The 57,120-nt window shown below is 65.8% G+C and carries 51 protein-coding genes and 4 pseudogenes (2 of these 55 running past the window's edge); 17 read left to right on the forward strand and 38 right to left on the reverse strand.

The genetic code is table 11. From position 1 onward, the window contains the following. Both CA951_RS31830 and CA951_RS31835 read right to left on the reverse strand, forming a co-directional pair. Positions 1-354 carry the beginning of an MFS transporter gene (locus CA951_RS31830; protein WP_087560658.1) on the reverse strand. Its footprint begins 1,008 nt before the window's first position, so only the first 354 of its 1,362 coding nucleotides appear in the window; it begins with the start codon at positions 352-354; its stop codon lies beyond the left edge, outside the window. A gap of 82 nt (positions 355-436) precedes the next feature. Further along, positions 437-1,855, reverse strand: a complete 1,419-nt coding sequence (locus CA951_RS31835; protein ID WP_087560659.1) for a PLP-dependent cysteine synthase family protein — start codon at positions 1,853-1,855, stop codon at positions 437-439. 181 nt (positions 1,856-2,036) lie between these two features. Here CA951_RS31835 and CA951_RS31840 point away from each other — a divergent pair, with 181 nt between their 5' ends. After that, the gene (locus CA951_RS31840; RefSeq protein ID WP_087560660.1) at positions 2,037-2,312 is read left to right on the forward strand and encodes a WhiB family transcriptional regulator; all 276 of its coding nucleotides are present in this window, start codon (positions 2,037-2,039) and stop codon (positions 2,310-2,312) included. 214 nt (positions 2,313-2,526) lie between these two features. On the opposite strand, the gene CA951_RS31845 is transcribed toward CA951_RS31840, so the two are convergent. From CA951_RS31845 to CA951_RS31910, 14 genes are all read right to left on the reverse strand, one after another. After that, positions 2,527-3,567, reverse strand: a complete 1,041-nt coding sequence (locus CA951_RS31845; protein WP_179220386.1) for an aldo/keto reductase — start codon at positions 3,565-3,567, stop codon at positions 2,527-2,529. Continuing rightward, positions 3,567-4,619 (reverse strand): aldo/keto reductase, encoded by a 1,053-nt coding sequence (locus tag CA951_RS31850; RefSeq protein ID WP_218780543.1) that lies wholly within the window; start codon positions 4,617-4,619, stop codon positions 3,567-3,569. Before CA951_RS31850 ends, CA951_RS31845 begins: the two co-directional genes overlap by 1 nt. Positions 4,620-4,647: 28 nt before the next feature. Then, on the reverse strand, positions 4,648-5,982 hold the full coding sequence (locus CA951_RS31855) for an NtaA/DmoA family FMN-dependent monooxygenase (RefSeq protein ID WP_087560661.1): 1,335 nt from the start codon (positions 5,980-5,982) through the stop codon (positions 4,648-4,650). Continuing rightward, positions 5,982-7,328 (reverse strand): LLM class flavin-dependent oxidoreductase, encoded by a 1,347-nt coding sequence (locus CA951_RS31860; protein ID WP_087560662.1) that lies wholly within the window; start codon positions 7,326-7,328, stop codon positions 5,982-5,984. The genes CA951_RS31855 and CA951_RS31860 overlap by 1 nt, the downstream gene beginning before the upstream one ends. Beyond that, a complete protein-coding gene (locus tag CA951_RS31865) occupies positions 7,325-8,515 on the reverse strand; it encodes an acyl-CoA dehydrogenase family protein (RefSeq protein ID WP_087560663.1) in 1,191 nt (396 codons plus the stop codon). Before CA951_RS31865 ends, CA951_RS31860 begins: the two co-directional genes overlap by 4 nt. Then, a complete protein-coding gene (locus CA951_RS31870; RefSeq protein WP_179220389.1) occupies positions 8,512-9,855 on the reverse strand; it encodes an NtaA/DmoA family FMN-dependent monooxygenase in 1,344 nt (447 codons plus the stop codon). The genes CA951_RS31865 and CA951_RS31870 overlap by 4 nt, the downstream gene beginning before the upstream one ends. 104 nt (positions 9,856-9,959) lie before the next feature. Continuing rightward, on the reverse strand, positions 9,960-10,865 hold the full coding sequence (locus CA951_RS31875; protein WP_087560664.1) for a LysR family transcriptional regulator: 906 nt from the start codon (positions 10,863-10,865) through the stop codon (positions 9,960-9,962). 112 nt (positions 10,866-10,977) lie between these two features. Next, positions 10,978-12,345, reverse strand: coding sequence for an ABC transporter ATP-binding protein (locus CA951_RS31880; protein ID WP_256974180.1), 1,368 nt, complete (start codon positions 12,343-12,345; stop codon positions 10,978-10,980). Positions 12,346-12,355: 10 nt separating this feature from the next. Further along, on the reverse strand, positions 12,356-13,591 hold the full coding sequence (locus CA951_RS31885; protein WP_087560665.1) for an acyl-CoA dehydrogenase family protein: 1,236 nt from the start codon (positions 13,589-13,591) through the stop codon (positions 12,356-12,358). A gap of 179 nt (positions 13,592-13,770) precedes the next feature. Beyond that, positions 13,771-14,175 carry a rhodanese-like domain-containing protein gene (locus tag CA951_RS31890; protein ID WP_087560666.1) on the reverse strand — a complete coding sequence of 135 codons (405 nt, stop codon included), beginning with the start codon at positions 14,173-14,175 and terminating at the stop codon, positions 13,771-13,773. Positions 14,176-14,206: 31 nt separating this feature from the next. Continuing rightward, a complete protein-coding gene (locus CA951_RS31895; protein WP_087560667.1) occupies positions 14,207-15,883 on the reverse strand; it encodes an ABC transporter ATP-binding protein in 1,677 nt (558 codons plus the stop codon). After that, positions 15,880-16,752 carry an ABC transporter permease gene (locus tag CA951_RS31900; protein ID WP_087560668.1) on the reverse strand — a complete coding sequence of 291 codons (873 nt, stop codon included), beginning with the start codon at positions 16,750-16,752 and terminating at the stop codon, positions 15,880-15,882. Before CA951_RS31900 ends, CA951_RS31895 begins: the two co-directional genes overlap by 4 nt. 12 nt (positions 16,753-16,764) lie before the next feature. Next, a complete protein-coding gene (locus CA951_RS31905; RefSeq protein ID WP_087560669.1) occupies positions 16,765-17,727 on the reverse strand; it encodes an ABC transporter permease in 963 nt (320 codons plus the stop codon). Between the two features lie 3 nt (positions 17,728-17,730). Next, positions 17,731-19,386: an ABC transporter substrate-binding protein gene (locus CA951_RS31910; protein ID WP_256974171.1), complete on the reverse strand. Its 1,656-nt coding sequence runs from the start codon at positions 19,384-19,386 to the stop codon at positions 17,731-17,733. Positions 19,387-19,780: 394 nt separating this feature from the next. On the opposite strand from CA951_RS31910, the gene CA951_RS31915 reads away from it, so the two are divergent. Then, positions 19,781-20,158, forward strand: coding sequence for an ANTAR domain-containing protein (locus CA951_RS31915; protein WP_087560670.1), 378 nt, complete (start codon positions 19,781-19,783; stop codon positions 20,156-20,158). 175 nt (positions 20,159-20,333) lie between these two features. Continuing rightward, the gene (locus CA951_RS31920) at positions 20,334-20,738 is read left to right on the forward strand and encodes a cupredoxin domain-containing protein (RefSeq protein ID WP_087560671.1); all 405 of its coding nucleotides are present in this window, start codon (positions 20,334-20,336) and stop codon (positions 20,736-20,738) included. A 95-nt stretch (positions 20,739-20,833) separates the two neighbouring features. On the opposite strand, the gene CA951_RS31925 is transcribed toward CA951_RS31920, so the two are convergent. The 4 genes from CA951_RS31925 to CA951_RS31940 all read right to left on the reverse strand — a co-directional run bounded on the left by CA951_RS31925 (position 20,834) and on the right by CA951_RS31940 (position 26,253). Beyond that, positions 20,834-21,292 carry a ubiquinol-cytochrome c reductase iron-sulfur subunit gene (locus tag CA951_RS31925; protein ID WP_087560672.1) on the reverse strand — a complete coding sequence of 153 codons (459 nt, stop codon included), beginning with the start codon at positions 21,290-21,292 and terminating at the stop codon, positions 20,834-20,836. Between the two features lie 158 nt (positions 21,293-21,450). Then, on the reverse strand, positions 21,451-24,426 hold the full coding sequence (locus tag CA951_RS31930) for a UPF0182 family protein (RefSeq protein WP_087560720.1): 2,976 nt from the start codon (positions 24,424-24,426) through the stop codon (positions 21,451-21,453). 259 nt (positions 24,427-24,685) lie between these two features. Continuing rightward, the gene (locus CA951_RS31935; protein WP_087560673.1) at positions 24,686-25,876 is read right to left on the reverse strand and encodes a PIN domain-containing protein; all 1,191 of its coding nucleotides are present in this window, start codon (positions 25,874-25,876) and stop codon (positions 24,686-24,688) included. A gap of 14 nt (positions 25,877-25,890) precedes the next feature. After that, positions 25,891-26,253: a helix-turn-helix domain-containing protein gene (locus tag CA951_RS31940; protein ID WP_256974172.1), complete on the reverse strand. Its 363-nt coding sequence runs from the start codon at positions 26,251-26,253 to the stop codon at positions 25,891-25,893. Between the two features lie 461 nt (positions 26,254-26,714). Between CA951_RS31940 and CA951_RS31945 the strand changes: the two genes are divergently transcribed. Both CA951_RS31945 and CA951_RS31950 read left to right on the forward strand, forming a co-directional pair. Then, a complete protein-coding gene (locus CA951_RS31945; protein WP_179220387.1) occupies positions 26,715-27,212 on the forward strand; it encodes an SDR family oxidoreductase in 498 nt (165 codons plus the stop codon). Positions 27,213-27,286: 74 nt separating this feature from the next. After that, positions 27,287-27,922, forward strand: a complete 636-nt coding sequence (locus CA951_RS31950; RefSeq protein ID WP_087560676.1) for a VOC family protein — start codon at positions 27,287-27,289, stop codon at positions 27,920-27,922. 29 nt (positions 27,923-27,951) lie between these two features. Here CA951_RS31950 and CA951_RS44595 read toward each other — a convergent pair. Both CA951_RS44595 and CA951_RS31960 read right to left on the reverse strand, forming a co-directional pair. Beyond that, positions 27,952-28,235, reverse strand: a pseudogene (locus CA951_RS44595) (carboxymuconolactone decarboxylase family protein); the annotation flags it as partial. Between the two features lie 156 nt (positions 28,236-28,391). Continuing rightward, positions 28,392-29,615, reverse strand: a complete 1,224-nt coding sequence (locus CA951_RS31960; protein ID WP_087560677.1) for an MmgE/PrpD family protein — start codon at positions 29,613-29,615, stop codon at positions 28,392-28,394. 261 nt (positions 29,616-29,876) lie between these two features. On the opposite strand from CA951_RS31960, the gene CA951_RS31965 reads away from it, so the two are divergent. Then, the gene (locus CA951_RS31965) at positions 29,877-31,367 is read left to right on the forward strand and encodes an MFS transporter (RefSeq protein ID WP_256974173.1); all 1,491 of its coding nucleotides are present in this window, start codon (positions 29,877-29,879) and stop codon (positions 31,365-31,367) included. A gap of 79 nt (positions 31,368-31,446) precedes the next feature. On the opposite strand, the gene CA951_RS31970 is transcribed toward CA951_RS31965, so the two are convergent. Beyond that, positions 31,447-32,184 carry a GntR family transcriptional regulator gene (locus CA951_RS31970; protein WP_087560678.1) on the reverse strand — a complete coding sequence of 246 codons (738 nt, stop codon included), beginning with the start codon at positions 32,182-32,184 and terminating at the stop codon, positions 31,447-31,449. 249 nt (positions 32,185-32,433) lie between these two features. Here CA951_RS31970 and CA951_RS31975 point away from each other — a divergent pair, with 249 nt between their 5' ends. The 6 genes from CA951_RS31975 (at position 32,434) to CA951_RS32000 (ending at position 38,594) form a co-directional block, all read left to right on the forward strand. Continuing rightward, positions 32,434-33,624 carry an acyl-CoA dehydrogenase family protein gene (locus tag CA951_RS31975; protein WP_087560679.1) on the forward strand — a complete coding sequence of 397 codons (1,191 nt, stop codon included), beginning with the start codon at positions 32,434-32,436 and terminating at the stop codon, positions 33,622-33,624. Next, the gene (locus CA951_RS31980) at positions 33,621-34,832 is read left to right on the forward strand and encodes a CaiB/BaiF CoA-transferase family protein (protein WP_087560680.1); all 1,212 of its coding nucleotides are present in this window, start codon (positions 33,621-33,623) and stop codon (positions 34,830-34,832) included. The genes CA951_RS31975 and CA951_RS31980 overlap by 4 nt, the downstream gene beginning before the upstream one ends. A 9-nt stretch (positions 34,833-34,841) precedes the next feature. Then, positions 34,842-35,819 (forward strand): CoA ester lyase, encoded by a 978-nt coding sequence (locus CA951_RS31985; protein WP_087560681.1) that lies wholly within the window; start codon positions 34,842-34,844, stop codon positions 35,817-35,819. 4 nt (positions 35,820-35,823) lie between these two features. Next, complete coding sequence (locus CA951_RS31990) at positions 35,824-36,354, forward strand: MaoC family dehydratase (protein WP_218780544.1); 531 nt, start codon at positions 35,824-35,826, stop codon at positions 36,352-36,354. A 322-nt stretch (positions 36,355-36,676) separates the two neighbouring features. After that, entirely contained in the window at positions 36,677-38,113 is a 1,437-nt protein-coding gene (locus CA951_RS31995; protein ID WP_087560683.1) for an aldehyde dehydrogenase family protein, read from the forward strand. A gap of 121 nt (positions 38,114-38,234) precedes the next feature. After that, entirely contained in the window at positions 38,235-38,594 is a 360-nt protein-coding gene (locus CA951_RS32000; protein ID WP_087560684.1) for a GNAT family N-acetyltransferase, read from the forward strand. A 61-nt stretch (positions 38,595-38,655) separates the two neighbouring features. Here the strand turns inward: CA951_RS32000 and CA951_RS32005 are convergent, their stop codons facing one another. From CA951_RS32005 to CA951_RS32025, 5 genes are all read right to left on the reverse strand, one after another. Then, the gene (locus CA951_RS32005) at positions 38,656-39,447 is read right to left on the reverse strand and encodes an IclR family transcriptional regulator (RefSeq protein ID WP_225928060.1); all 792 of its coding nucleotides are present in this window, start codon (positions 39,445-39,447) and stop codon (positions 38,656-38,658) included. Positions 39,448-39,514: 67 nt separating this feature from the next. Continuing rightward, the gene (locus CA951_RS32010) at positions 39,515-39,961 is read right to left on the reverse strand and encodes a PaaI family thioesterase (protein WP_087560685.1); all 447 of its coding nucleotides are present in this window, start codon (positions 39,959-39,961) and stop codon (positions 39,515-39,517) included. A gap of 153 nt (positions 39,962-40,114) precedes the next feature. Then, a complete protein-coding gene (locus tag CA951_RS32015; protein WP_087560686.1) occupies positions 40,115-40,999 on the reverse strand; it encodes an alpha/beta fold hydrolase in 885 nt (294 codons plus the stop codon). Continuing rightward, positions 40,996-41,403: a hypothetical protein gene (locus CA951_RS32020; RefSeq protein WP_087560687.1), complete on the reverse strand. Its 408-nt coding sequence runs from the start codon at positions 41,401-41,403 to the stop codon at positions 40,996-40,998. Before CA951_RS32020 ends, CA951_RS32015 begins: the two co-directional genes overlap by 4 nt. A 393-nt stretch (positions 41,404-41,796) precedes the next feature. Further along, a complete protein-coding gene (locus tag CA951_RS32025; RefSeq protein WP_087560688.1) occupies positions 41,797-42,171 on the reverse strand; it encodes a helix-turn-helix transcriptional regulator in 375 nt (124 codons plus the stop codon). Positions 42,172-42,273: 102 nt separating this feature from the next. On the opposite strand from CA951_RS32025, the gene CA951_RS32030 reads away from it, so the two are divergent. Beyond that, the gene (locus tag CA951_RS32030) at positions 42,274-43,623 is read left to right on the forward strand and encodes an MFS transporter (RefSeq protein ID WP_087560689.1); all 1,350 of its coding nucleotides are present in this window, start codon (positions 42,274-42,276) and stop codon (positions 43,621-43,623) included. Between the two features lie 45 nt (positions 43,624-43,668). Continuing rightward, positions 43,669-44,682: an alcohol dehydrogenase catalytic domain-containing protein gene (locus tag CA951_RS32035; RefSeq protein ID WP_087560723.1), complete on the forward strand. Its 1,014-nt coding sequence runs from the start codon at positions 43,669-43,671 to the stop codon at positions 44,680-44,682. Positions 44,683-44,707: 25 nt separating this feature from the next. Here CA951_RS32035 and CA951_RS32040 read toward each other — a convergent pair whose 3' ends face one another. The 4 genes and pseudogenes from CA951_RS32040 to CA951_RS32055 all read right to left on the reverse strand — a co-directional run bounded on the left by CA951_RS32040 (position 44,708) and on the right by CA951_RS32055 (position 47,254). Further along, complete coding sequence (locus CA951_RS32040; protein WP_087560690.1) at positions 44,708-45,139, reverse strand: DUF5313 family protein; 432 nt, start codon at positions 45,137-45,139, stop codon at positions 44,708-44,710. 50 nt (positions 45,140-45,189) lie between these two features. Beyond that, entirely contained in the window at positions 45,190-45,666 is a 477-nt protein-coding gene (locus CA951_RS32045) for a MarR family winged helix-turn-helix transcriptional regulator (RefSeq protein WP_087560691.1), read from the reverse strand. Positions 45,667-45,729: 63 nt separating this feature from the next. Next, a pseudogene (gene hemQ, locus CA951_RS32050) lies at positions 45,730-46,376 on the reverse strand (hydrogen peroxide-dependent heme synthase). 51 nt (positions 46,377-46,427) lie between these two features. Further along, a pseudogene (locus CA951_RS32055) lies at positions 46,428-47,254 on the reverse strand (sulfurtransferase). Positions 47,255-47,358: 104 nt separating this feature from the next. Between CA951_RS32055 and CA951_RS32060 the strand changes: the two are divergent. Together CA951_RS32060 and CA951_RS32065 are read left to right on the forward strand one after the other, a co-directional pair. Further along, entirely contained in the window at positions 47,359-49,041 is a 1,683-nt protein-coding gene (locus CA951_RS32060) for a nitrite/sulfite reductase (protein ID WP_087560692.1), read from the forward strand. After that, a complete protein-coding gene (locus tag CA951_RS32065) occupies positions 49,038-50,141 on the forward strand; it encodes an aminotransferase class I/II-fold pyridoxal phosphate-dependent enzyme (protein WP_087560693.1) in 1,104 nt (367 codons plus the stop codon). Before CA951_RS32060 ends, CA951_RS32065 begins: the two co-directional genes overlap by 4 nt. An 8-nt stretch (positions 50,142-50,149) precedes the next feature. On the opposite strand, the gene CA951_RS32070 is transcribed toward CA951_RS32065, so the two are convergent. The 4 genes and pseudogenes from CA951_RS32070 to CA951_RS44600 form a co-directional block, all read right to left on the reverse strand. After that, positions 50,150-50,770 carry a hypothetical protein gene (locus CA951_RS32070; RefSeq protein WP_087560694.1) on the reverse strand — a complete coding sequence of 207 codons (621 nt, stop codon included), beginning with the start codon at positions 50,768-50,770 and terminating at the stop codon, positions 50,150-50,152. Positions 50,771-50,891: 121 nt separating this feature from the next. After that, positions 50,892-51,152: a hypothetical protein gene (locus CA951_RS32075; protein ID WP_143543135.1), complete on the reverse strand. Its 261-nt coding sequence runs from the start codon at positions 51,150-51,152 to the stop codon at positions 50,892-50,894. Beyond that, positions 51,149-51,478, reverse strand: a complete 330-nt coding sequence (locus CA951_RS32080; protein ID WP_087560696.1) for an ANTAR domain-containing protein — start codon at positions 51,476-51,478, stop codon at positions 51,149-51,151. The genes CA951_RS32075 and CA951_RS32080 overlap by 4 nt, the downstream gene beginning before the upstream one ends. Before the next feature lie 407 nt (positions 51,479-51,885). Then, positions 51,886-52,093 (reverse strand): annotated as a pseudogene (locus CA951_RS44600) (class I SAM-dependent methyltransferase); the annotation flags it as partial. A gap of 717 nt (positions 52,094-52,810) precedes the next feature. Between CA951_RS44600 and gvpJ the strand changes: the two are divergent. Next, positions 52,811-53,173: a gas vesicle protein GvpJ gene (gene gvpJ, locus CA951_RS32090; protein WP_087560697.1), complete on the forward strand. Its 363-nt coding sequence runs from the start codon at positions 52,811-52,813 to the stop codon at positions 53,171-53,173. 376 nt (positions 53,174-53,549) lie between these two features. Here the strand turns inward: gvpJ and uvrA are convergent, their stop codons facing one another. Together uvrA and CA951_RS32100 are read right to left on the reverse strand one after the other, a co-directional pair. Continuing rightward, positions 53,550-56,093 carry an excinuclease ABC subunit UvrA gene (gene uvrA, locus CA951_RS32095; protein WP_087560698.1) on the reverse strand — a complete coding sequence of 848 codons (2,544 nt, stop codon included), beginning with the start codon at positions 56,091-56,093 and terminating at the stop codon, positions 53,550-53,552. Positions 56,094-56,181: 88 nt separating this feature from the next. Continuing rightward, positions 56,182-57,120, reverse strand: the 3' portion of a protein-coding gene (locus CA951_RS32100; RefSeq protein WP_087560699.1) for an FAD-binding oxidoreductase. 228 nt of this gene lie beyond the right edge of the window; only the last 939 of its 1,167 coding nucleotides appear in the window; its start codon lies off the right edge, out of view; it ends in the stop codon at positions 56,182-56,184.

The following is a 57,120-nucleotide window of genomic DNA, read 5'->3' on the forward strand; positions in this document are numbered from 1 at the left end:
TCCGGAGTAGCGGTCGGAGATGATGCCGAGGACCTGGGAGCTGACGACTCCTGCCCCCACACCCTGGCCGAGACGGGCGGCGACGACGGCCCACGGCTCCGCGGCGAGGGCGCCGACCAGGCCCATGACGGCGAACAGGCTCAACCCCACGAGGAACAGCCGTCTCCGGCCGATCAGATCGCCCATCCGCCCCGCCGGGACCAGCGCGAGACCGAAGGTCAGCGAGTAACTCGCCAGAATCCACTGCACGTCCGCCGTCCCCGCGTCGAGGGACGACCGAATGGCCGGCAATCCGATGCCCAGCACGGCGGAGTCGAGGAGTGTGGTGAAACCGGCGGCGGCGCAGACGAGCACCTCCCGACGTCCGGCCGTGTCGCGGGGCGCCGGTCCGGCATCGGTGCGTTCCGGTGCTGTGTCGAGGTCGGTCAGGATCGGCCTAACGATTCTCGACCGCGGCGGTGCGGATGTGGTCGGCGTCTGCGAGCGCGACCACCCGCCCGGCCTCGGCCACGACCACCGGCCCCCGGTGTCCGCCGATTCGCCGCACTGCCGCCGGCAACTCCTCGGTGACTCCGACGACGGGCAGCGGCTGAGCGACGTGCGCGCCGACCGGGTCGTCGTCCGGAGCGTCGGACAGAGCCGCGGGATCGACGGACCCCAAGATCTCCGCGACGACGACCGGACCGGTGCCCGGGCGCGCCAGCACGACGGGTAGCGCCGGGGTGTCCGCGAGCACGGCACGGGCCTCGGCCACGGTCGCGGTGGACGGCACCGTCCGGGGTGCGATTCCCCAGCCGCCCAGTGCGTCACCCACGACGGGTGCGGTCACTGCGTGGTAGAGCGGGAAGCCCAGCCGTCCGAGCCACTCGTTGTCGAAGTACTTCGACAGGTAGGCCCGGCCCGAGTCCGGGACGATCACGAGCACGACGTCGTCCGGACCGAGAGTCCGCGCGACCCGCAGGGCTGCGGCGACCGCGGTGCCTGCGGAGCCCCCGACGAGGAGTCCTTCCTCCCGGGCGAGGCGGTGCAGCACCGTGAGGGCCTCGACGTCCGTGATCCGCTCGAGTCGGTCGACGACGTCGGGGTGATAAGAGTCCGGCCACTCGTCTGTCTCGGTCTGCGGGTGCAGGAAATGGCCTACGGATTCGATGTACCAGGCCCGTCCGTCTCCCCCGCCGTACACGGAGGTTTCGGGATCCGCGCCGACTATCTGCACGGCCCCACCGGAGACCTCGGTCAGGAACTCCCCTGTCCCGGTAATAGTCCCACCGGTTCCGACTCCGGCCACGAAATGGGTGACCCGGCCCTGGGTCTGACGCCAGATCTCCGGTCCGGTCGTGGTGCGGTGCGCGCCCGGATTGGCCGGGTTGTCGTACTGACCGGCGAGCCAGCCGCCGGGAATCTCCGCCGCGAGCCGAGTGGCGACGTTGCGGACGAATTCAGGATGATGACTGGGCCGTCCGCCGGGCGTCACATGCACCTGCGCCCCGTGCGCCCGCAGCAACGCGATCTTCTCAGTGCTGGTCTTGTCGGGCACGACGACGACCGAACGGTATCCCCGGGCGGCGGCGACCAATGTCAGCCCGACCCCGGTATTGCCCGACGTGCCTTCCACGACGGTGCCCCCGGGTAGGAGCTCTCCCGATTCCTCCGCCGCGCGAATCATGGCCAGGGCGGCACGATCCTTTACGCTCCCGCCGGGATTGAGGAACTCGAGCTTGGCATACACCGTCGCGGAGATGCCGTCGGTCACCCGGTTCAACCGGACGAGGGGCGTGTTGCCGATGGCTTCGGTGATCGAGTCGTAGACGCCGAGGCTCGCAGCATCGACTGTGTGGGGATCGAGGATGGTCATGCGTCTACCTTTCGAGGGCGCACCGAGGTCACTCGATCAGCATGGCAAGGACAGTCGCCGAACAACAGGATTCGAGTCACGCCGATCGGATCTTCGCATCCTCGAGATTCGAATTCTTTTCCGGCGACGGATGATCGGCTGTACTACGGGACGACCCGAGACCGAAGGGGGAGTCGAAAAGATGTCGACACCGGTGACAACACTGCAGCGCCATGACACGGAACTGTGGCAGTGGCGACTGTCTGCGCGTTGCCATGAAGAGGACGCGGAGATCTTCTTCCCGGCGGACGCCGAACGCAGGAACGCGCGCTTCCAGCGGGAAGATCTCGCCAAGGAGTTCTGCCGCGGATGCGCGGTGATGGAGGAATGTCTCGCGTATGCGCTCGACACCGGCCAACAGCACGGAGTCTGGGGAGCGACGACGCCGGGTGAACGGCTCGCACGACTGGGCCGCTGAGCTCCGAGAGCGTGAAAGCCGAGTTATATTCGCAAAGAATTGATTTGGTGCGCCGCTCCCGGAAAGCAAGTACGTTCAGTGTGCCGCGGTCTTGGGAGAGGCTGCGGTGACATGCGGTGTTCGAGAAGAGGGGTAAGAACACCGGACGTGGTGGATGACCCCGTCAACGACGTCTCCTCTAGACGCGTTGACGGGGCCTCCCTCGGCCCTCCTGTTACGCGGCGGGGCTCCGTCGCAGCTCCGGCCGGGCCAGCGCCCCTGGAATCTTTCCGGTGTCGCGTTCGGTGAACACCGTTCCCGGCGGGACGATCTCGTCGATCCTGTTTAACACTTCACCGGACAACGGCACATCGACCGCCTCCAGATAGGTGTCGAGGTGCTCGATGATGCGTGGTCCGACGATCGCGGACGTGACATCGGGGTGGGACAGCACGAACGCCAGCGACAATTGAATCAGGCTGATACCCAACTCGTCCGCCAGCACGGCAAGTGCGTCCGCGGCCGCGAGCTTGCGGGCGTTGGCGGGTGCGTCGATGTCGAAGCGGCCCTTGATCAGTTCGGCGCGGTACGACTCCGGCTGCGGGGCACCGATTCGGTACTTCCCGCTGAGCCAGCCCGCGGCGAGTGGACCGTAGGTGATCACGCCGAGCCCGTACTTGCGGGCGATCGGCAGCGTTTCCCGTTCGATGCCGCGGATCAGCAGCGAGTACGGAACCTGCTCGCTCGACGAGCGCTGCAGGTTCCGAAAGTCGGCCACCCACTGGGTCTCGACGAGTTCCGCCGGCGAGAACACGGACGTTCCGTAGTACCGAATCTTTCCGGCACGGACCAGATCGTCGAGTGCACCGACAGTTTCGCCGATCTCGGTGTGCGACTCGGGACGGTGCACCTGGTACAGGTCCAGGTAGTCTGTGCCGAGGCGCCGAAGACTGCCCTCCACGGCCTCGGTGATCCACCGACGCGAATTGCCGCGATGCTGGGGATTGTCGTCGACGGCATTGTGAAATTTGCTTGCCAGGAACACGTCGTCGCGGCGGCCCGTCAACGCCTTCCCGACGATCTCCTCGGATTCACCGCGGGAATAGGTGTCTGCCGTGTCGACGACGTTGATGCCCGCGTCCAGCGCCCGGCGGATCACCCGGATGCCGTCCTCGTGGGTGGTCTTACCGCGGGCCCCGAAGTTCATCGTGCCCAGCGTCAACGGGCTGACCTTCACACCGGTGCGTCCGAAGACGCGGAAGTCCTGCAGTGCCATCAGTGTTCGTCCTTTGCTGTGGTGGTAGCGCGTCGGCGAGTTGTCGCGTCGGTCAGTGACGGCGGAAGGTAACCCTCGTCCGCCGGGCTGATCGTGACTCCGGGAGCGACGATCTCGTCGATACGGTCCAGGATGTCGCTGCCCAGTCTGACGTCGACGGCGCCGAGCTGACTCTCGAGGTGCTCGAGGGTCCGCGGCCCGATGATGACGGAACTGACGGCGGGATGCTGGAGGACGAAGGCCAGGGAGAGGTGGATCAGCGACAGGCCCGCGTCGTCGGCCAGCTTCTGCAGTTCCTCGGCGGCGGCCCGCTTGCGCTGGTTGGCGACCAACTCCGGGTCGTGGCGGTGCGGCTGACGGGTCAACCGGCTCGACTCCGCGGCTTCCGTCTCGCCCGCGCGGTACCGGCCGGACAGCCAGCCACCGGCGAGCGGGCTCCAGGTGAGGACACCCAGCCCGTACTTCTCGGCGATCGGCAGCGTGGCACGTTCGGCTGCCCGCGCGAGGATGGAGTACGGCGGCTGCTCGGTGACCGGACGCTGCAGGTGACGCCTGTCGGCGGCCCACTGGGCTTCCACCAGTTGGTGCGGCTCGAACGTGGTGGTGCCGAAGTAGCGGATTTTGCCCTGCCGCACAAGGTCGTTCAATGCACCGAGGGTCTCGTCGAAGTCGGTGTCGGGGTCGGGGCGGTGGATCTGGTAGAGGTCCAGGTGATCGGTCCGCAACCGACGGAGGCTGCCCTCGATCGCCTGGAAGATCCAGCGCCGCGAGTTGCCCCGGTGAGTGGGGTCGGATCCGATCTGGCCGTGGAACTTGCTGGCGAGGATCACGTCGTCGCGGCGGCCTTGCAGCGCCTTCCCCACGATCTCCTCGTTCTCGCCCTGCGAGTACACGTCGGCGGTGTCGACGACGTTGATTCCGGCGTCCAGCGCGCGGTGGATGATCCGGGCGGCGTCCTCGTGGTCGGTGTTCGCCCAGGACCCGAAGTTCATCGCGCCGAGTGTGAGGGGGCTGACCTGCACACCGGTCCGTCCGAGGTGGCGGTACGTCATGATCGGTTTCTGCTTTCTGTCGTGGCAATCATCTGCGGGCAAACGTGTTGATCGGTTCGCGGAGACCGAGGTGGCTCCGGAGTGTGTGGCCGGCGTAATCGGTGCGGAAGAGTCCGCGGGCCTGGAGGATCGGGACGACGTGGTCGACGAAATCTTCCAGATACGAGGGCAGGACAGCCGGGATGACGGTGAACCCGTCGACGGCGCCCGACCGCCACCACGTCTCGACATGATCGGCCACCTGCTCCGGCGCACCGACCACCACGCGGTGCCCGCCGAGGAACTCGGACAGGAGTTGCCGGACGGTGTGCCCGCTGTCGGCGGCGTACCGGGTCAGCGACGCGAAGAAGCCCTGTGGTCCGATCCTGTTCTCCGGCAACGTCAGCAGCCGCTCGGGGATCGGTGCGTCCAGGTCGAGGTCCTCGTCCGGGTAGCCCAGCCACCGTGCGAGTGCCCGCACCGGGGCGCTGTCCGGGTGCAAGCGGGACTGCAAGGTGTCGAATTTGGCGGACGCCTCCGCGGTGGTGCCGGCGACGACGGGGACGAGTCCGGGCAGGATTCGGATCTGGGTGGGGTCGCGACCGTCCGCCGCCGCGGCGGCCCGGATCGCCCGGGTGAACTGCTGTGCCGGCTCCAGCCCGAACTGGGTGGCATAGATCGCCTCCGCGTGGGCCGCCGCGAAGGCTATGCCCTGGGCGGACGATCCCGCCTGCACCAGGACGGGTCGGCCCTGCGGGGAACGGGTGACGTTGAGGGGCCCGGCCACGGTGAAGAACTCACCGCGATGATCCACCGCGTGAACCTTGTCGGGGTCGGCGAATCGCGCCGACGCCTGGTCGCCGATCAGTGCGTCGTCTTCCCAGCTGTCCCAGAGCTTCTTGGTCAGGTCGACGTACTCGCCGGCACGCCGGTAGCGTTCGTCGCGCTCGGGTAGGTGGTCGATGCCGAAATTGCGGGCGGCGTTCGGCTCGAACGTGGTGACCACGTTCCACCCGGCCCGGCCGCCGCTGACATGGTCGAGCGAGAGGATTCTGCGCGCCAGGTTGTACGGCAGATTCAGTGTCGACGTGGCGGTCGGGATCAGCCCGACACGTTCGGTCGACACGGCCAGAGCGCTCGTGAGCAGGATCGGGTCCAGTGTCGCCGCGGGACCGCGGGCGATACCCGGCTGCTGAACCGGGATGTCCGGGAACAGCAATCCGTCGAGGAGTCCGCGCTCCGCCACGGCAGCCACCCGGCGGTAGTGGTCGAGACTGATGAACGACTCCGGCGCCAGCGCGGGATCCAGCCAGGCGGCCGGGTGGTATCCGGCACTTCCGACGTTGACGAGGAAGTGCAGCGAGCGACCGTCGGCTCCGCCCATCACGCCACCACCCGGTCCGTCGAGGTCGGGACGGTGTGAGCCGGGATCTTCAGGCCCAGATGCCCGCGCAGGGTTGTCGTCTCGTACTCGGTGCGGAACCGGCCGCGGCGCTGCAGGATCGGGACGACGTGGTCGACGAAATCGTCGAATCCGCTGGGCAGCACGTCGGGCATCAGGTTGAACCCGTCGGCGACGCCCTTGTCCACCCAGTCCAGGATCGCGTCGGCGATCTGCTCCGGGGTGCCGGTGACGATGCGGTGCCCGGCGCCGCCGCCGAGTCGGCGCAGCAACTGGCGCACTGTCAGATTCTCGCGCTGCGCCAATCCGACGGCGATCTTGTAGAACGTCTGCGAGCCGCCGGCCTCGTCCGCATCCGTCAGCAGGTGCCAGGGCAGGGGCCCGTCGAGTACCAGCGCGTCCTCGGGAACCCCGAGCTGACCGGCCAGGCGGGTGAGCGCGTACTCGGGCGGCACGAGTTCGGCGAGCAGGTCACGGCGTCGCTGTGCCTCCGCCTCGGTGCTGCCGATCACGATCGACAGGCCCGGCAGCACCACGACGTCCTCGGCGCTGCGCCCGTATCCGACCGCGCGGGCCTTGACGTCTCGGTAGTACTCGGCTGCTTCCTGCTCCGTCTGCGCGGCCGTGAAGATGACCTCCCCGACCTGTGCGGCAAGCGCCCGCCCGTCCGTCGACGCGCCGGCCTGCACCACCACCGGTTCGCCTTGCGGAGAGCGCGGCACATTCAGTGGCCCGGCGACGTCGAAGTGAGGTCCGTGGTGGTCGGTGCGGTGAATCTTGTCGGGATCGGCGAATCGCCGTGCGGATTTGTCGCCCACCAGGGCGTCGGGCTCCCAGCTGTTCCACAGTTTGCGCACCACCTCGACGAACTCGGCCGCTCTGGCATAGCGTCCGGCGTGGTCGGGTTCGTCGTCGAAACCGAAGTTGCGCGCCGATTCCTTCCCCGCCGTGGTCACCACGTTCCAGCCGGACCGGCCGCCGCTGAGCTGGTCGAGCGTGGCGAAACGCCGGGCGACGTCGTACGGGTCGTTGTAGGTGGAGGACAGGGTGCCGATAAGTCCGATCGCGCTCGTCGCCGCCGCGGCGACCGCAGCCAGCACGACGGACGGTTCCAGGCTGTTGAACGGCCGGTAGCGCAAATCTTCCCGGATCGCCGGGCCGTCGGCGAGGAAGATCGCGTCGAGCCTGGCCGCCTCCGCTTTCCGGGCGATGTCGATGTAGTGGTCGAGCCCGAACGCGGCGAGAGGATCGGTTCCGGGAAACCTCCAGGACCCACCGAAGACGCCGGCGTTGAGAATGTTGACGTTGAGGTGGACCTGCCTGCTCACTGCTCCTCCTCGCCGGGCGCGCCTGCCGCAATGGCCGACTTTCCGAGGTTGGCGACGACGAAGTCGCTCTGCGGGAAATGAATCCGGCCGACCATTGCGTTGCGGTGGTGACGCTCGAGTGGGTTGCTGCGGGAGAGTCCTGGGTTTCCGGTGAGGTCGAGAGCGGACTCGGTGATCCGGATCGCCGTCGTCGTCGCCACGTGCTTCGCCAACGCGGGCAGGGCATTGTCAGATTCCACTTCCGCCGCCGCGTGGCGGAGCAGTGCACGGCTGGTCTGCAGTTGCGCTTCGATCTCCCCGACACGGTCGTGGAAGCGCGGAACCGTCGCGAGCGGCGCGCCCAGCGCGGTGGGCACTCGGGTGTGGAGGTATCGGACCAGCCAGTCCCTCGTCGCGATCGACACCCCGTTGTAGTTGGCCGCCAGGAGCAGGGGCAGCGCCTGCCTGCCCGCACTGCGGACCTTGCCGGTTCCGTCGTTCGGGTCGCGCAGATCCACCAGGCGCGAGTGCGGAATCCGCGCATTGTCGAAGATCACGGTCTGTGTGTCCGACGCCCGCAGCCCGAGGTGGTCCCACGTCTGCTGCACCCGCCAACCCGGGGCCTGGCGATCGAACAGGAACGTGGCCACCCGGGGCTCCGGGTCCGTCGTGGTGGCGGTGACGGTGAACCAGTGCAGCCCCGAGATGCCTGTTCCGTAGGCCTTCTCACCGTCGATGCGCCAGCTGCCGTCGGGAAGGCGAGTGGCGGTGGTGGCGGGGACGCCGCCGCGGGACAGACTGCCCAGTTCGCGTTCCACCGCGAGACCGTTGATGAGGGCGCCCTCGGTGACCGCGGTGCGGAACACCGCGGTCTTCAGGTCGTCCGGCCAGAGGTTGTCGGGCCGTTGGAGCGTCAGGTGGTTGGTGTAGTTCCACTGCAGGATCAGTCCCACCGACGGGTCCGCGGCTCCGACGCGTTCGATCACCTCGACGGCCTCGGCGATCCCGGCTCCGCCCCCACCGAACTGCTGGGGTACGGTCAGCGACTGCGCCCCGATCCGCCGCAGCGCGTCGAACGCGTCGAACGGGAACTCGCCGGTGAGGTCGTGGTATTCGGCGCGGGAGGCGATGAACTCGAGGACCTCGCGGAATCGGTTCTCGTCGAGTCCTCGCACGGTGGTGCGGGGTTCGGTCACTCCGACAGTCATGTGAAGCTTTCCTTCCTGGTGCGGTCGGCAGTCTCGGTCACCTCGAGGCCGAGATTGCCTCGCAAAGTGCGGTGGGTGTACTCAGGGCGGAAGAGTCCGCGGCTCACCAGATGCGGGACCACCTGTTCGACGAACGCCTCGAGGCCGGTGCCCACCTCCCCCGGCATGATCGTGAAGCCGTCGGTGGCGCCGCTGCGGAACCACGCTTCGATCCGGTCCGCGATCTGTTCGCCGGTCCCGACCGCCAACTGGTGCCCGGCCCCTCCTGCGAACTTGTGGATCAGCTGCCGCGCGGTGAGCGGTTCGTCGGCGAGCAGTGCACGTGTGCTCGCGAAGAATCCGGCCGAGCGGGGTAGCGAAGACGCGGTGCCCGGAAGATCGTCGGCACTGATCACCGTGTCGAGCCGGAGACGCCCGGGGTCGAGACCGAGTTGTCCCGCGAGCTGCCGCAACGCCGGCTCCAGCGGAATGGTCTCGCGCAGTTCCTCCTCGCGCCGCCGGGCCTCGGATTCGGTACCGCCGACGACGGTGATGAGACCGGTCGAGACCTTGACCCGGTCGGGATCGCGCCCGTTCGCCGCCGCCCTGCCGCGGATGTCGGTCCTGAGGTTCCTCGCGACGTCGACGGTCTGTGCAGCCGAGAACACGAGATCCGCGTACTTACCCGCCAGGGCCAGGCCGCCTTCCGACGCACCTGCCTGCACGATCAGCGGCCTGCCCTGGGGTGAGCGCGGCAGGGGCAACGGACCCGCGACCGACAGGATCGGACCACGATGGTCGGGAGGAGTGATCCGGTCCGGGTCGGCGAACCGCCCGCTCTCGGTGTCCCCGATGATCGCGCCGGGGTCCCACCCGTCCCAGAGCTTGGTCACGACGTCGACGAATTCGTCTGCTCTGCGATATCTTTCGTCCTTGTCCGGGGGCTCCGAGTACCCGAAGTTGGCGGACGCCGCCAGATGCTGGGTGGTGACCACGTTCCAGCCGGCCCGGCCGCCCGTGAGATGGTCGAGCGACAGGTATCGCCTAGCCAGGTTGTAGGGGTCGTTGTAGGTGGACGATCCCGTCGCGATCACCCCGATGTGTTCCGTTCCCGCGGCTGCATCGGCCAGCATGACCACGGGGTCGAGACCGAGACCGGGAGCGTGGTGAATGTCCGAGGACAACGCGGGACTGTCACCGACGAAAACGGCGTCGAGGTGTCCGCGCTCGGCGATCCGGATGAGGCGACGGAAGTGCGCCGGGTCCACGAAGTCGCCGGGGTTGTTGCCCTCCACCCGCCAGGCACCGCGGAAGTGCCCGGGTGTGAGAAGTGAAATATTCAGGTGCAGTTGCGAACTCATGGTCACGTACTTCAGTGTCGAGCGGGACATTGAGGCGAACAAGCCAGTGACGCTACGAGAATCGTTAAGAAATCCTCAAACCGGACCGGCCGATCGCCGACGGTTCACGACGCGAGCTGCAGTGGTCCCGCGACCATCCGCAACGCCCTGATGGCCGCGGCCACTGCCGGGCGCTCGATCGACGCCTGACGGTACGTGACGCCGATCTGCCGCGCACCGTTGGCGACGGGGCACGCGATGAGGTGCCGGTGACTCTCGGACACCGCCATTTCCGGAACCACGGCTACCCCGAACCCGGCCTCGACCATCTCCGCCATTCCCGTGAAGCTGCCGCACCGATGCTCGATCCGGGGCGTGAACCCGGCCTGGCGGCACGCGAACATCACCGACACGATGGAGGGCGCCCCGTCGGAGGCGGCGATCCAATCCACGTCGGCGACCGCGCCGAGCCCGTGCTGCCTGGCGCGCTCCCGCCACGGAGTCGGAGCCAGGAGCACCAACGGGTCGTCGAACAGGAACTCCGAGGCGAGACCGGCGGGAAGGTCGCGGGCACGGAACGAATAGTTGTAGGTGATCGCCAGGTCGACTTCCTGCTGCCGGACGGCAGGCACCGAGTTGACCGGCATCGCGTCGATGAGCCGCACCCGCAGTCCGAGGTGCTCTCGGCCCAGCCGTGCGGCCACCGGCAGCGCGAGCCGGGTCAGGGCGGTCTGGAACGTCGCCAGCGTGAGCACACCGGTGACGGATTCTCCTGTCGCCGCGACCGCACTCTCCGCCTCTTCCAGTGCGGCAAAAACTCTCGATGTGTGATCGACCAGCACCCGGCCCGCGTGGGTGAGACGCAGCACGCGCCCCTCTCTGCGCGTCAGGACCGCGCCGACCTCGTCCTCGAGGATCCTCAGCTGCTGGGACACCGCGGACGTGGTGATCCCATGCAGTTCGGACACAGCCGTCATCGTCGTGTGCTCGGCGAGGTCGCGGAGCAGAATCAACCGTCGAATGTCATACACAGGTGGTCCTCGCGGGTAGATCGGCCGGTCGCGCGGGATCTCCGCTCGACCGTATTCCCATCCTGCCCACCGCCGACCGTTCAGCACAGGTTTGTGATCACGACGATTCTGTTCAGTGCACCTTGTCGCGCGCACTCGGTCTCCGACCGGGGACGGCCGCGAGCAGTTCGGCCGTGTAGTCGGTCACGGGGTCGGTGAAGACCTGTTCGGCGGCCCCGTATTCCACGACCCTTCCGTGGTGCATCACCGCGACATGGTCACTGATCGCGCGCACCACGGCGAGGTCGTGTGAGATGAGGACGTAGCTGAGGTCGAGTTCGCGCTGCAGTCGGTCGAGCAGAACCAGAATCTGGTCCTGCACCGAGACGTCCAGCGCCGAGACCGGTTCGTCGAGTACGACGATCTCCGGCTCCAGCACCAGCGCTCTGGCGATCGCGACGCGCTGACGCTGACCACCGGACAGCTCACTCGGCTTCCGCTCCAGATAGGCGGCGGGCATTGCCACCTCCTCGAGCGCCCGCCGCACGCGTGCCGCCCGGTCCGCGCGGGTGGTGCTACCGTGCGCGCGGAGGGGCTCTTCGATGATCGAGAACAGATCGAACCGCGGGTCGAATGCCGCGTACGGGTTCTGGTACACGATCTGGATGTTTCGGCGGTGCCGCCGGAACTGTCTGCGCGACAACGCGGTCACGTCGGTTCCGAGGATCTCGATCGATCCACTCGTCGGCTCGATGAGCCGGACCAGCATCCGCGCGGTGGTCGACTTGCCCGAACCGGACTCCCCCACGATCGACAGCGTCTGTCCCCGACGAACATCGAACGAGACGTCGTCGACGGCCGTCACCACGCCCCTCGCACCGGGCACGGCGAAGTGTTTGGTCAGGTGTCGTGCCGACAGCACGACCGGGGACTCGGAATCGTCCGTGCTCGCCGACCCGGTCCGGGTCGTCCGGCCCAGGGTGGGAGTGCTGCGCAGCAGGTGCCGCGAATACTCGTGCGCCGGGTCTGCGATCACGGACCGCGTCTCCCCCTGCTCGACGATCTCGCCGGCACGCATGACCGCGATGCGATCGGAGCGATCGGCAGCGACACCCAGATCGTGGGTGATGAGGACCATCGACGTCCCTGTGCGGTCGCGTAATTCGTCGAGGAGGTCGAGGATCCGCTTCTGCACGGTGACATCGAGACCCGACGTCGGTTCGTCCGCCACGATCAGGTCGGGGTCGCCCGCGATGGCAATGGCGATCAGCACACGCTGCCGCATTCCGCCCGACAACTCGTGCGGGTATTGCCGGTAGCGACGCTCCACATCGGTGAATCCCACCTGTTCGAGCAAACGGTGGACGTGCTCGCGGCGCGTCGCCCGGTTCTCGTCGGTGTGCAGTTTCAGGACGTCCTCGATCTGCGGGCCGATCCGCTTGATCAGGTTGAGCGACACGGTGGGGTCCTGCGGGATCAGGCTGATCCGCGAACCGGGGATGGATCGGCGATCAGGAGTTCTCGGGCTCGCCGTACCGGTCGGCGAACGACTTGGGTGTGGTGCCGTTGACCAGGTAGTCGCCGATAACCGTCGGTTTGTAGACCACGGGGTTGTGCGAGGCGAGAGTGCGGGCGTTCCGCCAGTGGCGGTCCAGGTTGCGGGTCTCTCGTACCGCGGAGGAACCGCCCGCGTTGAAGATGAGGTTGGCGGAGTCCAGGACCGCGTCGATCACGGCGATCTGCGCCGCGGACGTGTTCACGAAGACCTCCGCGAACAGATCGCGGGTGGGTCCCTCGGCCGCGAACCGTGCGTTGACGTCTTCGAGTTCCTGCGCGATCCGCTGCAGGATGCTGTCGACGACCAGAACGTTCTTCGCGATCTTCCCGACCACGCCGAGAACCGCGTAGTCCGACGTCGCCGCATCGGACGGCGCATGCAGACTGGTCCGGGTGCGGCTGCGCACAAGTTCCACCGCGTCGTCGCGCAGGTTGCGGTTGATCCCCGCCAGCGTCGCCAGGTGCACGATCTGCACGAACGAGGACTGCTGGTCGAGGAATCCCGGGCGGTGTCCGAATTCGCCGAACTCGGCGACCGGTGCCGCCTCGAACTTCGTGGTTCCACTGGCGGTGAGCCGCTGGCCGATCCCGTCCCAGTCGTCGATGCGGTCGACGCCGGCCGCGGTGGCCGCCACGACCACGAAGCGGCGCCGCGCGTCGCCGTCGGTCACGGCGACCCGGATGTAGTCGGCGTAGAGAGTTCCCGTCGTGTAGTACTTCTCGCCGGATACCACCGCCTCACCGTCCAGGTCGGCGACGGTGGTCGAGATGTCGAACGTGCCCCGGCCGGTGGGCTCCGACTGTGCGTTGCCGAATGCCGCTCCCGCACCGATCTTTTCCAGCCAGTGGGCCCGCACCGGTCCGTCGTCCAGATTGCGGAGGATTTCGACGGTGGTGAAGTGTCCGCGGAGGATCTGCGGGATGTTGGAATCGGCCTGCCCGAGCTCGGCGAGAAGTTCGAAGAGCTCGGGCAGGGTCGCCCCGTGGCCGCCGAATTCGACCGGGACGCGCAGTGCGCCGAACCCCGCGGCGAACAGCTCGGCCACCTCCGTGTACGGCAGCTCCCGGGCGCGTTCTCGCTGCGCCGCGCCGGCGGCGATGCGCGCGAAGATCTCCCGGAACCGGGGGAGCAAACGGTCGACGGCGGTGGAATGGTCGCTGACGCGGCCGGGCAGGGTGACAGCGGACATGAAGGGTCTCCTCGGACGACGTGATCGAGCGCCGTCACCCGGACGGGTGACGGTCGACGGAACGGACTACCCGGCCGGGCCCCGATGGGAGCGACCGGAAGCTCGGGTTCTCCGTCTCATCTCATATCGAGACATGTTGCCGATCAACACAATCGGCCTTTACGCTTCGTGTAGATCCGCTAAATCCGAGTCTCGTCGCCGTGTGCCGATGCAGGCTCGTTCGCGGGCAGGCCTGCGGCTTTCCAGGCGGCGAACCCGCCGTCGACGTGCACCACGTTGCGGAAGCCCCGCTCGAGTAATCCCTCCGCCACCGGGCCGGACCCCGCAATGGATCCGCACACGACGACGATCGGCTGGTCGAGCGAGACGATCTCGGCGTGCTTCGTGGGTGAGTCGAGTCCGAACTGTTCGTCGAGCGCGTCTCGGTCGGCAACGATTGCTCCGGGGACCTCGCCGTTCTCTCCGCGCCCCTTGGCGCTGCGCACGTCCACGAGGACGGCGCCGCCCTTGACGGCCGCGGCCGCGAGCACCGGGGTGACGAGAGCGGGGGTAAGCCTGTCGGCGGTGTCGGTGTTGTCCGTCATGTGATGTCCTTCTCGGTAGGTGGTCGGGATGTCAGATCGCGGCGGCGAGAAGTGGGTTCTCGCCGGGTACGGCGTGCAGCAGGTTGCGGGTGTAGGCCTCGCGCGGCGCACCGAAGATGTCGTCGACGCGCCCCGACTCCACCACCCGCCCGCCACGCATCACGGTGACGTCGTCGGCGATCAACCGCACCACACCCAGGTCGTGGGTGATGAACAGATACGTCAGCCCGAATTCGGCCTGCACGTCGACGAGGAGTTGCAGAATCTGCGATTGAACCGAAACGTCGAGGGCCGAGACCGCCTCGTCGAGAACGACGATGCTCGGGTCGGCGGCGAGTGCCCTCGCGATCGCGACGCGCTGCCGTTGCCCGCCCGACAGTTCGACGGGTTTGCGCCGGAGGAACGTGCTGTCGAGCGCCACCGCGTCGAGCAATTCGACCATCCGGTTGCGGCGTTCGGTTCGATTGTTCCGAATCTTGAACGCTGCCAGCGGTTCCGCGATGATCTGCTCGATGCTGAGTTTGGGGTCGAGTGACGAGTACGGGTTCTGACGCACGAGCTGGATCCTGCGGCGCACCTGGCGCAACCGGCGGTGGGACAGTCCGTCGATCCTCTCGCCGTCGAGCAGAACCTCGCCGGCGTCCGGTCGGCTGAGCCCGACCGCGATTCGCGCGAGTGTGGACTTGCCCGCTCCCGATTCGCCGACCACGGCGTGCGTGGAACCGGTGATCACACCGACGGTCACACCGTCGACGGCGACGAACTCGGACGCCTTCGAGCCCGACCCGACGGTGAACCGCCTGGTCACGTTGCGTAATTCCAGGACGGGGCCCGCGGCCGCGGTGTCGTCCACAGCGCGAGCCGCGAGCGCGAGCGGTGACGGCCCGAGACGGGCGCTGCGGAACGACGGCGCCGCGGCGATCAGCGACCGCGTGTATTCCTGCCGCGGATTCTCGACCAGCTCCCGCGTCTCCCCTTGTTCGACGATCCTCCCCTGCCGCATGACCACCACGCGGTCCGCCCGGTCGAACGCCACCCCGAGGTCGTGGGTGACGAGCAGGACGCCGAGCCCGAGCGTGTCGCGGAGAACCGCGAGATGGTCGAGGATCACCTTCTGGACCGTCACGTCGAGCGCCGACGTGGGCTCGTCCGCCACCAGCAGTGCCGGATCACTCGCGAGGGCGATCGCGATGAGGACACGCTGCTTCATCCCGCCGGAGAGTTCGTGCGGGAACTGCGAGTAGATCCGTTCGACACTGTTCAATCCGGCGAGACGCAGTTTGTCGAGCGCCAACTCCCGCGCGGGACCCGACTCGATCTTCCGGTGCAGCCGGATCGCCTCGAGGACCTGCACCCCGACTCTTTTCACCGGGTTGAGCGAGGTGCCGGGATCCTGTGGAACGAACCCGACGAACGGACCACGCAGTTGTGCCAGCTGCCGGTCCTTCCACCGGGTCACGTCCCGGCCGCCCAGGTGGATCGTGCCGGAGTCGATCGATGCAGACGACGGCAGGAGCCGCAACGCGGCGTGGACGGTGGTGCTCTTGCCCGAGCCCGATTCACCGACGACGGCCACGAACTCACCCGGGTGAACGCTCAGTCCTACACCCTCGACGGCGGTCTTCCCCGCCCCTCGGGCGGAACGGTAGCTGACCCGCAGATCGTCGATCCGCAGCAGTGGACCGTCACCCTGTTCGACGTTGCTCATCTCTGATCTCCTAGCGATTTGCTGATGCGATTGGTGGCGAGCACGACCACGGCGATCAGGACGCCGGGCAGGATTGAGATCCAGGGGTAGGTGGCGAGGTAGTCGCGCCCCTCCGCCACGGCGAGGCCCCACTCGGGCTCCGGCGGCGGAGCACCGTAACCGAGGAAACCCAGTGCCGCCACGGCCAGGATGGCCGAACCGCATTCGAGCGCAGCCAACGACAGCACGGCGGTGACGGAATTCGGCAGCACGTGCCGGACCACGACCCGGCCGAAGCCGGCCCCCGATCCGTAGGCCGCCTCCACGTAGTCGCTCTGGGCAACCTTGAGCACCTCGGAACGCATCACGCGGGCGAATGCCGCAACTGCGGATATTCCCACGGCCAATGCGACATTGAAGGTTCCGTACCCGAGTGCCGTCACGACCGTCATCGCGAGTAGGAGCGCCGGAATCGCCAGCAGCACATCGACGAAGCGCATGACGACCGCATCGGTACGACCGCCGACGAATCCACTGAGCAGGCCGACGATCGAACCGACGACGAATCCCACCAGCACTGCGAGCAACGTCGCACTGAGCGTCGTGGACGCCCCGAAGATCACGCGGGCGAGCAGATCCCGGCCGAGGCGGTCGGTGCCGAACAGGTGGTCGGGACCGGGTGGGCTGAAGCTGGCGTCGACGTCGCCGTCGTACGGACTGAACGACGTGAACCAACTGGGAACCACCGCCCAGAGAACGACTGTGACGATCACCAGCCAGGACAGGATCAGGCCTGGTGCGGTCGATGCAAACCGCACGAACCGCAGGAACCGGTCGGCCGCGGTGTCGGCGGTGGATGCGGCCGATGAGCGGAAATCGAATGTGGTCACTGTGATGCCTCCTTAACCGGCCACCGGGGCGGCGCCGGCCAGGACCCGCGTGCGCAGCCGCGGGTCGAGCAGCGGATAGACGATGTCGACCACGAAGTTGACGACCACGAAGACGATGGCCGCGAACACCACCACCGCCTGCACGAGCATCACGTCCTGCGTGCGGACCGCCGTTTCGGTCAGCCGGCCGAGACCGGACCGCGAGTAGATGGTCTCGACGATCACGGCGCCGGCCAGCAGGTTGCCGAGGGTGAGTCCGGCAATTGTCAGTGCGGGCAGGCACGCGTTCTTGAGAACGTCGCGCACCAGAACCCACAGCCGGCTGGCGCCCTTCGCCACGGACACCGTGACGTAGGGCGCGGTCAACCCGAGTTCGATGTTCTTCAGCAGCAGTTGCGCGATGGGCGCCGACACCGGTATCGCCAGCGTGACGGCGGGCAGCACGAGCGAGGCGAAGCCGTCGTTTCCGATGGGGGGAAACCATCGCAGCTGGAACGAGAAGACCTGCAGGATCGCGAGCCCCACCAGGAACACCGGCACCGACACACCGGCCGCGGGAAGGGATGCGATGGTCTGCGACAGCCAGGAACTGCGGGTGTACGCCGCCGACAGTGCAATGACGAACGCCACGATCACGGCGAGCAGCAGCGCGGCACCGGCGAGGATCGCCGTCTGCGGCAACACCGCGAAGATCATCGACCACACGTTCTCCCCGGTGCGCACCGAATGCCCGAAGTCCCCGTGCAGCGCGCCGAACAGTCGCGTGGCGTACTGCACGACCACCGGCTGGTCGAGCCCGTAGTGTGCGCGGGCCGCGTCCTTGTCGGCGTCACTGACCAGTTCCGCCTCGCTCGGGTCGAACATGAGGTCGACGGTGTCGTACGGAAGGACGTAGAGCAGGACGAAGGTGAGCGAGTACGCCGCCCACACGACGAACAGGGACTGGCCCAGTTTGGCGAGGATGTACCGTCCCATTGTTCAGCCCTGCTCTATCCATGTGTCGTAGAACACGTTTCGTGACTGTGCCTCGTAGCCCACGTTGTGGACCTTCGGGTTGGCCGCGGTCACCTGAGCCGGGTTGTACACCGGCACGCTGAGGATCTCCTCGTTGAGAACGAAGTCCTGCGCCGCGGCGGCCGCGGCGGCACGCTTGGCCGGATCGAGTGTCTCGTTGACGGCGCGGAACGTGTCGATCGCCTTCTGCCGAACGGGGTTGTCCGACGTGATGGCGGCGCCGTTCGTGAACAACGGCGAATAGGTCTGCTCGAGCACCGCCACATCCGATCGGCTGGTGTTGAACACCTGGACGTTCCACTTCCCCTGAAGCTTGCTCGCCGCCTGGTAATCGGGAATGGGAAGCACCTGCAACTGCAGGTCCACACCGATGTCACGTAGATCCTGTTGGATGAGTTCGAACGCGGGCTTGTTGATCACCAGGTTGTTGATGGCGAGCAGGCTCAGCGTGAGCGGCTTGCCGTCGGCGTTGACGCGAATACCGTCCGGGCCGTCCTTCCAGCCGGCCTGATCCAGGATCCGCCTCGCCTCGTCCTGGTTCTCGACCAGTTGATCGCTGAAATCCGCGTACCCCGGCACGCGCTCCGAGACCACCGAGGACGACGGCCGGTAGCTGTCGGTCAGTACCGTCTTCGCCAGCGCGTCCCGGCTCCAGCCGAGTTTGACGGCCTCGCGCACGGCACGCTCGTTGGTCGGGAAGAGATCGGTCTTGAAATCGAATGCGATATCGCGGCCCGGGATCAGCTGGGGAACGATCTCGTAGCCCTCGGCACGCAGCGGCGCCTCATCCGTCGTGTTGACGTCCAGGATCGCGTCCACCTCGCCGGAGCGCAACGCCCCCGTCCGAACCCCGGCCTCGGGGATGACGAGCACTTCCACCGTGTCGAGGTACGCGTCACCGTTGTGCCCCCGGCTCTCCGGCGCCCAGTTGTATCCCTCCCGCTTCCGCAGGACGGTCTTCTCCTGGTACACGTGCTCGGTCACGACGAACGGTCCGGTGGCCACGATGTTCTGCGGGAGCGCGCGGTCCTCCTTCCGCAACTGCAGGGTCGAGTGCCCGAGAATCCCGGCAAAGTACATCGAAAGACCCTGGAGGAAACCGGCGCTCGGTTTGTCGAGGGTGACCTTCACGATGCTCGGGTCGATCACCTCGGTGCCGAGGTACCCGCCCCAGTACGCGGATACGGGGACGACACCGAGTTCCTTGTTGCCGAAACCGAGGAGGTCGAAGTTCTCCTTCACCGAGTCCGCTGTCAACGGCGTGCCGTCGCTGAACGTGACGTCGTTCCGCAGGTGGAACGTGAATTCCGTCAGGTTCTCGTTGACATCCCACGACGTCGCCAGCCAGGGTTCGAGGGCACCCGATTCGGGATTCTGGAAGACGAGCTTGTCGCTGATGTTGCTCGTGATCAGCGACTCCGGGTACGAGCTGCCGGAATGCGGATCGAGGTTCGCGGGCGCGTCCAGGACGGCGAACCGGAGGGTCCCGCCGGGAACGGGATCCCCACCGGCGTTCGAGGAGGCCACCGACTGGGATGCGGCGCACCCGGTGAGCACCAGTGCTGCGGCGGCCGTGGCCGCAATCAGAGCTGTTGCTCTGCCGACGAATCTTCGGGTCATCTGACGGAACTCCTCAATACATGGACTAACGGAGGGAAGACGAGACACGCGTGGCGCCGAATCCGCGCCGACGACGGTCGGGCGACGGGACGATCAGGGGATCGGAGGGACGAACTCCGAATCGGGTGCCCGCAGGCGCCCGGTCACGAGATCAGCGACAACAGTGGAACGCAGCGGAGGAGAACAGGGGGCCATGGGCGCTCATCACGTTCTTCCTTCCGCGTCTCGACACTCGTCACAACTGTGACCAGCTGAGTGTGCACAGTGCAGGAATCGCGAACAACCAACCTGAACTACGAGGTTCTTTAAGATTGGCTCAAGTCAGCGATCGGCACGGCCGTATCCGTTTACGAGTCCGCGACCCGGGGAATGTCGTAGACGAAGGTGATGCCAGATGTTGAATTCCGAGATCTCGAACCCCGTGCGGTCCGCCCGCAGCTTCCTCGACCGGCGCCGGGGGCCGTCGGACCGTGAGCTCGTGTCCACCGCGAAGGCAGTCCTGATCACCAGGCGTGGCTACAGCGATGCCCAGGCCTTCGACGAACTACTCGACGTGGCCCGTCGGCACCACCTCTCCGTGCAGGGCGCTGCCCGGTGCCTGATCGATCTCACCAGCAACACCGGTCACCTCACGAGTCGCAGGCCGGTCGCATTCCCCGAGTGGGAAGGACTCCGCGGACCGTCGTCCGCGCACCACCGTCGTCCGTCACAGCGCATGGACAGTTTGCAGGGACGCCACCACCCCCACCTCGCGACACAGATTCGACCGTGACGGGCCGGATTGGACAGCGACAAACGTCACGGGGCACAGATCCATGGCAATTCAGCCCCGGCTGAGTTGATCCCCGGATCCCGCTGCCGATCCCGCGGTGAACCCGGCCACTGCCGCGAAAATTCTCTCACGCGTTGTAGTGAACGGAATGGGCCGATGAATCGTGGTATCGGATATGAAGCTCTCCACAGTTCTGCTGGGGTCGGCGTTCGTCGCCGCGTGCGCGCTCACCGCCTGCAGCAATGACGGCGGCAGCACCGGCGACTACGCACCCACCCCGGCGATCACCGACACTACGTCGATGCCGTCGTCGGAAGGGGCCGTGGCGGCGGGAACGAACGAGATCGTCATCTCGGGATTCGCCTACACCGCGCCCGCCACGGTGGCACCCGGCACGCAGGTCACCGTTCGCAACAACGACACGGCGGAACATACGGTGACCGCAGACACCGGCGGCGCGTTCGACGTCGAGATCGAAGGCGGCGAGACCGCGACACTGACCGTGCCGTCGACACCCGGGACCTACCCGTTCCATTGCACGTATCATCCGAACATGCACGGCGACTTGACCGTCGGCTGACGAGACCATCGCCGATCCGGGTTCTACGCGGTTGTTCTCGGGCCTCCCCGAGAACAACAAGTGACGGCGGCCGGCCCCCGCAGTGGTCACACACCTCAGTCGACGACGACCGAGTCCCCCTGAACGGAGACGCTCCGTGGGGCGAGCGGAACGGACGCCGGACCGTTGTGCACGGACCCGTCGAGATTGAACTTGCTGCCATGGCACGGGCAATTGATGGTGCCGCCGGAGACGTCGGATACGGTGCACCCCAAGTGCGTGCATGTCGACGAGAACCCGCGGAAGTCACCGCCGCTGGGCTGTGTGACGACAACATCGCCGAGCACCACGCCGCCACCGACGGGAACGTTGCCGGTCGGCACGGTTGCACTCGCGGGCTTCACAGCTGGGCCGGCACTGCCGCCGGACGCAGACGACGCGCGTGTTCTGCTGAACAGCGCGCTACCAGCGGCCAAGGCGGCTGCAACACCCATACCGGCGATAACCGTACGACGCGGAAACGCCATCTGGTTGATCCGCAGGCTCTGCTCCTGGTTGAGTTCGTCGGACTGCATGGCGGTTGCTCCCTGTCTGGGCTGGGGTCACGCGGGATCGCACACTGCGGCTCTCAATAGTTCTAACGCAGGACATCGACGACTGGTTCACACGCACGACGCCGGGCAGGCCGTATCCGACTCGGCGGGCGCCCGCGAAAACCCTCACCGTGCGCGGGTCAGTGCGGGGTTCCGCCCGCGGCCAGGTAGGTGTCGATGGCCTGCTGCAGGCGGTCCAGGGCCGCGCCGTAAGCGGTGAAGTCGCCGGTGCGTTGCGCGTCGCGCAGGTTGGCCAGGGCGTCGTTGAGTTCGAGGACCGCCGCGGTCAGCTGGTCCGATGCCGCCGGCGGCGGGGCGGGTGGGGCGCCCGGTGGAGGCGGCGCCGGCGGTTGCCCATCGGTAGGTGGTGGTGTGGTGGCGTCGCCGCCGGGTGCGGTGGCGACGGCGCCGGTCCCGGTGCCGAAGACCTGGTCGAGGGCCTCGGCGAGGGTGGGGGCGTATCCGATCCGCACCCCGCCGGTGCCGGGTTCACGGTAGCTGACCAGGACCCGGGCCAGCTGCGGGAACGTGGAACCGTTGGGCGTGCTGGTCAAGCGTTCGGTGAACACCGGTTCGACGTAGAGGATGCCACCGTCGGCGATCGGCAGGGTCAGCAGGTTGGCGTAGTAGATCCGGTTGGACCGCTCGAGCAGGGTTCGCTCGGAGGCGACGCGGGTATCGGAGATCATCGAGTTCTGGGTCTGCCGCGGGCCCTGGGTCTGGGTGTCCGTCGGCAACCGCAGAATGTCGATTCTTCCGTAGTTTTCAGGGTCGGAGTGCACCGAGAGGTAGGCGGAGAGGAACTCCCGGTTGAAGCCGACCATGGCGCTGGTGAGCCGGAACGACGGGGCCGCGGTGCCGGCGTCGCCGACCAGGACGTAGTACGGCGGCTGCTCGCCACCGGTGTCGGCGGTCGGATCGCTGGGCACCGACCAGAATGCATTGGTGGTGAAGAACTCCCGCGGATCATCGACGTGATATTTCGCCAGCAGGTCCCGTTGCAGGCGGAACAGATCCTCGGGGTAGCGGAAGTGCGCGCGCAGCTCGGTGGGGATCGCCGTCGGCGGCTGCACGGTGCCGGGGAACACGCTCATCCACGCCCGCAGGACCGGGTCGTTCTCGTCGACCTGATACAGGGTGACGGTGCCGTCGTAGGCGTCGACGGTGGCCTTCACCGAGTTCCGCACATAGGACACCTGCCCGAGGGGCAGGGTGCGGCCGGTGTCGGTGACCACCGGCTCGGCGAGAGAGCCAACCTGTGAGTACGGGTAGTGAGCGGCAGTGGTGTAGCCGTCGACGATCCACACGATCCGGCCCCCGACCACCGCCGGATACGGGTTGGTGTCGGTGGTCAGCCACGGGGCGACGTGCTCGACCCGGGTGGCCGGGTCCCTATTGAAGATGATCTTCGACCCCGGTCCGATGGCGCCGGAGAACAAGATGTTGCGTTCGGCGTACCGGGCGGCGAACGCCAACCGGTTGACCCAGCTTCCCACCGGCACCCCACCGGTGCCGGTGTAGGTGTACTGGGCGGTGTCGGTGTCGTACTCGCGCGGCGGTGCACCATCCGAGCCGCCGACGATGGCGTAGTCCGGGTCCGCCTGCGCGATCACCTCACCGAAATAGATGCGCGGTTGCTCGACCGGGATCACCTGGCCGCCGCCCCCCTGCGAGGCGATGTCGCTCACCGCGTAGATCGGGTACCCGCTGTCGCTGCTCGCGCTCTGCCCGGCGGCGTCGCGGACAGCGGCGTTGACCCGGTTGGCGGGGGCGGCGACGAACCCGTTGCCGTGGGTATAAACGGTGTGCCGGTTGATCCACTGGGTCTGGTTGCCGCTGAGGCTGTTCGGGGAGAGCTCGCGGGCGGCGACGATGTAGTCGGCGAGTCGTCCGTCGATGGTGTAGCGGTCGATGTCGAGGTGCTCGGGGAAGCCGTAGAAGTTCTTCAGCTGCTGCTGCTGGGTGAAAGTGCGCGAGAGCACGGTCGGGTCCAGCAGGCGGGCGTTGGCGATGGTGGTGACGTCGGCGGGAATGTCCCTGGGCGGCCGGGTGCCCACCCCGGGATAGTCGAGGTAGTCGACCCGGTCCGGGCCGATTCCGTAGGCCTGCCGGGTCGCGGCGATGTTGCGTTCGATGTAGGGGCTCTCCCGGTCGGCGGCGTTCGGGCGGACCGAGAACTGCTCGATCAGCGCCGGATAGATACCGCCGACCAGTATCGCCGAGAGCACCAGCAGTGCCGTGGCCATCGCCGGGATCCGCAGGTCCCGCACCGCAATCGCGGCGAAGAACGCCGCCGCGCACAGCACCGCGATCGCGACCATGATCAGCCGGGCCGGCAGCACCGCGTTGATGTCGGTGTATCCGGCCCCGGTGAAAGTGGGCTCCTTCCGGCCGCTCCACAACAAGGAGTACCGGTCGAGCCAGTAGGAGGCCGCCTTCAACGCGATGAACGTGCCCGCGAGCACCGCGAGTTGGATGCGCGCCGGTCGGGACACCTCGATGAGGTGGTCCTTGCTCGGTGCCAGCCGGATGCCGCCGAACAGGTAGTGGGTTCCCAGGCCGATCAGCAACGCCAGGAAAACTGCCATGAACAGCCACGTCAGGATCAGCCGGTAGAACGGCAGGTCGAAGACGTAGAAACCGATGTCGTACCCGAACTCCGCGTCCACGGTGCCGAACCCGCCGCCGTGCAAGAACAGTTGCACCGTCTCCCAACTCGACTGCGCGTGCAACCCGAACGGCAGCGCCAGCAGCAGCGCGATCCCTACCGCGAACGACCGCGGGCGGCGCTGCGCCACCGTCCGGTACCGCTCGAGCGGATCGATCGCCGCGTCCGCGGCAGCGGCCGCGAACAGTGGGCGGGATCGGTACGCCCACACCGTGGCCGCGAGGATCACCGCACCCACCAGCAGCGTCACCGCCGTGAACAGGATCAGCCGGGTGACCAGGACGGTCCCCCACACGCGGCGGTAGCCGACCTCACCGAACCACAGCCAATCGGTATATCCCACGACCAGACGCGGCCCGATCACCAGCACCGCAACGACAACCACCGTCACCATGATCGTGACCCGGGCCCGCCGCGGCAGCGCCCACGTCCGGTCCGACGGTTGCATGGCCACCTCCCACGGGTCGGCTCACGAGCAGCCCCGCCGCCGCGGACCACCCCCGCCCGATGCAGCGAAGGCATCCGTATCACCCCATTCTAGGCGGCGCCGGGCTCGTTCCGGCCGGCGCGCACTCGGCACCGGATTGGGCGCCGATGACACTGCTCTTCCAGGTCATCGCGATGGCCGTGATCGGCGGACCTGCCGAAACGACCGTCAACGACGCCCTGGCACCAGATCGAGAGGGACCCGCCCGTCGAACGAAGCTTCAGGTCGTGGTGCCGGGATCCGACTCCGACCCCAGATTTCGCACCAGCCAGCGCCCGTCGACGAGATGCATGAGAACCGGGCACACATACCGGCGATCGTTGGGCTGCCATAAGCCGCCCTCCAGCATCGAGGTGTCGAGGACGTAGAGCGCCTCCACCCCCGGCGCGACCATCCTGGTGGCTGAACCGATTCCCCACGTCGCCGGATCCGGCAGCATCGTCCGGAACGACCGCACATGCACACGCTCGAAATGCACCCACAGCGGATGATCCGGCACCGGCCCCGCAAGGGCCGCCGCGACCGCCTCACCATCCCAACCGTCAACAGTCATCTGATCGTGGTTGGCCTGCACCCACCGCCATGCGAGTACCGCCCGGAAGTCCGGATCCACATTCGGCCATACCGACAGCAGATCCCCGTCCTCACACACCGTCATCAGGAACGCCCACGCCGCATTCACCAGATCTGTGTGTCCGAGAAACCGCACCAGTTCGGCCGGATCCACCGCACGAAGCTGCCGGTACGTCTGCCGCACCTCGGGCGGCAAGGAGTCGATCTGCTCGTCGGTCAGCGCCGGAAGAGCGGACGCCGCCGGCACCGCACCACCGTCCGAGGCGTCGTCCCGGTCGTCCAGCAATGCCCTTACCGCGTCGACGAACCGTGGGGTCAGCCGGTCGAGTGACTCGAGCAACTCCCCCACCGTGCGCGGCGGAAGCGCATTCCGGGCGATCAGCACGTGTATCCGCTCGAACACCGTTTCCGAGTCCAGATCGAGCTGATCGCAGAGGAATTCGTCGGGGTGGATCGCCTCGACGTCGAACGGGTCGAGGGCCGCAGGCGGGAAGTCCGTCGGATCGGCGGTGACGATCAATGCCGCACCGGACCGTACCGCCGCGGCCAGGACGTGCCGGTCCTTCGGATCGTTGGTCATCGCGGGAATCAACTCGCGGTACCCGCGTGACTCCTCCTCCGCGAACGGGAACGCCCTGCGCAACTGCCGGACCCGCCGCGCCGCCTGCTCCTGCGACTTGCCGAACCTCTCCCCGGCCAGATTGCGCGCCACCTCATCGAGCAGATCCGGCGTCCACACCGGCCGGAACAACTCGGCATCGGCCAGGGTCAGCAGCAGATTGCTCAAAGCCTGGGGTAGCAGGACACGCGCGTCGAGAACCACCCGAAAGGTCGTCATGGGTCGCCCCCGGATCAGCGGGTCGAAGCGAAGCCGTCAGCGGCGTCGCCGGGGTCCGGGGTTTCCTCCTGCGCCATCTCCTCGAACACTTGGCGGCGACGCGCCCGCTCACCCTGCTGGAATTCGAGCACGTCCGCCAACTCCACCCGCCGATGCCGGCCCGGCGAGGTGTACGGAATCTTCCCCGCCTCCAACAACCGCACCAACGTCGGCCGGGTAATGCCCAGCAGTTCCGCGGCCTCCTGCGTCGTCAACACCGTCCGATGCGGCTCCACCGTCACCGCCTGCCCCCGATCCAGAGCCGTGACCGCGTCGACGAGTAACCCCCGGACACTGTCCGGCAACGGCACCGACCCAGCCGAGGTCGAGATCGACACCTCCTCAGAACCAGCGAGAACAGCTTTCAACGCTCCAAGCAGATCCCGATCATCGGTGGTCGGTGGCAACACCGTCTGTTTCATCCCAGGTGCCATACCCCAACGTAAAACGAAAAAAACGAACACGCAATGTTGTTGCGCACCGGGAAGAACTGACGGAAGGTTGCGCGACGATCGGCAGCATGCTCAATCACCAAGGCACACAGCACGATGTCGAATGATTGCAAACCCGAGCACCATCCGCAGCAGCGGCCGCAGAAACCATCGTGGCACCCACCCTTGCCCGGCCACGACGACTGTAGAAACATTTCGGTAGGCGGACACCGACCCGCGACTCGAGGTCGCGCGATGCCGGACTGCGACGTGCCCTCCCGCACCGCGCCGACGTGATCGGTCGGTGTGAGAGTTTCTCGCGTGCGAATCCCGGTGATCGGTGGCCGACGCTACCGATCGGAGAAATCGTGACCAGCGAAACCACACCAGTCTCCATGCAGCGTGAACCGGAGCTGGCCGGGCAGACCGTCGTCCTCATCGGCGGCAGCGCAGGCATCGGGCTCGAAACAGCGCGACGCGCCCGGATGGAGGGTGCCGACGTGATCCTCACCGGGCGCAATCCCGACCGGCTCGAGGCCGCAGCGGCAGACGTCGGCGCCCAGCGCACGGCAGCGTACGACGCCAACGACCCGACCGCACTGCCTCCGTTCACGGCGGCCCTCGCTCTCGAGCTCGCGCCGGTTCGCGTCAACCTCATCGCCGCCGGCTTCGTCGACACCCCGCTGTCGGCATCGCTGCTCGGTGATCGGCTCGACGAACGGCGGAACGAGTTGCGGACGAAGCTTCCGATCGGCCGGGTCGTCGGCCCTGCCGACGTCGCAGCCCTCGCCGTCCACATCATGAGCAACACGGCGCTCACCGGCGCGACGTACGACATCGACGGCGGCCAGCAGTTCGTCTTCTGACGACCGCACGACGACAGACGCAGCGATACGCAGGACCTGTCCGATCGATCCCGACACATCCCGAGAGGAAACCCATGAGCACCAACGAAGTTTACACCGACGAGGCAACCGGCAACGCGAATGTCGCGACCGTCGACATGAAGCTGGAGGTCGTCGTCCTCCCCGTCTCGGACGTCGACCGCGCCACCGAGTTCTACACCGGCCTCGGCTGGAGGCAGGACGTCACACCGCCCGGCTCCGGCGTCGTCCAGTTCACTCCGCCCGGCTCCGACGCCTCGATCCACTTCGGCGCAGACCTCACCACGGCCGCACCCGGTTCGGCCAAGGGATATCTCATCGTCTCCGACATCGAGGTCGCCCGCGACCAACTGGTCGCTGCCGGCATCTCGGTGAGCGTATTCCACCGCGGACCGGACGGGCCTGCAGACGGACCGGACCCCGACCGTCGCAGCTACTCCTCCCTGGCGTCGTTCAGCGACCCCGACGGCAATACCTGGCTGCTGCAGGAGGTCACAACCAGGCTTGCCGGGCGGATCGACACGGCCATCACGTCGTTCGGCTCCGCACGCGACCTGGCGACCGCGCTCCGCCGTGCGGCGGCCGCCCACGGCAGGTACGAAGAGCGCACCGGCGAGGAAGACCCGAACTGGCCCGACTGGTACGCCGAGTACATGGCCGCCGAGCAGTCCGGGGCAGAGCTACCCACGTGAGGAGCGGCGACCGGTAGCGGAGCGAGGTGTCATTCTCCGGACAGATCGGCCGAAAGGTCGCGGACCTCGACTCCGGCAGAATCTCGACCTCGGCGATCAACTCCGGCCGGTCGTCGAATTCGAGGCGGAGGGCCCGGCACATGGTCGCGTGCATGTCGTAGAGGGTGGTGATGTAGGTCAGCTGCAGAACTTCGGGATCCGTCAGGTGGGCCTTCAGGACCGCGAACACCTCGTCCGGCACCCGGCCGCAGTCGTAGACGAGGCCGTCGGTGTAGGCGAGGACTTCCCGCTCGAGTGCGGAGAAGCAGTCGCTGAACGCCGACGAGGTGCGGCTCGTCGTGTCCGGCGAAGCCAAGGCCGAGGCCGTGGCCGCCGCGATCGCGGGCGCACCGCCCGTCGAGATCCCGGCGTCCGGGTTCTGGCGCAGCGAGGGGTCGGAAGAGGCGCTCGCGGGATGACCAGCGGTCCCTCAGCCGACACAGCCCGGCAGGTGACGGTGCAACAGTGCCGCCGCCGAGGTCCAGTCCAGTTCCAGAACCTCGGCGGCTCGTCCGTCGCCGACGCACCCTCGAACCTTGGCTTCGAAATCCGCGGTGGACGCGGGTCTGCGCGGATGCCCCTCGGGAACCGCGACAACGGCCTCGAGATGTGATCCGTCGGCGAGTTCGACGACTACCGCGCAGTCTCCGTCGAGCACCCCCTCCCCCACGGGCTCAGCCACCAGGGTGACACGGTCGAGAATGCTCCGAACTTCCCGCCGCCGCACGGCAGCGTCGGTGAAGCTGTCGATGCCGGGGAATCCGTCCAGCAGCGCGGCGGCGATACCGTAGTTCAGCGAGAACTTGCCCTCCAGGCCCGAAGCCGGATAGTCGTGAATCAATGGAAGAACAGCGCTGCGTGGAGTGCGTAGACGTATGCGGTCGATGCCGTCGACCGGTAGCGTGCCGAGCGACCGGATCGCCGCGATCGGACGTTGGAGCGCGTAGCAACATGGGTGAAGCTTCAGCCCGAGACCGTCCGGAACGATGGGACCATCGAGCTGCGGGACGCTCCGCCCGCCGACGAGCCGAAACCATTCGCCGACGGCCCGGGGGTCGGCAGTCGCGCCGGCGGCGGCGAGCCTCGCCGCACGCACACCGGCCTGGGCAGCAAAGCCGACCTGCATCGACTTGCCCGCGGTGCCGAAGGCTTGACGGACGCCACCCGCCCCGGGGACGGCATGCGCCATCGCAGTTGCAATACCGTCCGAATCGAGCCCGAGCGACAGCGCTGCCGCGACCGCGGCCGAGATGGCACCTACGGTTGCGGTGGTGTGCCATCCCTGTGTGTAGTGGTTCCAACCGAGCGCTGTACCGAGACGCGCCATCACACCCGCCGCCGCCAGATACTCCCGGCAGCCGCCGCCCGCCGCCAACGTGGCGGGCACGCAGACCACACTGATGTGTGTCGTGGAAGGAATGTGCAGATCGTCGAAATCGAGCACATGTCCGACCGACGCCCACCGAAGGGCAGCCGGCAAACCGTCCGTCCACGCAGCCACCAGATCGTCCAGTGCCGCAAGGGTCACCGCAACAGTATCGACGAGAGCACGCCGCCCGAGTTCGAAATCTGCGAACCCCGGCTCGATACCGGACGCCCATTGCGCGAGATCGTGCGCGCTGACTTCGGCTGATTCGTGCGGCGCGACCGCCATGGCCTACTCCCTTTCACACCAGCGCACCCTTGCGCCCTGGAATCAATATCGGCACACCATATCGCTCATCGGCACACTCGACAAGAACTCGTCCCCGAGCGCCCAGGCCTCACCCTCGCATCCATCGCGGGCCAGATCCGATGATGTGTGTCCCATTTCGACTGGTGCTCAACATTCTTCACCGCGGCGCGCCTGGCGTACCAACCTTGACACCTTGTGATCCAAGGCACGATACTCTCAAGTGACACAACGTGCCGCTATATGGCACACGCGGCATCGCTCCGCTATGTGATCAGCCCCCACTCGTCGAAGTACGCCCCTGCCGAAATCCGCGAGGCCGGGTGGTCGGCACATCGAACTCGCGCCGAAAGGACCTACATCGAGCGATCTGCAATCGAGATCCAACTGAACCACGAGCAACACCATTCGCAGAAAGACACTTCGCACATGAAAATAGAAACATCCGATAAATCGGCCATCTCGAACCCGAGACGACAACTGATCGCCGGCACCATCGGGCACTCGGTCGAGTTCTTCGATTTCCTCGCGTACTCGTACCTCGCGGTCTACTTCGCGTCTTCGTTCTTCCCCTCCTCCGAGTCCTCGGGACTGGTACCGCTCTTGAGCGCCTTCGGCGTTTTCGCCGTCGGGTTTCTCGCGCGTCCGCTCGCGGGGCTCTTCATCGGACAGTTCGCTGATCGGTACGGCCGTCGCCGAGCCTTGAGTCTCACGATCAGCCTCATGGCCGGTGGCAGCCTGCTGGTCGCCGTCTGTCCCACATACAGCCAGATCGGGGTCGCCGCGCCCATAATCCTCACCGTTGCCCGCATTTTGCAGGGCTTGTCCGCCGGCGGCGAGTACACGACCGCGGGTGCCTTCATCGTTGAATCCGCCCCCGCCGGCCGCCGTGGTTTCTACTCGAGTTTCATGTTCGTCGCGTCGGGCATAGGGAAACTGACGTGTCTGGCTTTCATCACCGCGTTCGTCGCACTGATCGGTGAAGACGCGATGCGAGATTACGGTTGGCGAATCCCCTTCGCCGTCGGCGCCCTTGCCGCCCTCGTCGCCTGGTACATTCGCCGCGGAACGCAGGAAACACTCGAAACTACCGTCTCCGACGAGGGCACGTCACCGGTTGATCGCAATCCACTCAATGCACTGCAGCGTTACCCCAAACAGTCACTCATCGTGTTTGCAATCGCAACCGGAATGGGCGTTGGACAATACTTTTGGGCTACCTACCTGACTACATATTTCCAGATCCGGAACGGCGCCTCGGCCACCACCGCGATGACGGTCGGCATCGTCACGCTCGTTCTCTACACAATCGCGCAGCCGGTAGCCGGGTTGATCTCCGATAGATACGGGCGTAAACCATGCATGTACGCATTCGGCATCGGCACGGTGATTGCGACCCCCTTTCTGCTGTCGATCACGAGTTCGAACTTCGGGGTACTGATATTCATTCAGCTCGTCGGGCTTCTGTTGTTGAGCTTCTGCACTTCGATCACGTCTGCGGTGATGGTCGAAAACTTTCCACCGCACGTACGAGTGAGCGGTCTGGGCTTTCCCTACTCGCTGTCGGTGGCAATTTTCGGTGGAACGGTGCCGCTCGTGGCGACAAGCCTGGCCAATGCCGGTTATTCCCAGTACTTTCCGTGGTACATCGTGGCCACTGCGGTCATCACGCTTCTGGGCGCCATATCCGTACCGGAAACGTTCCGCAGCGATATTTCGGGAGAAGAATCCTGATCGGCCTTCGCCGCCGCCAATGTTGATTCACTCTTTCTCGGGCCCGCCTCAGGGCCCGAGAAGGGGCGAGTCGACTCGCCTACCATCTGCCTAGTGTCGTCCGGTAGGTGTAGCGTTCCGGCAAGAAGTAGGTAATCGCCAGCTCGACTGCCCGGTCATCCGAGTCGAGATACAAGCGATCGGCGCGCAACAGCCCATGCCCGATGGGGCAGCCGAGGTGCTGGGCGATCTCCTCGGCCGCCGTAGCCACCGTGATCGACTGCACGAGTTCGACGACCGGAGTCACCAGGTGGGGTTCGAGAACACCGATGATCGTGTGCACCCCGATCGTGCCGAGCTCCGATTCGGCATCGCTCGGGAGGTGCATCCCAAGATCCGGCAGATGGACAATCGTCACCGCGAACACGATGCCCGTGTGGCGCCGTACATACGTGAGGGTGGAAACGAAGTCGCTCTCGAGGCGTAAACGGCCCGCGGCTTCGATGTCGGCCCTACGTCGCAGAGGTGCAACGATTTCGGTGGTGGTATCGGTGGGAAGGTTGGTCAGGTCTTCGATCGCTCCCAGCCGTCGGAGGCGCGAACTCCCCTGCTCGGTGACGAACGTCCCCTTCCCCGGAACACGATATACAAGACCGTTCGCCACGAGATCGTGGAATGCTCGCCGCACCGTCTGCCGACTCAGTCCGTACTCTGCGGCGAGTTCGAATTCGGTGGGAAGTCGACGTCCGTCCCTGAAGTGACCCGCAGCGATCTGCTCGCGCAGTGCGTGCGACAACCGCCGATGTGCGGGCGCTGGTTCGTTGTCGGAGTCACCCATGAGCCCACATCGCTCCATTCCTGTCGCCCTTCGGCGTCGCACAGTGCATTCGACGCGCTGTCCGTCGCAGGCCGATCCATCGTGATCGTCCGGACATCATGATAGATCGAATCGGCACAGCATGCCATCTATCGGCACGACAAGCGATCAACGCGAAGAGTGGGGTTGACCAACGGCCAGTCTGTACGGCATCCTTTTCGATATCGGAACACTGTGCCGCTTAGAGGCACGGATGAAGGGTTGAACCTCATGACTGCTGTAGTTGACGATGTCGGATCGTCGGGAGCCGCTTATCTCACCGAAGAACGGCTCGCGATCCAGGCGATGGCGCGGGAGTTCGCAGCCAGGGAAGTGCTGCCCGTCGCGAACGAACTCGATCCGGTCAAGGGCGAGATTCCGTTGGAACTGCGCCAGAAGATGGCCGACCTGGGATTCTTCGGCGTCCTCATTCCCGAGGAGTACGGCGGGCTCGGCCTCGGAGTCTTCGAGTACGCCCTGATCGTCGAGGAATTGGCCCGCGCGTGGATGAGCGTGTCGAGCCTGATCGCTCGCGGACAGCAATTCACCGCGGGGTTCACGGAGGACCAACGCCGAAAGTATCTGCCGCAGATGGCTGCGGGCGAGTTCCTCAGCGCCTTTGCCCTGTCCGAGCCCGATGCCGGCTCCGACGTGGCGGCGCTGTCCACTCGCGCACGCAGGGACGGCGACGGGTGGCGTATCAGCGGCCAGAAGATGTGGTGCACGTTCGCCGACGGATCCGACTACCTCCAGGTGTTCGCCCGCACGAGACCGATCGACCGCGACCACCGATCGCGGGGTATCAGCTGTTTCATCATGCCCAAACCCCGCGGAGAGCTACCCGAGGGAGTGACGGGAACACCGGTACGCAAGATCGGATATCACGGGTGGCAGACTTGGGAACTGTCCTTCGACAATGCCTGGGCCACGGGTGACTCCATGGTCGGCCCCGAAGGTGATGGCTTCAAGGTCGCCATGGGCGATCTGGAGACAGCCCGGATACACACTGCCGCCCGCGCGATCGGTGTGGCCCGTGGGGCACTCGAGGACTCCGTCGCGTACGCGCGGCAACGCGTCCAATTCGGCCGCGCCATCGGCGAGAACCAGGCTATTCGGTTCAAGATCGCGCACATGGCGACCGAGGTGGAGGCGGCCAGATCGCTGATGTACCGGGTGTGCACCGAGGTCGACGCGGGCCGCCGCAATTCCGTGGAGGCGTCGATGGTCAAGTACGTCGCGACCGAGATGGCCGAACGAGTGACCAGCGAGGCCCTGCAGATTCACGGCGGTGCCGGATACACCACCGATTTCGCAGTCGAACGGTACTGGCGGGACGCGAAGCTGACCAAGATCTTCGAGGGAACCTCGGAAATCCAGCTGAAGATCATCTCGGATGCGATCCTCGGAAGGCAGGCACGATGAGAGTGCCGGACGGCGGGCCACTGATCGATGTCGTGGTGATCGACCTGACCACCATGCTCGCAGGGCCCTTCGCCACCATGGTCCTGGCAGATCTGGGTGCCGACGTGATCAAGATCGAACCTCCTCGTGGTGACTTCATCCGAGAGCAGGGTCCGTTCGCACCGGATGACGAACTACGCGCATTCGGTGGGTATTTCCAGAGCGTCAATCGCAACAAGCGCAGTGTCGTTCTCGACCTCACCACGGAGGAGGGACGCGGCTCGCTGCTCGAACTGGTCGCGAACGCTGATGTCGTCGTGGAGAACTTCCGGCACGGAGTCATGGACCGACTCGGACTGTCCTACGAGCGCCTTCGTGAACAGAATCCTCATCTGGTGTACGCGGCGATTCGCGGATTCGGGGACGAACGCACCGGTAGCAGCCCGATGCGGGACTGGCCGGCGTACGACATCACCGTCCAGGCCCTCAGTGGCTTGATGGAAATCACCGGCGAGCCCGACCGCCCCCCGATCAAGACCGGTCCCGGTCTCGGTGACACCGTGCCGGCACTCTTCGCGGTGATCGGACTGCTGTCGGCCGTGCACCGCGCTCGCCGCGACGGAATCGGCGGCTTCGTCGACGTCTCGATGTACGACGCCATGCTGGCAATGTGCGAGCGCACGGTGTACCAGCACTCCTACACCGGGGACGTGCCGACCCGGCAAGGAAACAGCCATCCCCTGCTCTGCCCGTTCGATGTGGTGCCCGCGGCAGATGGGTGGGTCAGCATCGCCGCGCCGGGCGACAATCACTGGCAGAAACTCTGCGCGGTAATCGGACGCCCCGAGTTGGCGACGGACGAACGGACACGGGACAACGTCAGCCGACTGGCCAATCGTGACTTCACCATGTCAGCGGTGACCGCATGGACAACCACCCGGACCAAAACCCAGATCGTCGAAACACTCGGCGGCAAGGTCCCGGTCGCACCGGTCAATACCGTCGCTGACATCTACGCGGATCCCCACGTGCATGCCCGCAACATGTTGGTCGACGTCGATCATCCCGGCGTATCCCACCCGCTGACGATCACCAACACCCCGATCAAGTTCGCAGATTCACCCCCGACCCCGATCCGGCGAGCACCGCTACTCGGCGAACATACCGATGAAGTGCTGGCCCAATTCGACATCACCACAGCTGCTTTCCAGCTCGAAGAAACAAGATAGGGAGATCTCATGTCCAGAACACAACGACCGCGGCGGTCCTGTCTCGCGGTTCCCGGTTCGAGCCCGAAGATGATCGAGAAGGCGAAGGGCCTCGACTCCGACCAGGTCTTCCTCGACCTCGAGGATGCCTGCGCACCCCTCGCGAAGCCCGGCGCCCGCAAGTCCATCGTCGCCGCACTCAACGAAGGCGGCTGGGGGTCGAAGATCCGCGTCGTGCGGGTCAACGATCTCACCACCCACTGGACCTATCGCGACGTGGTCGAGGTCGTGGAGGGTGCCGGCGAGAACCTCGACTGCATCATGCTGCCGAAGGTGCAGTCGGCGGCCCAGATCGCCTGGCTCGACTTCACTCTGACCCAGATCGAGAAGACCATGGGTTTCGAGGTGGGCCGTATCGGAATCGAGGCGCAGATCGAGGACGCCGCCGGATTGATCAACGTCGACGAGATCGCGGCAGCGTCGCGGCGTACCGAAACGATCATTTTCGGCCCCGGGGACTTCATGGCGAGCATCAACATGAAGTCGCTCGTCATCGGCGAGCAGCCGCCGGGCTACGAGGTCGGTGACGCATTCCACTACCCACTGATGCGGATCCTGATGGCCGCCCGAGCGAACGGGCTGCAGGCAATCGACGGACCGTATGTGCAGGTCCGTAACGTCGAGGGCTTCCGCCGAGTGGCCGGACAGGCCGCAGCCCTCGGCTACGACGGCAAATGGGTGCTGCATCCGGCCCAGATCGAAGCCGCCAACGAAACCTTCAGTCCTGCACAGGCCGACTACGACCACGCCGAGAACATCCTCGCCGCGTACGAGTGGTTCGCCTCCGACCGTGGCGGCCGCAAGGGCGCCGTCATGCTCGGCGACGAGATGATCGACGAGGCGTCCCGCAAGATGGCGTTGGTCATCGCGGGCCAGGGCCGCGCCGCCGGAATGGAACGGCTCGACGTATGGGAACCGGAGACCGAAACTGTCGAGAGCGGTGTGTAAGAAGATGACTACCACGGAAAAAGAACAGAACATGCAGTTCGGTCGATTCTTCGAGGATTTCGAAGTCGGCGCAATCTACAGGCATTGGCCAGGCAAGACCGTCACCGAATACGACGATCATCTGTTCTGCCTGCTGACGATGAACCATCACCCGTTGCACATCAATTCCCACTTCGCGGAGGAAACAACAGAATTCGGCCGCAACGTGGTGGTGGGCAATTACGTCTACTCACTGCTGCTCGGAATGTCGGTGCAGGATGTGTCCGGCAAGGCGATCGCCAACCTCGAAATCGAATCGTTGCGACACGTCAAACCGACGTTCCACGGTGACACGATCTATGGCGAAACCGAGGTCCTGGAGGTCACTCCGTCGAAGTCCAAGGACGACCGGGGTGTCGTGTACGTCGAGACCCGCGGATACAAGCAGGACGGGCAGATCGTCTGCATCTTCCGGCGCAAGGTTCTCGTACCCAAGCGAAGCTACGGCGACACGCACGGCGGCGACCAACCGGCTCGACCACTGCCACACGTGTAGTCACCTCCGGCGAGCCCGAATTCCGCCAAACGCCCCGATGAGATCTACTGGAGTGGATGGGTTTTCCTCCGGTTGCGGACCCGGGGCTCGCCGGACCGTCGATGTCCGTCGCGGGCTGAGTACCACTCCCGGCGAAGGAGAGGCACCCAGCCCCGCGACTGCGGTTTCGATGCCGCTTTCGTCCCGATCCCACGGTCCGAGGGAGCTTGACAGAGATCATCGAAACCACGGATGCTGAAACATAACGAAACACTGTGCCGAATATCGGCACGATTACGGTGTGACCGCTCACGCGGGTGCACCACTCGGAGAAGGAAGCACAATGCGAGAGCGTTACGAGTCGTTCGTCGGCGGACAAGACGAACGCAGTAAGGGTGGGCAATACTTCTCCACCCGTGACCCTGCCACAGGCGACGTCATCGCCGAAGTCGCGCTCGGCGGGGCGGAGGACATCGAGGCTGCAGTTGCCGTAGCGCACAGCGCCTTCGGCTCGTGGCGCGACACACCGGCCGCCACTCGCGGTCGCATACTCCTCGAGGTCGCCCGCACACTGCGAGAACACGCGGACGAGCTGGCCCGAATCGAAACGCTGGACACGGGTCAGACACTGTCACAGTCGAAGGTCGACATCGAGACCGCTGCACGGTACTTCGAATACTACGGCGGCGCGGCCGACAAGGTACACGGCGAGACGATTCCCCTCGGACCCGACTATCTCTCGTATACCCGCAATGAACCGTTCGGCGTGATCGGTGTCGTCACGCCGTGGAACGCGCCGATCAATCAGGCTGCCCGGGCCATCGCACCCGCTTTGGCGATGGGCAACGTCGTGGTTCTCAAACCTGCCGAGGACACTCCGCTGTCGGCACTCGAAATGAGCCGCCTCGCCGTCGACTCGGGGCTGCCCGCGGGGGTTCTCAACGTCGTCCCCGGATTCGGCGCCGATGCGGGAGCTGCGCTGACCGGCCACAACATGGTCCGGAAGATCGTCTTCACCGGCTCGGTGGAGACCGGCCGGGCGATCATGCGGGCGGCCGCCCAACGACTGATTCCCCTGACGCTCGAGTTGGGCGGCAAGTCTCCCAACATCGTCTTCGACGACGCCGATCTCGAGGCGGCCGCCGCCGGCGCCTGGACGGCGTTCACAACCAAGGCGGGTCAGGTTTGCTCGGCCGGCAGTCGGCTGCTGGTGCATTCCTCGGTGCACGACGAATTGATCGACAGACTCGTCCAGCACGCCGAAACCACGGTCATCGCACCGGGGATCGAGGACCCCGACATCGGATCCCTGGCCACGCGAGGGCAGTTCGACAAGGTCCGCTCGTATCTCGAGCTCGGACCTCGTGAGGGCGCACGTGTTGCTGCCGGCGGAAACGTCGCCGACACCGGTCGGCTGAGCCGCGGGTTGTTCATCGAGCCGACCATCTTCGTCGACGTCGACAACACCATGCGCATCGCGCGCGAGGAGATCTTCGGCCCGGTGCTGACCGTGCTCCGATTCGATTCCGACGAGGAGGCGATCGAGATCGCCAACGACAGCGACTACGGACTCGTCGCGGGGGTCTGGACTCGCGATCACAGCCGGGCCCATCGCGTCGCCGGTGCCGTCGAGGCGGGACAGGTCTTCATCAACCAGTACTTCGCCGGTGGTGTCGAAACCCCGTTCGGCGGCTACAAGTCGAGCGGTTTCGGCAGAGAAAAAGGCTTCGAAGCGCTCAAGCACTATTGCCAGCTCAAGACGGTGACCGCCCGCCTGTGACGGTGCCCGGCGCCTGGCCTCGGAAGGGCGTTCGTTCCTCCGAGGGCGGGCGCCGACACCGCGACCCCGAATGTAGTCGTGAACGACCGTGAAACGCGTCGACCCCTGTCAGGAGGGTGCAATGCCGATTGATACCGAGACCCTCCGGGTCGCCGACAATACCCATCGCAACCGGTTCGAACTCGAGGTGCGGAACGAACTCGCGGGAATCCTGGGCTACGTCGATCTGCGCTTCCTCACAGAACCGCTCTCGCTCGAGGACCGATCCGGACCGCGGTCGCACGGTGTCGTGATGTCCCTCATGCACACGGTCATGGCGGAGGAGTTCGAGGACTCCGGCCTTGCCACCGTCCTCGTGCGGCAGTCGCTGGAAATCGCCCGCGGCTACGGATGGACGGTGCGGCCGGTCTGCCCCTACGTTGCCGAGTTTCTCACCGCCCACCCGGAGTACCACGATCTGATCGCGGACGTGTCCGCGTAGTGACGACATCCGCCTGTGCGGCCGGGGAAACGCTTCGGACGCACAGGCGGCAGCGGTGAAGTCAGAGCAACGAACTCACGTTCGCTGCAGTGTCGGAAACCTGCTTTCCCCACCATGGCACACGATTCTCGTCGAAACGGGTCTCCGGCATCGAGATGCCGATGCCACCGACCGGGCAACCACCCTCCCCCAGCACGGCGGCCCCGACAGCACACACTCCCATCCGATTCTGATTGACGTTCACCGCATATCCGACTCGGCGGATTTCGTCGATCTTCTTTCGGATCGATTCGGGGTCCGTGTCGGTCTGCGGGGTCAGTTGCTGAATCGGGCTGGACAGAATCCTGTCGACCTCGTCGTCCGGCAGGCGTGCCATGATCGCCATTCCCCCTGAAGTGTGGGGTAGCTGCCAGGTGCTGCCGACCTTGATGAAGGTGCGGACCGCCTGATGGGAATCCATGCGTTCGATCTGAACCACCCGCTCCACACCGTCGCGTATCTGGAGCGTGATCGTCTCGTTCGTCAGATCCCGCAGCTCACGCATCGGCTCGAGCGCAACCGTTCGCAAGTCGCCCTTGTCCCAGCCTTTTCGGCCCACGGCCAGCGCCCGCGAGGTGAGCTTCCATTTTGTGTACTCGCTGTCATCACTGCGGATCCAGCCGGCGGACGCGAGTGCCTGAAGAGTTCTCTGGACGGTCGATTTCGGCAGCTGAAGAGTGCGTGACAGTTCGCCCACTCCGACCGGCTGGCTCTCCGCCACGGCCTCGAGTACGCGCAAACCTCGTTCGATGCCTTGCACCTGCTGCTCCTCTCCCTCGACCGCCACGGAAACCGACACCGCTGCGATGAACATTCGACGTACTGTGCCGATTATCGGCACAGTATGTCGAAATGTCCAGCCCTCTGCCGCAGCTACTGGCTCACGGCCGCCCGGCCTCGGCGACCACACCGACGCCGACCGCGGCCGAATCCCCGGCGAGAATCTTGAAGACACCCGCCGCCGTGGCCACCACCGACTCGTTCACCCGCAGATCGGAGTCCGCGAAGACGATCGAGGCCGTACGCCGCACGATACGAGGTGAGCTCGTCAGGAGGTCACCGACCCGGACTGTGCCGAGGAAATTCACACTCAGTTGCACGGTCGCCATGTTCCGGGTGCCTGTTTCGTCGAGGGCGGTCGAGCCGAGAGCACGATCGGCGAAGGCCATGATCAGTCCCCCTTGGACGACTCCTCGAAGGTTGCGATGTTTGGCCTCGCACCGCAGTCCGAACTCTCGCACACCGTTCCCGTTGTCGCGCACCAGCAGTGGACCGATCAGCCCGATGAAACCGCCGTCGGGCACCTCGACCCATCCGACTTCGCTCACGCCGAACCTCTACTTCCGTCCTTGTTTCGTTCTCACATGCGGAGCCGCCGACGGCGAGCTTGGAGGAACTCGTCCGCCGGCGGCTCCACGAGGCTGCGCCGGCCTTGCAGCGTGACCACACGAGGCCCCGGCCGCACGCAACCGGTCAGTGCCCTACTGGCTGGCCGACAGCACCTTCGACGGCACGGCCGCGTCACGGATTTCCCACAGCACCGGCTTGATGCAGCGGAAGAACTGGGCTGCATCCTCGCTCATCGGGAAGTGTCCGAGCCCGGCCATCGGAACGACCTTCGCACCCTCGATCTGCGCGCCGAGTTCCTCGGCTTCCTCCGGTCCCGTCGCGAAGTCGTATTCGCCGTTCAGGATGTACACGGCGGTCTTCGTCGTGTCGATGTCCTTCGCCGTTTCCCGAAGATCGTGTTCGACGCTGTAGTAGTGCAGGTCGCCCTTGAAGACCGGCGGAGAACCCTGACTGTAGACCCAGGTCGTTTCCCGGCGGCCGACCTCGGGCGCCGTCGGCGAGGTGAGCGCGTACATCGCTGCCGGCTTCGAGTCGTTGCTGATCTCGGGGTGGAACCAGTAGTCGAGGTAGTATCCGGGCGAGTGCAGGGCCGCTTCCAGGGCGATCACGGCACGGAACACTCCGGGGTAGTGCAGGGCCAGGTCGGGGGCGAGATTGCCTCCCATCGAGCTGCCCATGTAGACCGCGTCCTCGCAGTCGAGAGCCTCGGCGAGGGCCACGACGAACTTCATGAAGAAGTCCTGGGTCAGGTTGTATTCCTGCTCCCACCACCGCACCGAGAGCGGCGGCAGCGACCGCCCGTGGTACGGCAGGTCCCAGGTGATCACGCGGAAGTTCGACGTGATCTCCTCGTCCTCGAGCAGATGACGATACTGACGCCCGTCACAGCCGGCGGTGTGCTGGAGAAGCAGCGGGATTCCCGAGCCGCTCTCCTCGTAATAGACCCGGTACTCGATGTCGTCGATCGTGAGATGGACGTACCGCCCGACCGCCTTGTCGAACTTCGTCGTGGTCATTTCGCCTCCTCGGCAACGTTGGTGAAGGTACGCATGAAATCGAACAGTCGCCGAAGCGCGGCGTAGTAGGCGAAGAACATCTTCATGTCTCCCCCGTAACGGAAGTTGTGCCGGGTGACTGCCGAAAAGAGATCCTGATAGAACGGCTGCGGCACCCGCTCGAAGAACTTGCCCCATTCTTCGACCGGCGCCGAGATCTCGATGTCGTAGTTCCGCGACACCGTCATGAGGTTGTTGCCCGCAGGCGCCCCCATGGAGTCGAGTCGACCGTCACGAATCACCAGCACATAGGTTTCATCGCCGATCTCCAACCGGACGGTGGCGTTCCAGAAGCGTGCCGCAATCTTGAATTCGGGATCCAAGTTGAGCGCCTCCGTGAACCTCTCCGTGTCCACAAATGGCATGGCCTATCCCTTTCTAGGAAGTCGCTGTTCGACCTGCGATCACACGCAGGCGGCGTGGGGTTCGCGAGACAGGCGGACCGCAGATCCCCGAACGAGCTGTGCCGTTCAGCGGTACGCCGTGTCAGTTTCGAGTATGTGCACTGCCTCACACTTTGTCAATACCGTGATACGGCCGTTCGGCTCCCAGCTCTCAAACCGACTACCCGGATTGTGTGCAGCCGCCGTCGCGCATCGCTTCTTCCACGAGGCGGGAGGAAAAGACTTTGAGCAGCAAAGGATCCCGAGACAGGCGGTGACGCCTACTCGCTTCGGAGATCCGACGGAAGCCGCAGTAGCGTACGGGGACGGAACCTGATCGCCGAAGCCATCGACGACGCCGTCACCGATCGAGAGCTACCCCTCGGCGGGCTGCCAGTTGACAATGAGGTCCACGAGGCCGGGAAAGCGGTCGTCGAGGTCCTCGAGGCGGACTCGGCTGCGCCGCTCGAGCCCGTGCTGCCGCTGCCGGATGACGCCCGCTTCCCGGAGGGCTTTGAAGTGATGGGTGAGGCTCGACTTCGGCCGGTCGAAGCCGAACCAGCCGCAGGTGTGATCGTATTCTTCGGACCTGGTCAAGAGCTGCTTGACGATTGTCAGCCTCAGCGGATCGGCAAGGACACCCATGACCCGCTCCAGGCGTATCTCCGACGCCGCCGGTTCGGGCAGCGGGTGCGGCAGAGCGACGTCTTCGCTGCTGCTCGTGCGATACGTCGGCGCGAGGTGGGCCATAGATCCAGCATAGCGTCAGTACGATTCTTGTCGTATCGTGTCAGTACGAGAATTATCGTACCGCTACGACCTGCATCGAACAGATGGGGAGAGGAGAAAGCGATGGCAACGACTTCCACCGACCGCAAAGGCCTGGGATGGTGTCTGGCCGCCGCGAGCACGGTCACAGCCGTGTTCGTGCTGTCGAACGCGCCCACCCCGCTCTATACGCGCTGGCAAGCGGAATGGAAGTTCACTTCCGGAACCTTGACGATCGTTTTCGGGGCGTACATGGTCGGTCTGATCGGAGCTCTACTCGTCACCGGGAAGCTTGCCGATCGGTACGGGCGGAAGGTCGTGCTCGTCCCGGGGCTGATCGCCGCGGTCACCGCATCGGGCCTCTTCCTGTCCGCCACGAACGTCATGTGGTTGCTGGCGGCGAGGCTGCTGGCAGGTGCCGCCGTCGGCGCGGCCGTCACCGCGGGCATGTCGGCGACGGTCGATCTCGCCCCGGAGCACCGGCGCCGGACCGGATCGATGATCGCCTCCGCCGCAATGGTATTCGGCGCCGGACTCGGACCTCTCCTGTCCGGTGCGCTCACACAACTCATCGACACTCCACAGTCGTGGATATTCGGAATCGTGCTCGCCGTAACGTCCCTGACACTGGTGATCGCGATCCGGTTGCCCCTCCCCCGGCCGAACGTGGACGACGGCTCTGTCGAACGCCCGTGGTCGTGGCCGTCCGTCCCTCACCAGAATCGGCGTGAACTCGCTTGGGGAGTAGCGGCATTCGCCCCCGGAATCACTGCTACCTCGTTCTTCCTCTCACTCGGACCCACGGTTCTCGCCGACGGTATCGGCACCCCCAGCCCACTTCTCGCCGGCACCACGGCCTGCGGCATGTTTCTCGTGGCCACCGGAATCCAGTTCGTCCTTGCTCATCTACGAACGAGAACCCATCTCGCCCTGAGTTCCTCCGCCGCGTTCCTCTCGATGGTGACGGTCACGGCGACCGTCACCGTCTCCCCGACGCCGACACTGTTCGTGATCGCCGCACTTCTCGCCGGCGCCGCGCAGGGCCTCGGCCAGCTTGCGGCACTCACGCTGATCGGCACCCGGGTTCCCTCGCATCACGGCGCAGAAGCGAATGCGGCTCTGAACATCGCCGGTTACATCCCCGCGGCTCTGCTACCCGTCGGAACCGGCTACCTGATCCAATTCGCACCCTTCGGCACTGCCGTCGCCACATTCGCCGCAATCGTCATGGCGTGCTCGATCACCGCACTGATCACCGTACGAGTCAGCACCGCCGACCACCTGGTGTCACCCACTCCAGGATCGACACCGCGGAACTCCGCCGCAACCCTCGCCCACCGTCGATACCCCCACGATTCGACGGACCTTCCCGGAGCCAGCGGACCGAGGCCCGCGTCCACCCTTGTCAGGAGCTCCGCTGAGGGTCTTGACTGAAACGTGGGTCTCGTTCGCTCACGACGACAGACAGGAATGATGCAGATGCCTACCCACAAGGCAGTTCACGTCCAGGCCCCCGGCGAGCCGCTGACACTCGTCGACGTCGAAACCGAATCGCCGCCGCGCGACCACGTTCGCATAGCCGTTTCGGCGTGCGGCGTATGCGGCACCGACCACGCGTTCGTCAGCGGCGCGTTCCCCGAGATGTCGTGGCCGTTGACACTGGGACACGAGATCGCCGGAACCATAGCCGAACTCGGCGCCGGCGTCGACAACTACGCCGTCGGCGACCGCGTCGGGGTGGGTTGGTTCGGTGGGCACTGCAATCAGTGCATCCCGTGCCGCAAGGGGACCTTCATCTATTGCGAGAAGTTGCAGGTGCCGAGCTGGCAGTACCCCGGCGGATACGCCGAATCCGTGACGGTTCCCGCCAACGCGCTTGCCCGGATTCCGAGCGAACTGTCCTTCACCGAGGCCGCGCCCCTGGGCTGTGCCGGGGTCACCACGTTCGACGCGCTGCGGAAGACACGGGCCGTTCCGGGTGACCGCGTCGCCATCCTGGGCATCGGCGGACTCGGCCACCTCGGTGTGCAGTTCGCCCGGGCGATGGGCTTCGAGACGATTGCCATCGCTCGTGGCGCCGACAAAGCCGACGACGCTCGCCAGCTGGGCGCCCATCACTACGTCGACTCCACCGCCGGCGACGTCAGCGAAGCGTTACGCGCACTCGGTGGCGTGTCGGTGGTCCTGGGGACGGCGGCGAACTCGAAGGCGATGGGTGCCGTGGTCGGTGGGCTGCTTCCGCTCGGTGAGCTCACAGTCGTCGGTGTCACACCCGACCCACTGCCGATCAGTCCCCTGCAGCTGATCACTCCCGGCGTCAACGTCACCGGTCACCCCTCCGGCACCGCCCGCGACGTCGAGGAGGCGATGCAATTCGCGGTCCTGTCCGGCGTGCGGGCACGGATCGAGGAGCGGCCCCTCAGCGAAGCCGCGGAGGCCTACGCCGCGATGGAGGCAGGGCGGGCGCGCTATCGCATGGTCCTCACCATGTGACCGTTCCCGGGCTGATCGACCGTCTTCAGCGGAGTTCGTTGCCGCCCCGCCGCTCGACGCCCCACGTGACGGAAGGTCCGTGGAGCTTCTCGTACGCCGCCTTTTCGGCGTCATGACGGGACGCCTTCTTCGGGTTTTCCAGATCGGGCGGCAGCCCGTGCCTCTCGAGGCGTCGAGATCGGTTCTGCGCCATGTACGACACCGCGTAGAACACGGCAAGCAGCACTCCGAGCAGGACCATGGAGGCTCGCAACCCGAGCGGTCCCGGGAACAGGAAGAACACGGCGAAGACCGGAACGAACGGGACCATGCTGCGGACGAGGTGCCGCGGAACGGCCCAGTCACCGACCAGGTCGTTGCGGACCCAGTCCTGCATGGAGTCGGGAAGTTTGCGGCCTACCGCGTAGCCCAGCCACTGTAGGGGTCCGGGCCGGGTTCGTTGCGTCTTTCGCGACATGACAACTACCTGTTCATGTTGTGCTGGAATCGAATTCGACATGGTTGTCCTCATTGATCGAGCGCGCCCGCTCTGAGTGCAGCCTGATTGACGCGGGTGAGAACGTCGTGAAGTTCCTCGAGTTCGGCCAGGCTGACGCCGAGCTTTTCGATCACGGCGGGCGGAATCTTCACTGCTTCCGCGCGCAGGGCAGCACCGGCTTCGGTCAGTTCGACATCCAATTGCCTCTCGTCGGCCCGACTGCGGGTGCGCGTGATCAGTCCGGACGCCTCGAGGCGCTTGAGGAGCGGCGAGAGGGTGGGTGAATCGAGTTGCAGTGCGGTCCCGATCTCCTTGACCGCCATCGGGGCCTTTCCCCAGAGGGCGAGCATGACCAGATACTGCGGATGCGTCAGCCCCATCGGTTCGAGCAAGGGGCGGTAGACGGCGAGCACCGCCCGGTTCGCGATCGCGAGCGCGAAACACACCTGCCGGTCGAGAGCAAGTAGATCGTCGCCAGCCTTACCCTGCTGCACGTCTGCGGTCATGCGACCAGGCTACCAGATTGATTCGTGCAATAACTAATATTGCACGAATCAATCTGGTGCTCGTCAAGGCAGACGCGCAACGAGCGCATCGAGGCCGGTTCGCGGGCCGGAGAAGAAGGGCGTTTCCAGCCGAACGTGCCGGCGCGCGTCGGTGGCGCGAAGGTCTCGCATCATGTCGACTATCCGGCTCGGGTTCGGAGCCTCGAAGGCGAGGATCCACTCGTAATCGCTCAACCCGAAGGAACTCACGGTGTTGGCGCGCACGTCGGGTAGGCGCGAGCCGCTCGGCCGTGCTCGGCGAGCTGCCGTCGTCGTTCGGCGTCCGGCAGCAGATACCATTCGAGCGATCGGTTGAACGGGTACACGCACACGAACTGCCCCGGCTCCTCATCGGCCACATATGCGGCGATATGGCTGCGGTTGAATTCGGCCGGCCGGTGGAGCGCGGCCGCACTCCAGACCGTCGTACACGCTTTCCCGAGTCGGCAGCGGCGAAAGCCCGCGTAGGCCGCCTGCAACCCTTCGACGGTGTCGGCATACGTCCAGATCATGAAGTCGGCGTCTCCACGCAATCCCGCGACGTCGTAGATTCCGCGGAGCACGACACCGGAGTCGGCGACTCCCTCGAAGTAGGCGTGGGCATCGTCCACCACCTCAGCGCGTACATCCGGAAGCGCGCCGGGAACCACCTGGAACACGGTGAACATCATGAACCGCACGCGTTGATTGAGTTCGACGAAGCGAGAGCCGATCAAGGCAGGTCACCTCTCGACCGGGACGCCGACCAACGAGCGTACTCCACCCAGGAGCCGTCGTAGTTCCGGACCTCGGGGTAACCGAGCAGTTCGTGGAGCACGAACCAACTGTGCGCCGATCGCTCGCCGATTCGGCAATAGACGATGATGTCCCTCGTGTCGTCGAGACCGGCATCGGCATACAGGGCGCGGAGTTCGCCGTCGCCGAGGAAGGTGCCGTCGTCAGCGGCAGCCTTGGACCACGGCATGTTGCCAGCGGTCGGGACGTGCCCAGGAACCTGGGGTTGTTCCTGTGGGAACTGCGCGGGAGCGAGGATCTTGCCGGAGAATTCGTCGGGAGACCGGACGTCGACGATGCTCTTCTTTTCGATCTGCTCGATCACCTCGTCGCGGTGCGCGCGGATACCCGACACGGGCTCGGACGCCACGTAGTCGGTAGCCGGTCGAGAGACAATATCGCTCGACAACGGCCGGGCGTCGAGTTCCCACTTCTTGCGTCCGCCGTCGAGCAGCCGGACGTCGCGGTGGCCGTAGAGCTTGAAGTACCAGTACGCGTAGGCCGCAAACCAGTTGTTGTTCCCGCCGTAGAGGATCACCGTGTCGCCGTTGGCGATTCCCCGCTCGGACAGGAGTTTCTCGAACGATAGCCGGTCGATGAAGTCGCGGCGTACGGGATCTTGAAGGTCGCGTTTCCAGTCGATGCGGACGGCACCGTCGATGTGGTTCTTCTCGTACTGGGTGGTGTCCTCGTCCACCTCGACGAGGACGACGTCGGGGTCCTGCCCGTGTTCGACGACCCAGTCGGCGTCGACCAGGAAATTGCTTCTGCTCATCGTTCATCCTTCACATCAGAAACCGGGGCGTGCACATATTATTAATGCACGATCTATTCGCCTACGCTACAGTTTCGCCCACACAGTTTCGACAGGAGCACCGGATGACAACACCGACGACCCGTCCTGCCCAAGCGAAGTCCCAGCGCCCAGAGGGGCAATGGGCACAGGGCGATCGCGAGCCACTCAACGTGAACGAGAAGGTCAAGCAGGATGATGACGGCCTCAACGTGCGCAAACGAATCGAAGAGGTGTACTGCCGTACCGGTGTCGCCGGCATCGACCCCACCGATCGGCGAAGCCGGTTCCGCTGGTGGGGGCTGTACACCCAGCGCGCACCCGGCATCGACGGCGGCCGAACCGCCACGTTGCCGCCGGAAGAGCTCGAGGACGAGCACTTCATGCTCCGCATCCGCATCGATGGCGGAGCACTGACCACCGAACAGTTGCGCGTCGTCGGCGAAGTTTCCCGACTGTTCGCTCGCGACACCGCGGACCTCACCGACCGCCAGAACATTCAGCTGCACTGGATCAGGGTCGAGGACCTACCCGAAATCTGGCGGAGGCTCGAAGGAGCAGGCCTCACTACAGCCGAATCCGCAGGTGACACCCCGCGGGTGGTCCTCGGCTCGCCGATGGCAGGCATCGCCGTCGACGAGGTCCTCGATGCCACGCCCGCACTGCGCGAGATCACCCGCAGATTGATAGCGAACCCCGAATACTCCAATCTGCCGCGCAAGTTCAAGACCGCCATCTCCGGACTCCAGGACGTCGTCCACGAAATCAACGATGTCGCATTCATCGGCGTCGAACACCCGGAACACGGTCCAGGACTGGATGTCTGGGTCGGCGGCGGTCTGTCGACCAACCCTCGCATCGGCGAACGATTGGGCGCTTGGGTTCCGCTCGAGGACGTGCCCGACGTGTGGATCGGCATCGTCTCCCTCTTCCGTGACCACGGGTATAGACGTCTGCGGGCGAAAGCACGCCTGAAATTCCTCGTCGCGGACTGGGGTGTCGAGAAGTTCCGGGACGTGCTCGAGAAGGAGTACCTCGGACACCCGATGATCGATGGTCCGGCGCCCGAGCCGCTCGACGAGCCGCGCGACCACGTCGGGATCCAGCGGCAGAAGAACGGTCTCAACGCCGTGGGAATCGCACCTGTCGTCGGGAGAGTCGGAGGCACCATGCTCATCGACCTGGCGAGTGTTGCCGAATCCTCCGGATCCCGACGGGTCCGCATCACCCCGATGCAGAAGCTGGTGGTCCTCGACGTGCCCGACGAACGAATCGCCTCACTCCAAGCCAGTCTCCACAGTCTCGGATTCCCGTCGCGTCCGTCACCCTGGCGACGCAGCACCATGGCATGCACCGGCATCGAATTCTGCAAATTCGGGATCGTCGAGACCAAGGCGCGGGCCGCCACCGTCATCTCGGAAATCGAGGACCGACTCGCCGACGTCCAGGATCAGCTCGACCACCCGATCACGTTGCACCTCAACGGGTGCCCCAACTCCTGCGCTCGCATTCAGGTCGCCGACATCGGCCTCAAGGGCGTGATCGTCACCGACGCGAACTCCGAACAGGTCGAGGGATTCCAGGTTCATCTCGGCGGCAGCCTCGGGCTGGACACGAGCTTCGGGCGCAAACTGCGCGGCCACAAGCTACCCGCCACCGATGTGGCCTGCTACGTCGAGCGCATAGTTCGACGCTATGTGGCCGACCGATCTCGCTCCGAGAAGTTCGCGAACTGGGTCCACCGCGCCACCGACGCCGACCTCACATGATCCGGCACCGCCCCGGCATCCTCGAGATCGACAGCTACGTTCCCGGTGACCCCGGATCCTCCCTGAGGAGAGCGGCGAGGCTCGCTTCGAACGAATCACCCTTTCCCCCGGACGACAAGGTGGTGGCGGCGATCCGCGCGAGCATCGTCCGGGCCAATCGGTATCCGGACTTCGAGAGCGGGGAACTGACCGAGGCCCTCGCCGGTCGGTGGCACCTGTCCCCCGATCAGGTGAGCGTCGACAGCGGATCCAGCAGCCTCCTGCGCAACATCGTCACCGCGTGCGCCGGCCCCGGCACTGAAATCGTCTACGGATGGCCGTCCTTCTCGAGCTACGAGCACAGCGCGCTGCTCGCGGGAGCGACACCGATTCGAGTCGCGCTCACGCCCGACCACCGCCTCGATCTCGCGCGCATCCTCGCCGCAATAAACGACCGCACTCGGGTGGTGATTCTGTGCCTTCCCAACAACCCGACCGGCACCACCGTCGACCACACCGCGCTCGAGGCCTTCATGGAGGCGGTACCCGAAGACCTGCTGATCGTCCTCGACGAGTGCTATCGCGAGTTCGTCACCGATCCCAACGCTGCGAGCGGCCCCAGACTCCTCGGACGATTCCCGAACGTCGTCGTGATCAAGTCGCTGTCGAAGTCCGCGGGATTGGCGGGACTGCGGATCGGCTATGCCCTGTCGTCCCCCGATGTCGGCTCCCTATTGCGTGCCGTACGCATCCCGTTCTCCGTTTCCACGGTGGCGCAGGCTGCAGCCCTCGCGTGTTTAGAACCCGCGGTGACGGCTGCCCTCGAATCGCGCATCACGGCAACGGTGTCCGAGAGGAAGCGTGTGTACGACACTCTGACAGGTGCGGGGATCGAGGTAGTTCCCAGTCAGGCGAACTTCCTGTTCCTCCCCCACCAACACAGTGCACCGGAGAAGGTACGAGTCCTGGCGCAGGACGGTGCATTTGTCCGGCTGGCGGGACCGCGGGAAATCAGAATCTCGGTAGGCAGCAGGAGAGAGAACGACCACCTACTCTCGTGCATCGGCCCTTTGACCGTTGGGATACGGAAGTCGTCACCTTCCGAATCCCACCTCACATGATCTTCTCGTCAGGCCATCTCGGGGACGTGCAAATGGGCGATCGCCAACTCGAATTCCCCCACCTCGAGGAGCCGAGCGCCCGACTCGCACATTTCCGACGTTCCGAGGCTCTCGGCCACTTCCCCGGTACCGCCCATCGCCGGGGCGCTGTCGAAGGTCATCGAAGACACCATCCGGCCGGCGGCCGGATCGACGAGCAGACTCGCGCTGCAGAAGCCTGCGACCTCGTGCATGGCGGGCAGCGATGACATCTTGTACACGTCGATCACACGGTCCAGGTGACCCGGCTCGGCCTCGAGCCACGCGACCCGCACCCAGGCGCCTTGATGTGACCGATGGTCGCGGTGCAGGGCCGCGATGTCCCAACGCGCGACGGTAGCGGTGGCGTGGAAAACCTCCGCCATGCGGTCACGCAGCTGTCGAACAGGTGCTTCGCTTGCGCGCAGAGCCTCGTCGTCCGTCCAGGAACTGGTGGCGATGCACCGGCCGGAACCTCGGTCGACCAGCAGGGACATTCCGGCGGATCCTGCGATGTCGGCAAGCGCGGGCATCACGGTGTCGCGCACATGCTTGATCCCCTCGTCGATGAACGACGGGTGCGCATCAAAGGTGGAAGAGCGTGCATACACGATGGGCCTCCTTCTCCTCGGGCGGCGCCGCGCGGCGCCGACGTCCAATCTCCATCTCCCACACTCCTCCCCCTACGCGGGCGAGACAATGATCGACAGTGACAGACGAAAACCCGGGCGCCTACTCGTGCCGTGTGGAGGGTTCACCCTCGGTGTAAATGGAGGGCTCGCCCTCGGTGTAAATGGAGGGCTCGCCCTCGGCAAGTGCGGTCGCGTGGTCGATGACCACTCGCTTCCACCACGAATCGAGCGGGCTCGGGTCCGGCCACACCACCGCGTCGGCGGTGAGCGACGACGTGGTTTCGCGGGTGAGGCTCGTTTCCGTTCCGATGATCTTTTCGGGATCGGCCTGGATACCGCCCACCGCCCCCTGTTGCGTCAACTTGCCTGCGCGTGTCGGCGGGGAGGGAGTTGGGCGACCAACTGCTCCCACTCGTCGAATCGAGCGGTGTCGGCCCTGCGCGGTCGGGGTGACGGGCCTGCCGCCAACTCGACCAGGCTCCGGGCAGCGCCGAGGACGGTGAGGTGATGGCGTCGTGCAACGTCGAGAAGTTCGTCGAACGCCTGGGCGTCGGTGCAGCCGCGGCCTGCAATCAGAATGCCCTTGGCCGTACCGAGCAGTTCTCGGCCATCGGGGCGCCTTCGCGGAATCAGGCGCGTCGGGCTGGGGACTGGAGTGAGGGATGGGTCGGTGCTGTCCTCGATCATTCCGCGTAACTCCTTCGTTCTCGTGCATCTGCCGCCGGTGTGCCGACGATCCCGTCCGGACGCAAAATGTGAGTCACGTCACTGTCGATGCACGATCAGTTCTAGCGGACCGAGCCGCACCTGTCATCTAGACACATGTCCAGCTCCACAGGCGTTTGCCCTGATGAAACGGCACGCGGTGCGATTCGCGACTAACATCGCGATACCAACTTGTGACCTGTACCACACAGTAGCGTTATCTCGAGGCGAGATTGCACCGGCTTGGACACCATTTCGACCCACGAGCACGACACGGTCACGCGACCGGGGACGGCGTTAACGAACGCCATCAGATAGTGGCCACCAACAGGTCCTCGCCGCTCGACGGACGCAGGCCGTCGGTGCGGTCCGGCACGATCGACGACCCCGACGAGATCGGTGGGCAGCAGGAACGACATGGCCACCGTCGAACCGGGAGCGAGACCGGCGAGCTGGCGCAGGGTGGCGGCGGTGGCGGCTCTCGTGAGGTACATGGTGACGCCGGTGGAGACGACGACCGCGGGCCGGCCGGGATCAAAGCCCGCCGCGAAGCCACTCCGACCACGACTCGTTCGCCTCGAAATCCACCGAAATGACGTCCATCTCTCGATCCATTGTTCAGATGAAAATGGACGGTTGTCAAATTTCAATATGTGAGAATATTCCGATTTGGTGAAACACCTCGAGATCGCGAACGCGATAAATGAAGTAAGCGGCGATCGACGATCCCGTGGATTTTCATCACCAGCACAGGAGTGAATTCCGATGGGTTCTGCAGGGATCGACGTCAACGTCGCATTCGAGGCGTTCCTGAAGTGGCTGAGCCTCACCTTCGGCGGCGGATTCGGACTGGGCTGACCAGCGGAGAGATCCGCCAAGCGATGGCCAGGCTCACCTAGGGACAGCCTGGCCATCACCCTGATCTGTACGTATGAACATTTCGGCTGCGGAGTCACGCCACCTAAAGGACTCGGACGCAAATAATCCGAAATTCACCATTACTGCGCGTGGAAAGAATTCGACCGTCGCGTCAGTGACTTCACGCGCGATCGCCGGGCATTCCTGCGCGACCAAAGCGGGGCTGTTTTTTCTCTCCGCGAAAGAGGAGCTCACGCGCGGCGTGATTGACGAGGGGTTCGCGCGGTCGAGCAGCGGGGAGCGACCGGTCGGCCTGTTTCGTCGCATGATCACGCACCGAAATGCCCAGTCACTTCGGGCTTTTGACCGATTGAAGATCAGTCGTTGGGGGTAGTCGGGTTCGGTGCGGTTTGCGTCGAGCGACGAATGCCGTCCGGGTGAAGGGAGTCGACAACGATGACCACAGCAGGAGGGGGCCCGAGCTCGAGCAGCCTGGCCGACGTCATCGACACCATTCTGGACAAGGGCCTGGTCATCGACGCCTACGTACGGGTCTCGCTGGTCGGGATCGAACTGCTCACCATCGACGCCCGCATCGTGGTCGCCAGCGTCGACACCTACCTGCGGTTCGCCGAAGCGGCGAACCGGCTCGCGATCGGCAGCGAACCCAAGGGCCTGACCGATCTCGTTTCCGACGTCAAGGGCAGCGGCAGCACGAAGTCCAAGACGAAGGGCGTACTCGAGGGAGTGGGCGAAACGCTCAGCGAGCTGCTCGACGGATCGGGCAGCAAACGCGAACCCGCACCACGCGGGAAGTGAATTTGTATCCCGGATAGATCGACCCTCGACGGTGAAACCTGTTCGGGGGGACCGGTCGGTCCGTGACATCGGCCGCCTGATCGACTACAAATGAGACACTTGCTCGTCGCTGTCGGGGGCCGCGAGTTACATCAATCCACTCCAGCGCGATCTTTTGGGGAACAAACACTTTTCCTCTAGGCACGCCTTGTTACCGGGGAGGCGACCGCATGAGCACATCGCGGTCCTCGCAGCCACGATCGGATGCCTACTGGCAACAGCAGGTGGTTGCAGAACTCCGTCCCCACCGAGGTTCGGAGACCCGGCCGCAGGCGCCCATCAACCGGCCCACCCTCGCCGACCATGGCCAGGCGGGCGGGGTGCCGATGGAGCGGACCTACACCGCGGACGGCGCGAGGTGCCGGCAGAGATAGGCGGCGGTGGCAGAGTCGGCCGTCTCGGCGACGATCGCCGGCTGACCCGAGGCGATGATGCGGCCGCCGTTGTCTCCGCCGCCGGGCCCGAGATCGATCATCCAGTCCGCCGAGGCGATGACCGACATGTCGTGTTCGACCAGGACGACGGTGTTCTCCGCCGCGACGAGACGGCGCAGCACCACCATGAGTCGGTCCACGTCGGCGGGGTGCAGTCCGGTGGTGGGTTCGTCGAGCACGTAAAGCGTGTGCCCGGATCGGACGCGCTGCAGTTCGCTGGCCAGCTTGACGCGTTGCGCCTCCCCACCCGACAGCGTGGTGGCGGATTGGCCGAGCCGCAGATATCGGAGACCCACCTCCACCAGCATGTCCAGGCTCTTCTTCGCGGCCGGGACGTGGTTCAGGAAGTCCCGGGCATCGTCGACGGTCATCGCGAGGACGTCGGCGATCGACCGGCCGTCGACCAGAATCTCGAGGGTCTCCGCGTTGTAGCGTGCGCCGGTGCAGGCCGGGCACGGCGCGGAGGCCTCGGGCAGGAACAGCATGCCGATGGTGATCACACCGGCGCCCTCGCACTCGTCGCAGCGGCCACCGGTGACGTTGAACGAGAATCGGCCAGGACTGTATCCGCGCTCGCGGGCGGTAGGGTGTCCAGCGAAGAGTTTCCGGATCACGTCGAAGAGTCCGGTGTAGGTGGCGAGATTCGAGCGCGGAGTCCGCCCGATCGGGGTCTGGTCCACCCGCACAAGTCGGTTGATGTGTCCGAGCCCGTGGGACGACACGACTGTCGGCTCGATGGTGTCGCGGCCGTCGGCCAGGACTGCCGTGGAGTCGTCGGCGTCGTCGCTCACGGTGTCGGGTCCGGGTTCGTCGTCGACGCCGAGGTGCCGGGCGATGACGTCCGTGAGCACACGGCTGACGAGCGTGGATTTGCCCGAGCCGGACACGCCGGTGACCGCGGTGAGCACCCCGAGCGGGATCCGGACGCTCAGATCCCGCAGATTGTGCATCGTGATTCCGGAGAGTTCGATCCACGTGCCCGGCTGTGCGGGATCCGGGTAGTTGCCCGATTGTTCGAAAAGGTATCGGCGGGTGACGGATTCGGCGATCGAAGCGAGACCGTCCACCGGGCCGCTGTAGAGGACCTTCCCGCCGTGCTCCCCGGCATCGGGGCCGACGTCGACTATCCAGTCCGCCGCCCGGACGACGTCGAGGTTGTGTTCGATGACGAAGACGGAGTTACCTGCCGCGCGAAGCCGCCGCACGGCAGCGACCAGCGCCTCGGTATCGGCGGGGTGCAGGCCCGCGGACGGCTCGTCGAGGACGTACAGGACGCCGAACAGGCCTGACTGCAGCTGGGTGGCCAGCCGCAGGCGCTGAAGCTCCCCCGGCGACAGGGTGGTGGTCGATCGGCCGAGACTCAGGTATCCCAGCCCGAGCTCGGACAACCCCCGGAGACGTCCGAGTAGGTTGTCCACCAACGCCTCCGATGCTCGATCGGTGGCGTCGTCTGCGGAGGCATCGTGGGAGGCGACGGCGGTTTCGAGAACCGTGGCCAGATCGGCCAGTGGCAGTTCGGTCGCGTCGGCGATGTCGAGGCCGGCGAACCGCACCGCCAATGCCTCGGGTCGCAGCCGCTTGCCGTCGCATGCGCCGCAGGGGCGGGAGACCAGGTATCGCGAGACCTTCGCCCGCTGGGTTGCGCTCTTCGTCGTCGCGAAGGTGTGCAGGACGTAGGTGCGGGCGCTCGAGAACGTTCCCTGGTAGTCGCGCACCATCTTGCCCGGGTCGCGGATCGGTGACACCGTGACCGTGGGCTGCTCGTCGGTGGTGAGGATCCACTCACGTTGGCCTGCAGGGAGTTCCGACCAGGGGCGGTCCACATCGATCCCGAGGGTGTCGAGGATGTCGCGGTAGTTCTTCCCCAGCCAAGCACCGGGCCAGGCGGCGACGGCGCCGTCGCGGATACTGCGGCTCGGGTCCGGGACCAGGGCGTCGACGTCGACGTCGTGGGTGCGTCCGAGGCCGTGGCAGGTCGGGCATCCCCCTTCCGGTGTGTTCGGCGAGAAGGCGTTCGAGTCGAGGATGTCGGCGTCCTGAGGGTAGGTGCCGGCCCTGGAGAACAGCATGCGCAGCACGTTGGAGATGTGGGTGAGGGTGCCGACCGACGATCTGGCGGACGTGTGACCGCGGGCCTGCTGTAACGCGACCGCCGGGGGAAGCCCGGTGATGTCCCCCACCCTGGGCGCTCCGACCTGATCCATCAATCGGCGCGCGTACGGGGTGACGGACTCGAGAAAACGTCGTTGCGCTTCGGCGTAGATGGTGCCGAAGGCCAACGACGACTTGCCCGATCCCGACACCCCGGTGAAGGCGACGATGCAGTCCCGGGGAATGAACACATCGACGTGGGCGAGGTTGTGTTCGCTGGCATCGAACACTTCGATGCCGGCGAATTCCCGACCAGGTGATGGTGTTGCCGGCGGTCCGGGATCGAGTGTCGGCACAACTGCTCCAGGTGTCGGTTCGTGCTCGGGCAGGTCGGGTCCCAGTCTTCCTCGAGGGGTACAACCACTGTCCCTTTGGTGGGTCCGGTCAGACGATGTTCGTCTCGCCTGCGCCGATACCGGTCTGCGCGAAGCGGCCGAGGGTGAACGAACTGATGTCGTAGCCCGGCTCCCTGCCGTGGTAGAGGTCGCGCACGATCTCACCGGTCGCCGGTCCCATCAGGAAGCCGTGGCCGGAGTAACCGGTGGCGATGAGCAGGCCCTCCACCTCGGTGGATCGGTCGATGATCTGGTTACGATCGGGAGTGACCTCGTACAGTCCGGCCCAGCCGGTGCTGATGCCGTAGTCCAGAACCGCCGGCACCCGGGTCTCCGCGATCGCGCCGAGACCCATCAGCCAGTCCTCGAGTTCGAACCTGAGGTTGAATCCCTCGGGCTCGTTCGGGTCGGACCAGCCCAGCAACAGACCTTTGCCTTCGGGATGGAAATAGAAGTTCGAGGGAAAGTCGATGGTCAGCGACGGCGAGAAGTCGGGCAGCTCGGAAAGCGGCTCGGTGAACGCGATCTGCCGGCGGATGGGGACCACGGGGATGTTCACCCCGACCATGGTGCCGATCTCCGCCGACCACGCCCCGGCGGCGCAGACCACGGTGCGCGTCGCGATACGTCCGTGTTCGGTGACCACGGCGGTGATGGTGCCGCCCGTGCTCTCGATGTCGGTGGCCGCGCAGTGCCGGATGATGCGGGCACCGTGGCGACGGGCGGCCGCGGCGTACCCCATCACCACCGATTCCGGGGTGGCCTTGCCGTCCTCGGGGGACCAGGAGGCGGCGAGGAGTCCGTCGGTACTGATGAGCGGCGAGATCTTCTTCGCCTCGTCGGGCGTGATCATCCGGCTTGGAACACCGTGCCGGTTCTGCAGCGCCACGCTTTCGGTGAAGATGTCGACGTTGGTCTGGTCCGAGAGGAGGTAGAGGTAGCCGTCGCGGCCGAAGTCGATCTCCTGACCGTAGTCCTGGGCGAACCG

The organism is Rhodococcus sp. NCIMB 12038 (assembly GCF_002165735.1).
In the GTDB taxonomy this organism is placed as follows: Bacteria; Actinomycetota; Actinomycetes; order Mycobacteriales; family Mycobacteriaceae; genus Rhodococcus_F.

Excerpts from the sequence above, each read along its gene's own strand:
- CA951_RS31895 (WP_087560667.1), bottom strand. The coding sequence starts at position 15,883 with ATGAGCAACGTCGAACAGGGTGACGGTCCACTGCTGCGGATCGACGAT.
- CA951_RS32025 (WP_087560688.1), bottom strand. The coding sequence starts at position 42,171 with ATGGCCCACCTCGCGCCGACGTATCGCACGAGCAGCAGCGAAGACGTC.
- CA951_RS31925 (WP_087560672.1), bottom strand. The coding sequence starts at position 21,292 with ATGCAGTCCGACGAACTCAACCAGGAGCAGAGCCTGCGGATCAACCAG.
- CA951_RS31920 (WP_087560671.1), top strand. The coding sequence starts at position 20,334 with ATGAAGCTCTCCACAGTTCTGCTGGGGTCGGCGTTCGTCGCCGCGTGC.
- CA951_RS32000 (WP_087560684.1), top strand. The coding sequence starts at position 38,235 with ATGCCGATTGATACCGAGACCCTCCGGGTCGCCGACAATACCCATCGC.
- CA951_RS31910 (WP_256974171.1), bottom strand. The coding sequence starts at position 19,386 with ATGACCCGAAGATTCGTCGGCAGAGCAACAGCTCTGATTGCGGCCACG.
- CA951_RS31835 (WP_087560659.1), bottom strand. The coding sequence starts at position 1,855 with ATGACCATCCTCGATCCCCACACAGTCGATGCTGCGAGCCTCGGCGTC.
- CA951_RS32065 (WP_087560693.1), top strand. The coding sequence starts at position 49,038 with ATGATCCGGCACCGCCCCGGCATCCTCGAGATCGACAGCTACGTTCCC.
- CA951_RS32045 (WP_087560691.1), bottom strand. The coding sequence starts at position 45,666 with ATGACCGCAGACGTGCAGCAGGGTAAGGCTGGCGACGATCTACTTGCT.
- CA951_RS31980 (WP_087560680.1), top strand. The coding sequence starts at position 33,621 with ATGAGAGTGCCGGACGGCGGGCCACTGATCGATGTCGTGGTGATCGAC.
- CA951_RS31865 (WP_087560663.1), bottom strand. The coding sequence starts at position 8,515 with ATGACTGTCGGAGTGACCGAACCCCGCACCACCGTGCGAGGACTCGAC.
- CA951_RS31975 (WP_087560679.1), top strand. The coding sequence starts at position 32,434 with ATGACTGCTGTAGTTGACGATGTCGGATCGTCGGGAGCCGCTTATCTC.
- CA951_RS32020 (WP_087560687.1), bottom strand. The coding sequence starts at position 41,403 with ATGCCATTTGTGGACACGGAGAGGTTCACGGAGGCGCTCAACTTGGAT.
- CA951_RS31905 (WP_087560669.1), bottom strand. The coding sequence starts at position 17,727 with ATGGGACGGTACATCCTCGCCAAACTGGGCCAGTCCCTGTTCGTCGTG.
- CA951_RS31995 (WP_087560683.1), top strand. The coding sequence starts at position 36,677 with ATGCGAGAGCGTTACGAGTCGTTCGTCGGCGGACAAGACGAACGCAGT.
- CA951_RS31930 (WP_087560720.1), bottom strand. The coding sequence starts at position 24,426 with ATGCAACCGTCGGACCGGACGTGGGCGCTGCCGCGGCGGGCCCGGGTC.
- CA951_RS32030 (WP_087560689.1), top strand. The coding sequence starts at position 42,274 with ATGGCAACGACTTCCACCGACCGCAAAGGCCTGGGATGGTGTCTGGCC.
- CA951_RS31870 (WP_179220389.1), bottom strand. The coding sequence starts at position 9,855 with ATGAGTTCGCAACTGCACCTGAATATTTCACTTCTCACACCCGGGCAC.
- CA951_RS32080 (WP_087560696.1), bottom strand. The coding sequence starts at position 51,478 with ATGATCGAGGACAGCACCGACCCATCCCTCACTCCAGTCCCCAGCCCG.
- CA951_RS31855 (WP_087560661.1), bottom strand. The coding sequence starts at position 5,982 with ATGGGCGGAGCCGACGGTCGCTCGCTGCACTTCCTCGTCAACGTCGGA.
- CA951_RS31850 (WP_218780543.1), bottom strand. The coding sequence starts at position 4,619 with ATGACGTACCGCCACCTCGGACGGACCGGTGTGCAGGTCAGCCCCCTC.
- CA951_RS31960 (WP_087560677.1), bottom strand. The coding sequence starts at position 29,615 with ATGGCGGTCGCGCCGCACGAATCAGCCGAAGTCAGCGCGCACGATCTC.
- CA951_RS31885 (WP_087560665.1), bottom strand. The coding sequence starts at position 13,591 with ATGTCCGCTGTCACCCTGCCCGGCCGCGTCAGCGACCATTCCACCGCC.
- CA951_RS32060 (WP_087560692.1), top strand. The coding sequence starts at position 47,359 with ATGACAACACCGACGACCCGTCCTGCCCAAGCGAAGTCCCAGCGCCCA.
- CA951_RS31985 (WP_087560681.1), top strand. The coding sequence starts at position 34,842 with ATGTCCAGAACACAACGACCGCGGCGGTCCTGTCTCGCGGTTCCCGGT.
- CA951_RS32040 (WP_087560690.1), bottom strand. The coding sequence starts at position 45,139 with ATGTCGCGAAAGACGCAACGAACCCGGCCCGGACCCCTACAGTGGCTG.
- gvpJ (WP_087560697.1), top strand. The coding sequence starts at position 52,811 with ATGACCACAGCAGGAGGGGGCCCGAGCTCGAGCAGCCTGGCCGACGTC.
- CA951_RS32035 (WP_087560723.1), top strand. The coding sequence starts at position 43,669 with ATGCCTACCCACAAGGCAGTTCACGTCCAGGCCCCCGGCGAGCCGCTG.
- CA951_RS32005 (WP_225928060.1), bottom strand. The coding sequence starts at position 39,447 with ATGTTCATCGCAGCGGTGTCGGTTTCCGTGGCGGTCGAGGGAGAGGAG.
- CA951_RS31935 (WP_087560673.1), bottom strand. The coding sequence starts at position 25,876 with ATGACGACCTTTCGGGTGGTTCTCGACGCGCGTGTCCTGCTACCCCAG.
- CA951_RS31970 (WP_087560678.1), bottom strand. The coding sequence starts at position 32,184 with ATGGGTGACTCCGACAACGAACCAGCGCCCGCACATCGGCGGTTGTCG.
- CA951_RS31840 (WP_087560660.1), top strand. The coding sequence starts at position 2,037 with ATGTCGACACCGGTGACAACACTGCAGCGCCATGACACGGAACTGTGG.
- CA951_RS31845 (WP_179220386.1), bottom strand. The coding sequence starts at position 3,567 with ATGGCACTGCAGGACTTCCGCGTCTTCGGACGCACCGGTGTGAAGGTC.
- CA951_RS31950 (WP_087560676.1), top strand. The coding sequence starts at position 27,287 with ATGAGCACCAACGAAGTTTACACCGACGAGGCAACCGGCAACGCGAAT.
- CA951_RS32015 (WP_087560686.1), bottom strand. The coding sequence starts at position 40,999 with ATGACCACGACGAAGTTCGACAAGGCGGTCGGGCGGTACGTCCATCTC.
- CA951_RS31890 (WP_087560666.1), bottom strand. The coding sequence starts at position 14,175 with ATGACGGACAACACCGACACCGCCGACAGGCTTACCCCCGCTCTCGTC.
- CA951_RS31915 (WP_087560670.1), top strand. The coding sequence starts at position 19,781 with ATGTTGAATTCCGAGATCTCGAACCCCGTGCGGTCCGCCCGCAGCTTC.
- CA951_RS31990 (WP_218780544.1), top strand. The coding sequence starts at position 35,824 with ATGACTACCACGGAAAAAGAACAGAACATGCAGTTCGGTCGATTCTTC.
- CA951_RS31965 (WP_256974173.1), top strand. The coding sequence starts at position 29,877 with ATGGCACACGCGGCATCGCTCCGCTATGTGATCAGCCCCCACTCGTCG.